Genomic DNA, 51,784 nt, shown 5'->3' with positions numbered 1-51,784 from the left:
CGACTTTATCGACAGCCTGAGGCGACTGGCTTTTGGCCAATCGCCTTTCCTTTTCAACATATCTTCTGCATTTATAACAAAAACATGGCAACAATAGTGGTCACCAGCAAGCCGATCGCAACCGGATACAAGTTTCGACGGGCAAGCTCGAACGGATCGACACCGCATATGGCTGCTGCGGGGATCAACGCCCAAGGAACGATCGTACCGCCGCCTACCCAGATTGCCGCGATTTGACCCAGGGCGGTCAGCGTAGCGATACCAGATCCCAGTGCTGTTGCAAACAGCTGCGCAAGTGACCCGGCGAGCGTAATGCCAGAGAAGCCGGAGCCATCCAACCCGGTAATGACACCGACAGCCGTCAAGGTAAGCGCGGCGATCTCTTTACTGATCGGGATGGTCTGTGCGAGAGCCACCCCTAAGTCGTTCACGATCCCATGAGAGCCGGCGGGAAGCACCTCGCCAAATACTTTGATGAATCCGCTGTCTCCCATATAGAAGAAAGCGGCAATCGGTATGACGGGACCGAACACTTTAAATCCAAATTGAAAGCCTTGGATCAGATGGTTGGTGACCTCTTCCAGCCCCTTTTGCTTATGGGCTAGCATGGTCGCAACGATTAGAATCAGGAGAGCCGTTCCACCGACCAGGGCAGTCGCATCTCCGCCCCGCAAGTCAAAAGCAAACATCGCGAGGACATCCAGCAAAAAGAGAATGGGAACAGCCGCTGCCAATGCCCTGCGTACACCAGGAGTCAAGGGGACGCGGACGGAAGCAAAGACCGAATCGGGAACGGCTGTTTCTGTAGGGGCAGGGACGTTTCCGATCTTCATGTCCTTGCGCAAATACCAGAAAGCAACGACGGTAGTGACAACCCCCATGACGATCACGAGAGGCACACTGGCTGCGATCACGTCGCCGACTGGAATGCCGGCAGCCTTTGCCGTCAAAGTAGGAGCACCCTGAATGACGAAGTCGCCTGACAAGGCAATTCCGTGTCCGAACAAGTTCATTGCGATAGCAACACCGATCGCTGGCAATCCTGCACGCAGCGCAACGGGAAGCATGACGGCACCGATCAGGGCTACCCCAGGGGACGGCCAGAAAAACCACGAGATGACCATCATGACGATCCCGATGACCCAATAAGCCAGCGTCGGATTGCGAATCAAGTGTGTCATGGGCCGAATCATGGTTTCATTGACGCCCGTATCCGTCAGCACGTGGCTCATCGCGACGATAATACATATAACCAGAATCGTTGGCAAAAGCTCGGTAATCGCGTAGATAAAGCTTCCAAAAATGCCGCCCACAGCGGACGTAACGGAACCGGTGGCGACAAGACCGAGCAGAGCAATTCCGAGAATACTGATCAGACTGGTGTCGCGTCGCAAAACCATGAGAAGAATAATACCCAACACAAACAACACGTAGACCCCATGCAGCCACACAAGCTCAATACCCATGGCGAACCCTCCTTTATCCTTTCTCCGTTTGAAAATCCCTTTGAAGTAAGAATATGCGGGTGACTGTATATGGGTGAGAGCGGAGATATGGGAGGGTTCCTTGGAAAACTGGCATTTTTGACCATGGTATGAGACTATAATTGAAGACAAGCTCCATTTTATCCATACTTGGGATCCTAGCACGAGGAGGGACAGTGCTGCCTCCCCTCGCAACACGGAGGCGGGCACGAACAACGATGAACGCAACCACACCAATTCAACGAAAAATGGACCAGGCCATCGAGCTATTAGAGCGTCGCTTTTTAGAGCGAAGCGAACTGATTCGTCTGTTGCTGCTAGGGATGATTAGTGGGGAAAATGCACTCTTGATCGGTCCTCCGGGTACCGCCAAGTCACAGCTTGCCCGCGCAGTTTCCCATTTGTTTGGGTCTGAGCATTGGTTTGAGTACCTGCTGACACGCTTTACGACTCCCGATGAAATTTTTGGTCCCGTATCCTTGCAGCAGCTCAAAATGGATCAATACGTGCGCAAAACAGAGGGATATTTGCCTGCGGCTCAATTTGCTTTTTTGGATGAAATTTTTAAAGCCAACAGCGCGATACTGAATGCTTTGCTCTCCATTTTAAACGAGCGCATTTACTTTAACGGACGTGAAAAGGAAGCGGTACCTCTGCAGTTTTTAATAGCAGCTTCCAATGAGCTTCCCGATGATGATGAGCAGCTGACGGCTTTGTACGATCGTTTCCTATTCCGCTATGAAGTCAGTTATTTGCAAAACGCTTCCAGCTACGAAAAGATGTTCTCTCTGCCGAAGTCACCGCTGCCCGTCGTCTTCTCCCTGTATGATGTGGCCGATGTCCAGACACAGGCTGAGAATGTGACCATTCCGGAGGCGCTCATTTACTTCCTGTACCGCGTCAAGCAGGATATGGAGGCAAAAGAATACCGTTTGTCCGACCGCCGCTGGAGCAAGATCGCCCATGTCTGGAAAACTTCTGCTGCCTTGCATGGACGAGAGGAGGTCACGATCTGGGATACGGTATTTACGCCGCATATGATGTGGGATGTGCCTGAGGATTTGACGGTGATGCGGGAGATTTTTGAAAATCAGTTTACGGAAATGCTCAAGCTGGAGCTGGAAAACGACCTCCCACTACGCAGGTTTCAACAGATGGCTGAAAAATGGAAAGCGAAGGAATCAGATCTCCACGCTTTTCAATTCAAAAAAGAAGTCGGCGCTAAAATGGGAAAGGACGCATTGGAGCGTAACCGCCAGCTGCTGGAGGAGAGCCGAACTGAGCTGGAAGAGACTGCCAGAGATCTTCGGAATCGATTGCTTCAATGGCAGAAGCGGGAGCAGGATTTGACAGCCTACGTGTTTGAAAAGAACAGATTGATACATAACCCAGAAAAGTACACCGTGAAATACGCCTACCTACGCATAGAAGGTGAGCGGATTTTGCAGCAGCTCCAGAAGACGTACCGAACCGTATTTGACCAGGAGATTGCTGGCACTGCGTACGATTATACGCTCTAGGAGGTGGTGTCGATGATCATACGTGCCAGTCGAGTGGACCGGTATATGTTGGATACCTACCTCGCCTCCTCACGCACGGCCCAGGAATGGGTGGGGGAGGCCAAAGCACGAGCCCCTTGGTTTGAGCTGGAGCTGTTCGCCGATTTTTTCTTTGTCTTTTATCTGGACAAACCGGAGATTGATCTTACACAGGAAGCAACACCCTTTCATCATTGGATGATTCGAACGCTTATGAAGCAGTATTTCACCAAGATGATCCACCCCAGAACGGTCGGACAAGAAAGTGCAGCATTTAAAACGGCGATTAAAGCGTTGCTCTGGCTGACAGAGACGTTCGCGGAAGAAGTAGAGCAGAGGGAAAAAGATCAAAAGCTATCGCCGCTGGTTGCCGGCTTGAAGGAACAGCAGGGACAGGAAGGGCATCAGGAGGCACGGCTGTCCGAGCTGCTGACGGAAAAGCAAGTGGCGAAGCTTCAGCTCGTCGGTTATACCCTGCAGCAAGGCAAGCGCATGGTGGAGGACAAGCAGGAGGCGATGGATTCCAAGCCGCTTGTGCGTGCGGAGATTGATTCTCTGCAGGAGCGGATTAGCCAAATGCGGGAAGAAATGACCGTCCAGTTTACCAAGAGAACCAAGCTGCTGCAAAAGGTAAAAAAGCTGGAGGAAGAGCTTTCCCAAAGAGAAAAACAGCTAGAGAGACTCAATCGCCAGGAAAAAGAAGCGATTGCGGCTTTTGAAAACGAGCTGGGTCAGTGGTTGGAAAAATCGCTGAAGCAGTCTCTTTCGAGGGAAGAGCTGGATACAATGTTTGTCGAGGAATTGTTTGCGGCGAGTCAGCGGTTTGCCAATCGCAGCTGGGGGCATGATCTCGGCCAGCTTCGGCGCCAGAGCTTTGAGCAGTATCTCAAATGGTTGGAGAAGCTCAAGCGTCATCCAGATCTGATCGCTTTCCTAGAGGAAGTCGGAAGAAACGTCCATCATTTTCGCGTCAAACGCAAGGAAGTTCGTTCCAGGCAGCTACCAGAGGAGTATTACGATCTGCGGCAGTCGGGAGATATCGCACACATGCTGCCCGGCGAGGCAGTGTTATTGGCGGATCCTGATTATGAGACCTATTTTATGCTGAAATGGGTCGAGCAAAAGCTGATGACTTATGATACGTCTGGGTGGGTGGAGGAACCGCCAAAGGGCCCGGTGATCTGCATGCTGGATACGTCCCACTCGATGAGAGGCTCCAAGCTGAGACTGGCACAGCTGTTTGTCATGACCTTTGCAGCCCTAGCCATGCTGGAAAGACGTAATTTTGTGCTGCTTCTTTTTGGCGCAAAGGGCGAGGTACGGGAGCAGTTTCTCTCTCATAAGAAACCGGACTGGACTGCTTTTTACAGTCTGGCACAAATGGCGTTTGGGGGAGGGACTCATTTTGATTCCCCGATGAAACGAGGGATAGAGCTGGTAAATGAGGACAAAGCTCTACGCGGTGCTGATTTCGTCATGGTGACCGATGGGGTCGGGGGGATCTCTCCCTATGTCCAGGAACAGCTTGCAGATCTGGGCAAACACAAGCAAGTGCGGCTGCACAGCTTGATCATCGGCTCTGCTCGCCAGCATTTGGTCCAAAAGTATGACATACTGGGTGTTTCCCATCAGGTTCGTTTTGCTGCTTCTTGGGAGACAAAGGACGAAGAGACTTCAGGCTTGCTGCTAGATGTGTTTCAGGCATGAGATCAAATCGGTGCTCGTATGGGTCCTGCTTGAGGCAACATCATGTGCCACAGAATTTCTAACATTTTACAGAAGAAAAGATCATGTGCTACGAGTTTTGACGATTACATTGTTAGCTACCACAAATTTTGCTCCCGACCTCCCACCGATGGAAGAGAAGGTAATCCAATACTTTACACAAGCTGCAGAGATCGATTGGACGAAGGAAGAGGTGGTCATAGCTTTTACAGTGGGAAAATGGAAAGTACTCGCGGGTTCGAAGCATCCGTTTGAGGAGAAGAGGATCAATGAATTAGCGGTTGAAGAGGTCAAAAGAAGCCAGAATATAGCGAGCATGAACAATCATGGACTGGTAACGGGAGGAGAATCCTATTTGGTACGGACAGGCGAAATCGATGTACCTACGCTGGTCATTCATGGCACGGAGGATCCAATCATTCCCTATGCACATGGTGTCGCTCTTGCCCAACGATTGGTAAGGCTGAATTGCTTACTTTGGAAGGAACAGGCCATGAGCTTCACCAAAAAGACTGGGTTTGTATCATAGAGGCGATATCCAAACATTCCATCAAACACAGGAACACGCAGTGAACGAAGGAAATAGGCTGAATTGAAAAAAAAGCGGCATTCCCGACCAGAACTGGTTTCGGATTGCCGCTTTTCCATTTATTTCATAAGAGGATGCTTGTCCCATTCAACTTACTGATCATTTGACACGCATTAACCGACGCGAGTAGCGAGGCTGCGGCCAAATTCCAGTTCTTCAAACTTGCTGCGAACCATGTCACGGTCAAATTCCCAAGCAGCTGCTTCCAGGGAGAATTCCAGAGGCACGTCGCGGATAATCGTTGCCAGCTTTTGGCTGAGATAAACTTGATCCCGGTGATCTTCCAGTTTACTGCGCATTTTAGCCGTGCAGCTCTCCAAATTGCCATAGAGTCGATCCAGATCGCCATGCTCCGTAATCAGCTTGGTCGCTGTTTTTTCTCCGATTCCCGGGCAGCCTGGGATACAGTCGGAAGCGTCGCCCATTAATGCTTTTACATCGACGACCTGCTCAGGGGAGATTCCGCGCATGGTAAGCAAGCTGGCTGGGTTGTAGTGTTCGTGCTTGCCGCCATTTTTCAAGATCTTCACACTGACGAGGTCAGATACGAGCTGGAGGCTGTCGTAGTCGCCGGTAGCTATGACAACCTGATGACCATCGGCGGAGAGACTTGTGCTTAGTGTACCCAAGACATCGTCGCCTTCAAAGCCTGGACAGCCAAGATTCGGTACAGAAAATGCTTCCGTCACTTCCTTCACCAAATCAAATTGGGGGATCAGCTCCTCGGGAGGGGCTTGCCGGTTGGATTTGTAGCCATCATACCACTGACTGCGCACGAGGGATTCGCGGGAAGCGACGTCCCAACCAACGATCAGATGAGTAGGCTTGACCAAGTCAGCATAGTCGAGCATCATCTTGGTAAAACCATGTACGGCATTGGTGTAGACACCTGTTGAAGTTTGGCGATAGCCTCCTCCCCACGCAGATGCGTAAAACGCCCGAAATAAAAAGCTCATGCCATCGATGAGCAGTACCTTTCCTGAATCACTCACTCTTGTAGCTCCTCTCCAAACCAACTATACGCAACATTATAGCACATAGGGGATCAGCATCTTTGACAGATTTTACAATTCAAAAACAACGTATGCTTGTGTGCATCGGTGGGATGATAGTATCACGAGAGGTTAACCAAACGCCTCTCGCACCAAAAATCATCTTCCGGTCTCGACCGGCGAGAAGCAAAAGCTGACGGTTCAACCCCGTCCCGGAAGACAAAAACGCGTTGGGAGGAATCAATCATGGCTAACAACAACGGTAGCAGCAACAACCTGGTAGTTCCTCAAGCGAACCAAGCTCTGGATCAACTGAAGTATGAGATTGCATCTGAATTTGGTGTAAATCTCGGACCAGACACCACTTCTCGTCAAAACGGTTCTGTTGGTGGGGAAATCACCAAGCGTCTGGTAAGCTTCGCAGAATCGCAAATGGCAGGCCGCTAAGCCACGTGCTTCAACACAAGTAAATAGCTGGATGCAGAAAGGTCCCTTCAATGGGGCCTTTCTCTATTTTGGCACGGAAATGGATTTTCTAAGCTACATAGCGAGAAAGGCTCGTTAATAAGCCCTTTCTTAACGATCTAGTGCAAACACACAAGCACATCCGCGGACTAGTCATATGGTGTAAGGAACAGATAACTATTTCGTTTGTCACTCGAGGGGAGGACTTTCGCGGATGAAACGCAAAGAAGTGAAACGACTCTTAAAGGAGCATCCCGAATTTGAGTCGTGGCTGATGGAAGACGAAACGCGTGTCCAGTCGGTTCGCAGCAATCCTGGCACCGCAGAAGAATTGTTCAAGCGCTGGAATGATCGGAAGAAGGGCAGACTCGATTTTGACACCATTTCCCAAAAGACCAAAAGAGCCAGCGAAATGCTGAACGGCGTGCAAAATATCATGGACATGATGGCGGACTATACCAAAAAAATGTAATCCATTTGGAGAAGGCTTGCTTTCTAGCCTTCTTTTTCTTTTTCCTTTCGCTTACTCTTTTGTTATACTGGAAATTGGGAGGGAACGGCTATGTTGCAATCAATGGTCGGTTTCATGCTGTTTGCTGCGCTGACACTCGTGTCTGGGACAAGCACCTACGGCAAAGAAATCATCGAGGATGTACACGAACAGTTTCAAATGCAAAAACAGCAGTTGCCTCTATCTGTGATGCCCAGCACCACGAATCCAGGCGACGTTGTTTTTGTGCGCAGTAATCGGGCGCAAGCGGTCACACTCTTTTCCCAAACCTATCGACTCCAGCCTTCCCAGGGAGAGTACAGCCGTTTTATTCCCATTCCATTCAATGCCAAACCAGGAATATACCAAGTGACGACAACGGACAAGCAGCGGAGTGTCCCTCTGACGATTTCACCTAAAAAATTTGCAGTAGACGTCCTGACAGTAAGCAATCAATTGAACGATATGCGCCAAGATACGAATCGAATCAATGCGGACCAAAAGAAGATCAATGCCGCTCGCTCAAACTCTGCGAAAGTCCCTTATTTTAAAGGGGCATTTACGCAGCCAGCTGTTGGCACCTTGACGACCCCGTTCGGTTATCAGCGGGTGGTAAACGGAGTTCCTGCAAACAGGCACTCTGCGATTGATATTGCCAACAAACCAGGCACCCCGATATGGGCTAGCAACCACGGCAAGGTTGTTTTGGCTGACTCTTTATACTTAACTGGTAATACCATCATTATCGACCACGGACTAAACGTATTCTCGATCTATGCCCATATGTCAAAGCTGGATGTCAAGGTCGGTCAGGAAGTGAAGCAAGGCCAAGTGATCGGTCTTATGGGAACGACAGGATTTTCGACAGGTCCCCATCTGCATTACGGAATGTTGATCGGGAACACTTACGTCAACCCGCAGCCATTCTTTGAGGCGTCACCGTTCCAATGGAAGTAAAGAGAGGTGTGAAACGTGAGGATTTCACATGTACCCAGCAAAGTATTAAACAATATGGTTCATTTTTTGGCACCTTATGAGCAGGCTGTAGATGAATTGAAGCTAAAGCTCAAAGGGATCAAATACGGATTTCAAAAAAGTGGACGATACTCACCGATTGAATTTGTAGTGGGGCGAGTCAAAAAAGTCGACAGCCTCATTAAAAAAGCGAAGGAAAAAGGCATTGATTTTCAAGGGGAAAATTGGCAGGAGCATGTCGCCAGAGAAGTATCCGATATTGCAGGGCTGCGAGTTGTCTGCCGTTATGTAGACGATGTACGGGAAGTGCTGCAGCTTCTTCAGGAGAGGGAAGATATCGTCATCCATGATATCAAAGACTATATCGCCTCTCCAAAAGACTCCGGATACCGCAGTATCCATATGATTGTATCCTACACGGTATATCATGGCAGTGAAAAGATCACCCTGTATTGTGAAATCCAGATTCGCACACTGGGGATGAATTTTTGGGCGACGAATGAGCATGAGCTGCGCTACAAGTACGCAGGCAACATCCCGGCAGATGTGCTCGGCAAGCTTCAGGAAGCTTCTGTGATTACCCATCAGCTGGACATTTTGATGAACAATCTGCGCCAGGAAATATTGACCCCTGCCGAGGTGGATCAAAGCCTGGAGGACAAGCTGGAAGAGATTTTCTCTCTCTATGTGAAGCAGGATCTCGATGCAGCCTCGGCCCTGTATCGGGAACACGTTAGCGGTTTTGAAGAAGCGTTTGCCGACAATCCCAAGTTTAAAATGATTTACGACTTGTTAGGGAAACGACTGGGTTAAGGATAAGATAAGAGCAGAAGCCATCCGTCAAACGAACGACAAAGTATGGAAAGGACACCGACTACCATGCGTTTTCTTCTTACGTACCTTCTCGTTGTGGTCACGGCACTATTGGGTCCGGTCACACCTTTGGCTTTTGCTGAAGACACATCCAAGGTTTCAGCCGATGCACTGAGCGGGGAGTCAGCCATTTTGATTGACGCGACGACAGGACAAGTCCTGTTCGAAAAAAATCCACATGAAAAGCTGTATCCAGCTAGCATCACGAAGATTGCCACTGGGATTTATGCGATTGAAAAAGGGAATCCTGATGATATTGTCACGGTTTCCAAAAAAGCGAGATATGAAGAAGGCACACGTGTCTATCTGGGAGAAGGCGAGCAGGTTCCGTTGCGCAAATTGGAATACGGTCTCCTGATGCACTCAGGAAATGATGCCGCTACAGCGATTGCCGAGCATATGCACCAGACTACCGAGCGTTTTGCAGAAGAGCTGAACGCCTATCTGTCCGAAAAAGTAGGGGTCACGGAAACGCATTTCGCGAATGCACACGGTTTGCACGATCCGAATCACTACACGACTGCATCCGACATGGCAAAGATCGCGAAATACGCCATGCAAAACCCTATCTTTCGCGAAATCGTAGGAACCGTTCGTTTGCCGTGGGACGGGAAAGAATGGAAGTCCGAGCTCGTGAATCACAATAAGCTTTTGCGTAACTACGAAGGTGCGACAGGGATTAAAAACGGCTTTACCGACCAGGCCATGCAAACGCTCGTTGGTTCGGCCAAGCGAGGAAACACGGAATTCATCGCAGTTACCATGAAGGCGTCGACAAGTGCAAGTGCCTACAAAGATGTCACCAGCATGCTTGACTATGGATTCGCCAACTTTGAAACCAAGCCGATCGCAGCGGAAGGAAAAACTTATACCCACGCGGCTGCTCCTGGAAACGACGCGGTGATTACCTATATAACCATGGATGATTTATATGCGACGGTACCTAAGGGAACAGAGCCGCTCGTAGAACTGACAGAGGACGGACATCTTCTAGTCCAAGGGGGAGACTTGCACATCACCTACCCGTTGTTAAGACAGGATCCGCCTTCGGTTGCTTCTGAGCCGAGACGTGCACAGTTAGCCAAATCGCTTGAGGATCATTCAGGAGTGCTTTACGGATTGCTGTTTGTTTGGCTGGCCATGAATCTCTTTATGATCAGCTACACGGTCCATCGCACCCGCAGGATGCGCCGCGTGAGAAACCGGGATTGGCAGCGACGTGCCTATTAAACGAAGCACAGGACAGAGACTTCTCATGTCCTGTGTTTTTTTTGTACCTTGAAGAGCCGTGTCCACTTCACAATCATTTGCGTAATCTAGGAGAAGAAGGCATTTTCCGATGAGGGGGAATGAAGATGGACAAAGCAGTAGTCGATCGCCCCGAGGTATCTGTCGTTTACGTAGCTAGCGACGATACCAGAACGCTTCGGCGAATGCTCACGAATGTGAAAGAGCTAGCCACTTCACTAGAAGTCATCGTGGTTAGCCCTAAGTGCGTGGATACATCCTATCTGGGAGACGAGTCCTCCTGGATTGACAAAATCGTTTCTCCATCCATCTATAGCTATGACGAAGGCAGGGCATTGGGTGCTCGCCATGCTCGAGGTGAAACGGTTCTCTTTTTGGATGAAAGAGTCGATTTCTCCCTTCCGCTTTGGCAACAGTATGTGGATGCGGTAAGGAATGGTGCGGATGTTGCCGTTACGGTGCGTACCCAAACGTCGACCTCTGCCAAAAAGAAAAAGCCGCTGCCAACACGCTATGCCTATCGATTGCTCAATCATTTGCTTGGACACACAGAGCTCGGTACCGGGACGCTGTCCAGAATTCCGTTTGCCTGTAGTCGAAAGGCACTGAAGGCACTAGGGCATGAATGCTTGCGCACACCACCTATTGCTTATGTAAAAGCGGCATGGCAAAAGCTTGTTGTCGTAGGAGTTCATCCGGATTCAGCCATCAAGTGGACGGATGATACACGAATCTCGATGGTCAAAAGTACCCGTCAACTCTTGCGGGAGCATGCACACGCGATTCAGCTTTTGGTAAACCTGATCGGACCACGCGGCGGCATGCCGGATGGCGATCGGTATCGGGACCTGTTGCACATCCCGGGAGAGCTTCACTTGCGGTCAGTCTTTTACCCGCAGCCACGAGAGGATAAGGGGGGAGTGTGGGGTGGGAAACGAAAAAAGAAACAAACGGGCAGCCATAAAAAAAGATAAGAACCGGAAGCGTTTGAGTGTCATCATCTCTGTTGAGCAGGATGAAATCACGATCAAAGCGCTACTGCAGCAAGTCGAAAAACTCCATCCAAAGGAAATTATCATGATCCTCCAGGGGAGCAACGAAGAGTCAATCGAAATTTTATTGAATTCCCAATTTCCTTCACATACGACTATCATTTATCCGTTCTCGCTCGGGGATGAGCTGTGGCGCTCGATCGGTGCAAAAGAAGCCACTGGCGATGTGTGGCTCTTCCTGGACGGAAGTGAGATGATCCTCGCAGAAGAGTTGTCCCCCTTTGTGCGTGCCTGTTATGGGGGAGCGGACATCGCCTTGCGTAAATCGACTGCGGATTCGGTCACGGGTACAGTCAGCTTGGCGTGCGCGTTTTTCAATCATTTGCTGGAGCAGCAACAACTTGGGATGTCTTCCATGATGATGCTTCCTTTTGCCATAAAGAAGAAAGCGGCATCGCTGGTTGGGATCGACCAGCTCGTTGTTCCACCTCTGGCTCAAGCGATTGCGATACGAAACGGGTTGCGCGTCGAGACGGTTCCTTTGAAATGGTATTTCGGCCATGGTGGCCTAAATGTTACTCCGAGCAGGAGTAGACAGAAAGAGATGACCTGTTTAGGGGATCATCTGGAGGCGGTACTTTACTGGAGTGAACAGATTCGAAGTGAACAAGGAAAAGTCATCTAGACGAATAAATCATGGATGCTTGGTGCGATCAATCAAAAGCAGCTGCTGTCACAGACTCAAAAAGAGAGTCATTTCACGCAGCTGCTTTGCTGTGTTTGCTGTTTGGTTGATCGGCTTATTTTCAAGCGGGATAAGTTTCGTTTTGCAATGTTCGTGTTTTATAGTACCATATCATGGTAGGAAATTATTGAAGGTAAAGGAGAAAAATGCGATGAGTGTACATATCGAAGCAAAACCAGGTGCGATTGCCGAAACCATTTTACTGCCAGGAGATCCGCTGCGTGCGAAATATATAGCAGAGACATTTTTGGAAGGAGCAGAGTGCTACAACAATGTTCGCGGCATGCTAGGCTTCACAGGAACGTATAAAGGCAAGCGCGTTTCCGTTCAAGGTACAGGGATGGGTGTTCCTTCCATTTCCATTTACGTGAACGAGCTGATGCAATCCTACGATGTGCAAAATCTGATTCGGGTAGGAACCTGCGGAGCGATTCTGGAGGATATCAAAGTGCGTGACGTGATTATCGCGATGAGCGCATCCTCTGACTCACAGACCAACCGGCTGTTGTTTAACCAGATTGATTTCGCTCCAACGGCTAGCTTTGAATTGCTGCACAAAGCTTATCAAGCAGCAACGGAACGGAATTTGTCGGTGAAGGTGGGGAATATCTTTACGAGCGACAGCTTTTATCGGGAGAGCATGGACTTGTACAAGAAGCTGGCTTCCTATCAAGTTCTGGCGGTTGAGATGGAGTCCTCGGCTCTCTACACACTGGCTGCAAAGTATAAGCGTAATGCCTTGTCCATCTTGACCGTGAGCGATCATATCCTTACGGGTGAAGAAACCTCCTCCGAAGAGCGCCAAACCACGTTCAATGAGATGATTGAAGTAGCATTGGATTCAGTTCTATTGAAGTAGAAGCGTAAGGACCAGCTAATATTTGCAAACACGAAGCAGTGGCTTTTGTATTTGCGGGTATTAGCTTTTTTTACGGAATCAGCAAGGATAGACGGCCTGGGCCATCGAAGACAAGCAGGGAATTCACCTGTGAAAGCATAAGTTAAAGAGACCACTATCGAAGAACTGGAGGGGGAGAGATGCACATGGAGTCGAAATACATGCTCTCTTTGGACCAAGGTACGACCAGCTCTCGTGCGATCTTGTTCGATAAATCAGGTGCGATGATCGGGGTCGCGCAAAAGGAGTTCTCGCAGCTTTATCCAAAGCCGGGCTGGGTCGAGCATCGCGCCGAAGAAATTTGGGAATCGCAGCTGGATGTGCTGAAGGCTGTCTTACTTGAAAATCATGTCAAGCCGGAGCAAATCGCCGGGATCGGCATTACGAATCAACGTGAAACGACGATCGTCTGGGACAAAGAGACAGGAAAACCTGTGTACAACGCCATTGTTTGGCAGAGCCGGCAGACGATCGACATCTGCACGCAGCTGAAGGAAAAAGGCTTTGATCAAATGGTGCGAGAGAAGACGGGTCTCTTGATCGATGCCTACTTCTCCGGTACCAAGGTCGCGTGGATCCTGGACCAAGTGCCAGGTGTTCGCGAGCGTGCCGAAAGAGGGGAGCTTTTGTTTGGAACCGTTGATTCATGGCTTATATGGAAGCTGACCAGTGGAAAAGTACATGTAACAGACTATTCCAATGCCTCGCGGACCCTACTGTTTAACATCCACACTCTCCAATGGGATGACGAGCTGTTGGAGATGCTGCAGGTGCCTGCCCAGATGCTGCCGGACGTTCGTCCGTCCAGTGAGCTTTACGGCTATACAGACGAAAAAATTTTTCAATATCCGATACCGATCGCGGGGATCGCGGGGGATCAGCAGGCTGCTCTTTTTGGTCAGGCATGTTTCTCGGAAGGGTCCGCAAAAAATACGTACGGCACCGGCTGCTTTATGCTAATGAATACAGGCGAAAAAGCAGTTGCCTCGCAAAATGGTCTTTTGACGACGATCGCCTGGGGAGTAGACGGAAAGATTGAATATGCGCTGGAAGGAAGCATCTTCGTAGCTGGCGCGGCGATTCAATGGCTCAGGGATGGACTCAAGCTGATTGAAAAGGCCGCAGATTCGGAAAAGCTTGCCATGGAAATTGACAGTACAGATGGAGTGTATATGGTGCCGGCGTTTGTTGGGCTAGGAGCACCTTATTGGGACATGGAGGCAAGAGGGGCTATCTTTGGTCTGACACGAGGCACGACAGACAAGCATTTGATACGCGCTGCCTTAGAGTCGCTTGCTTACCAGACGCGAGATGTTCTGGAAGCGATGGAGGCAGATTCAGGCATGAAGCTGCAAAAGCTTGCCGTTGACGGGGGAGCCGTAGCGAATCATTTTCTCATGCAATTTCAATCCGATCTGCTGGGGGCGGTGGTAGAGCGTCCCCGGGTAAACGAAACGACGGCTTTAGGTGCTGCTTATCTGGCGGGGCTCGCGGTTCACTATTGGAGCAGCAAAGAGGATATTGTCTCGAACAAGGTAATCGAGCGGTCATTTGAGCCTCAGATGGCAGAGGATCAGCGGCAAAGCCTTTACGCAGGGTGGAAGCAAGCCGTATCTGCAACCATGGGCTACAAGATTTCCGCAGATGAGAACGTCAGAGCAAACCATGGTAGGACTCCAGCAGCCTCAAATGCCCCCACCCAACCCACAACCAACGCGCTTATCCGACATGACGATTTCAACACTCATGCTGAATTGTCATAAGGCGGGTTCGGCTGTGGGAATGCTTCGGGCAGGCGAGTGCGTAGATCCGCAAATCAGGCAGTATCACGTAAATGGAGCCAATCTTTGCCAGCAATTAGCCTATGAAACCTGGCAGTACATGAATGCAAAAGGATACTATCAAGCTCCGCAGCTCGCGGATCATACGATGAATACCATGATCAATGCCTATCAGCAACAGCCTCCTCAACCTCAGCAGCCGCTGCTGTTCTAAACGTTCAATCAACAGGAAGAGGAAAAGCCAACCGAAAATGGTTGGCTTTTTGTTTGCAAGGTGTGTGAGCTGCGTCCAAGAACTAAGCTCTTTCGCGTTCGTCCTCTGTATCAAACCGTTTCAAGAAGAAGTGATAAAGCAGCTCTACTACGCCGAGGAGCACCGCTGTAAACAAGAGCTCACCCCAGTTTAAGGACCAGTGCATAACGGCTGAGGCTGCCCAAAGGTAAACGACTGCCAGAATAGCATCGGAGACGGTCGCAACGAGATTATTGGATGCACGCAGGATAAGTCTGTCTCCAACGAGATAAGCAATGACGGAAAATAACAGGGTCGCGACAACTGCAGAGAAAATGTTTGCTTCTGTGTACCACAAAAGTAGAGGGACGAGAATAATGCCATTCATGACGACTTTCACTAGAAAACGGATCAAGGCAGCTTCTCCTTTCAAAGTAGCATTCAGGATTAGTATGAAGTAAAAGATTCACATTCATTCGAACGGATGAAAAGGGGACGGACAGGCTTTCTCGGACCGCCCTCCAAATATTGCCGCTGCCAAGCTGGCTGGATCCAGTTCAGAGCAGCAATTTTCGGGGGAAAGCCACACACTAACATTGAGAAAGCAGAAACCAAAAAGAAGAAGTAGCTTCTAATAAGGCCAAGCCTTCCTCGCTAGGGAAGGCTGTTTGCTTGCTGAATACATTGAAAGAGCATGCCCTACACATCCATGATGATCGGCAGGATCATGGGCCGACGCTTCGTTTTGGAGTATAGGTATTGACCGATGGATTCTTTTAGACCTTGCTTGAGACGATTCCATTGACTGACATTTTCTGCTTGAAGCTGATGAAGAGCAGCCAGTCCGACACGGCTTGCTTCCTCCATCAGCCCTTCCGCTTCCGGAGCAAATACGAAACCGCGGGAAATGAGCTCCGGACCCGAGATGATCTTTCCGTCTGCCTTGTTGCGTGTGACAACAACGACGAGGATGCCATCTTCCGAAAAGTGCTTGCGATCTCGCAGGATGACTGTTCCCACATCCCCGATACCGAATCCGTCTACTAGAGTGCTTCCTGCAGGTATTTTGCGTTCTTGCTTAGGGGCACCCTCTGAAAAATCCACGACATCGCCTATGTTGATGATAAACACATCTTCCCTGTCCATTCCCATCGATTCGGCAAGCAGGCGATGCTGATGAAGCATGCGGTACTCGCCATGGATGGGAATGAAGTAGGTCGGCTTCATGAGCGTCAGCATCAGCAGCTTGAGCTCTTCTTGGCTGCCGTGGCCGGAAACATGCATGCCCGTTGCGGAACCAGAGCCATAGATCACATTTGCCCCTAAGATAAATAGATTATCGACAATGCGCGAAACACTTTTTTCGTTTCCAGGTATGGGGGACGCAGAGAGAATCACCGTGTCCCCTGACTCTACCTTGACATTCCGGTAATTTCCTGTAGATAAGCGGGCCAGAGCGGCGTTGGGTTCTCCCTGGCTGCCTGTGCATAAGATGGCGATCTGATTGCGATTGAGCTGATCTGCTTCCTCGGGCTCGATGATCATACCTTCAGGCACATGCAGGTAACCCTGATCAGAAGCGATTCGCACCACGTTAACCATGCTTCTGCCAAGCAGCATGAGCTTGCGGTTTGTCAAAAGTGTCGCATCAATCACTTGCTGCAGGCGATAGACATTGGAGGCAAAGGTAGAAACGAAAATTTTGTGCTTCGCTTTGATAAAAGCTTCACGCAAATGATCGCCCATATGCTTTTCCGATGGAGTAAAGCCAGGGCGTTCAGCGTTCGTACTCTCGGACAACAATACAAGAACGCCTTTACTCCCGATTTCAGCCATTCGGTGAATGTCGGGTGTTTGATTATTGACGGGGGTCAAATCAAATTTGAAATCTCCGGTATGCACGACGGTTCCTTTCGGCGTTTCAAAAACAATACCAAGACAATCGGGAATGCTGTGGTTGGTCTGAAAGAAACGGATGGTGAACGCACCCAGATCTATGACGGATTTGGAATCGATCGTCGTGCGAGTGGTCGCTTGCAGTAAGCCGTGTTCCTTCAGCTTTTCTTCGATTAAGCCAAGCGTTAATCTGGTTCCGAAGATCGGCATGTTGAACTGTCTCAGCAAATAGGGGATACCGCCAATGAGCTTCGTCCATCTTATAGGATGAACAGGAAAAGAATTTCATGAACTGGTAAATAAAGGTGAATCAATGAAGATAAAAAAGAGGTCAACCATAATCGGTTGACCCCTTAATCGGATAAAAGTAAAGCTCGTAAAATCAGTTCTCTTTTGTAAGGAATACGTTATTCGTCTTTGCCTTGCGTTCAGCGATATAGGAAGCGACGCCCAAAAGTAGAGCCAGTCCTACCAGAATGGCGCCAACCCACGGGAGTGATGTGATAGCCAGATGCGTAATCACCCATCCGCCGATGAAAGCTCCAGCTGCATTTCCTAGATTACCGGCCGAATGGCTGGAGGTAGAGGCGAGAGCTGGTGCCGACTGTGCCAGGTTCATCACACGCACTTGCAGCCCTGGAAAAACAGCAAACGAAGCAGCTCCCCACAGAAAAATCGTAATCACCGCAGCGATCTGATTATACATCGTAAACGTAAACAGAGTCAGGATGATACAGATCGAAAAGTAAAGCCCCAGGACGGAAGGCATCAGCTTCCAATCGGCAAGCTTGCCGCCTACGATATTGCCGATAGTCACTCCACAGCCAAACAGTACGAGGATCCAAGTGACGGAATGCTCGGCAAAGCCGGTGACTTGCGTTAGCAGCGGCGTAATATAAGTGAAGACCGTGAAAAGTGCGGCATTGCCCAGTGCACCAATCAGGAGGTACAGAAGCAGCTTCGGTTGGACAAGCGCTTTGATTTGTCCAGTAATGCTCTCCGTATTTTGCTGCCGCATTTTTGGAACGAAAACCATGATTCCGACCCATGCAATGATTCCCATAATGGCAATCGTACCAAAGGAAGAGCGCCAGCCCATATGCTGACCAATAAAGGTTCCCAAAGGGACTCCAATGATATTGGCAATCGTCAAGCCTGCCATCATGATAGAGACGGCACTGGCACGTTTGTCCGGTGGAACTAGGCTGGAGGCAACCACTGCTCCCACTCCAAAAAATGTCCCATGAGTCAACGCCGTCAACATGCGAGCGGCCATCAAAACGGCGTAATTCGGAGCGATGACCGAAATTCCATTTCCGAAAATAAAAAGAAGCATCAGGAAGCACAGGAGCTTCTTTTGAGGAATGCGATGAGTGAGGATGGTCATGATCGGCGCCCCGACAGCGACCCCAAGAGCGTACATGGTAATGAGCTGCCCTGCTGACGAGATGCTGACCCCTAAGTCATCGGCCACGTTGGGGAGCAAACCCATGATGACAAATTCAGTCATTCCAATTGCAAATGAACCGAGCGTAAGCGAAAGCAAAGAGATCGAAAACGACTTTTTGTTTGCTTGTTCTTTGATCGAAAGCTGTGAAATTTCCATGAAGTAAATACAACCTTTCTGCTGTTTTACATCCGGTTAGAATGGCAGTACCTTTCATGTGCGCCGGACAAGAATGCCTGTTCCCTATTATTAAGTTTCACCCGCGTAAAAATCAAGGTTTTCTTCTCCTTGAAACCGTCTGGAAGTGTAAGGGGTACGGCCTAAAAAGAGCAAAGGGGAAATTCCATCTCTTCTAAAAAATCTAATAATTCCCATTTATCCTAAACCTCTATCTTTTCTTATGACTCTCCGATATACTTACAAAAATATCCTTTATCGGCAAGGAGGAATTATCCGAATGGTTTGGCTCCACAATCTGATAGCCCGTTATGACAGAGCAATCTGGATTCGGGTCATCGGAACGATTTTGACGACGTTTGCCGGCTTTATGCTCAGACCTTTCCTGGCTTTTTACCTGTATGACAGAATGGACGGCAATCTACTGTTAGCAGCAATGGTCACGAGCCTGCAGCCTTTAACGAGCATCATTTCTGGCTATTTTGCCGGCAGTCTCTCGGACAAGTACGGACGAAAGCCGTTGATGATAGCTGCACTCCTGATCGAGTCCGTCTCCATGGCAGGCTATATGTGGGCAGAGTCCCTTTTCGCCTTTGCCGCACTCACGATTCTGAACGGAGTCGGGGCCTCCCTGTTTTGGCCAGCTGCTAGCGCACAGGTGACAGATATCGTCCCAGAGGAGAAGAGGAGTGAGGTCTTCGCGCTGCTGCATACGGCCTTGAATTTGGGGGCTGCTGCAGGACCACTGATTGGTGTGGCACTGTACAAGATCAATCCGGGTATCGCTTTTGGCATATGCTCACTCGCTTTGTTCATCTACTGTCTGCTTATTGCCTGGCAGGTGCCGGAGACATTGCCGAAGGAAGCACGCGCTGGGGCAAAATCCAGCAAAGAAGAAAGCAATACCAGCCCTCGCTTTGTATGGTCTGAGCACAAAACGCTGTTTTGGATGGCACTCGCAGCTGTACCTTTATCGCTCCTGTATTCACAGGTCGAAATCATTCTCCCACAGCATCTGCGTACCAAATACGACGATTTTCTCACGATTTTCGCGACACTTTTGACGATCAATGGAATCCTGGTTGTCTGCTGTCAAATCGCGATCGCCAAATTCGCAGAACGATTTCCAGCCCACCGCGTCATTTTGACAGCGTACCTGTTCCTTGCCTGTGTCGGCTTCGGTTATGGGTGGGCACCAGGCATGATCGTGCTCATTCTTGCAGAGACGATGTTTACCATTGGCGAGATGCTGTACGGACCACAAATCCAAAAAGCGATCTCTGTCATGGCTCCCGATGAATTCCGTGGACGCTACTTCGCCGTGTTTGGTGCAAACTGGGGAATCACGGGAACCATCGGACCAACCGTAGGTGCCCTGGCATTTCGCAATTTCGGAGGAGCTTACTGGTTTTCCACGCTCAGCGTATTGCTCTTGATCGGGGGAATGTTTCAGTACCGTTTCGTCAAAAAAGCAATACGACACACGAAATCGACTCCTGCTTCTGCGGAGGAGCCGGCCATTTCCGGTTCGTAGTGATATCACAGATGATCTTTCGCCTTCCCATATGTTCATCTGGTGTATATGCTTACGGAAGATATTGAGCTAGACCCCCATGCTGCGCAGGTGTGCATGGGGGGTATCACACTTTCCTCATTTAATCCCACCTGATCCGATAAGATCGATGTTCACCTTGATATTCCATTCGAGTCGTGGATAAATGGCTTTCCATTTTTCCCAGTCTTCATCCCCATGATAATGAGTGGCCCGATAGCGTAAACCGAAACCAATCGGATCAACTCCAAGCGACTGGAGTTTTTCCAGAACATGACGATAGCGTTTGGCCGCTTCGGTTTCCGCTACTTCTTTATACCGGTCCCATTGCGAATTGTAGAAAGTCTGCTTGGATTCCTCGGTGATCCCTCTGATTCGCACATCCATCATAAGCTTAGGAGAGGAGGGGTTTCGTTCATCAAACTGATACGAATAACCAAAATAGGTCACATTCAAAGCGAATTGAACATTTTCTTTCTTGGTTTCGATATCGAAGTTTCGGATTTTCTTGGATAATTCATTAAAAATCCGGGTTTCTTCTGGATTTAAGATCGCTTTGATTTTTTCCTTGTCAAAGACAGCCACTCGATCAATTAAATAGGTTTCCTTCAATGGACGGATGACGGGTAAATACGGATCCAATCCTTTTTCGCTCAAGCGTCGATGGTAATCAAACAAAAATTCAGTAACGATAAAAGAAGATTCCGTTCCCTCCTTCAATTCAGAATATTATTTCTTGTCATAATATTGACAAGTTTTCGGCTGTCCATTATAGTTATGAATAACTTTCTGAAACTAGCAGCATACGGGGTGCGGTCAAATGAATCCGCTTGTACTCAGTGCAGGACAGTTAAAGCAAGAATTGACCAAGGTCTACAACGAAGTGAATTTGCAACTGTTTCAAATCGGGGTCAAACGGCTTCGCGTCGATTTTGTTGGGGATCGGATCTTATTCATGACGTACCATCGACGAGTCCCGGCTATTCGCTCGGTCGACGAGAAAAATCGGGAACTCACGCGAATGATGGATATTCTCCTGATCGACGAATTCAAAGCGCTGTTGAAGGGACGCCTAGAAACAAAATACGAAATCAAGGTGGTCTCCATTCTCAAGGATTACGACCCGGAAACCGAGCTCTCGGCAACCGTAGTCGTGCTCGAGCAGAATGTGGAGATGTACCTCCAAAAGCAAAGCTGACTGGTAGAATGATCTCAGGAATGAGTGCAGGACGGCCGTCAGTACGCAAATGAACAGGGGTTCGGGGTTATTCCCTATCCTGTTTGTTTGGTACTGGCGGCTATTTTTATTTCATAGAGGGAGGAAACCAAAATGACAACCATTTCGGATGTAGTTCTCGCACTAGACATACTTTCAGGAGGGAGGGTAAACGACCCCAATCCGATGCATTCCTTTTCCATTTGGAAGGATTCTGGGATTCGAGGGAAAAAGGTGCTAGAGAAGCCTGGCCTCGTTTGGGGCGACCCAATGCGCCAAGTGAAGAAACTGGCTGTTGCGATGACGCTCTCTGAGCACGACATTGAACTTGCGGCCGCCACCGGTGTAGATGCCATTGTGGCACATCACCCGATCGCAGATGCAGCCAGTTCGGGTGGAGTGACGCTAAAAAACTACCTGGGTCTCTCTGGGCTTGCGGTGCTGGAGCTTCATGAAGCCTTTCACGGACTTCACCCAGGCATAGCCTTTTTGCACGGCCATCAGGTGAGGTATGCCGACATTCATTACGGCGGTGTAGAAGGAAATGTTTTGTTTGTCGGTACGGTGTTGCCTGAGATTAAAGAGATGGGCCATATCCTTGATCGCCTTCACTCGTTTATGGGCTTGGAAGAGGAAGGAGAGCTGCTGAAGATGGAGCGCGAGATTCGGGGGAGCTCGTCGGTGATGGAGGCTACACTTGTCACGCAAGGGCGTATCGTACTGGGCAGTCGAGAGAGTCCCGTCAAACACGTGCTGCACATCTTCCCACACACAGGGTTTTCCCCAGCGCATTTGCGACAGGCAAAAGAGCAGTTTCCGGAGATTGACACCGTGCTTGCTTCCATTAGCCGAGTAAGAAGCGACAGTGAACTGGTTCAAGAGGCGAAGCGTTTAGGACTTCAGTTTGTCATAGGAAACTGCCATGTGCTGGAAATTTTAGAAAACGGTCTTCCTCTTGCGTATGCGCTCGAGAAGCTCCTTCCCGACGTGGAGGTGGTGGTGTTCCGAGAGCGGGTGACATCCATTCCGCTAAGAGAAATGGGAAGCAAGCGAATCCGGGAATATGCAGAGCGGATGGCCGACAACTATCTGGTCAAAAAAGTGAACGTGTAGGAAACGAGCGAGCAGAATAAGGGGGAAGAGGAATATGGCAAAACCACAGGAGCAGCTGGATAGTGTTTATACACTGCAGCAGGCAGCACAGAAAAGAGCATGGAGCCCCATCGAATGGGTAGGACTGGGATTGGTAGTAGCCGTCACGGTACTCTTAATCTTTCAGCCGAGTGTACTAGGTGATGCGTTTACCGCGATGTTAAACAAAGTGAAGCCGATTGTAGTCGACGTGTTTTTGATGGGGACGGTTGGCGTGGCGATCATCCTCAGTGTAATGACGGGGCGAATGCTAGAGCGCTTAGGCTTTACCGATGCCTTGATGCGAATCTTTGTGCCTATAACGGAGCGGATCCGCGTAAACCCGTCCGTCGTGATTCCAGGTATCTATAATATTCTCGGGGATATCAACGCGGCTGGTCGGATAGGCGGTCCCATCTTGAAGCGAGCAGGCGCAACCAAAGATGAACAAAAGATCGCCATCGCCACTATGGTGCAGTCGCAGCAGTCGTTTTCCTGTTTTATGCTCGGTCTCATCTGCTTGTCCATAGCTGGGATCGAGGCATTTCCCGTCGTGTTTCTTGCCATTTTCGCCCCACTTGTTGTCGTGCCTTTTGTGCTCAGCAAGACGATCTACCGGGATACGAAGTCAGTACCGCTTCGTGATCTTCCCTCGTTCACTCCAAGTACACCCTTTTTCACCACTCTTTTCAATGGGGCTAAGGAGGGTGCGGAGCTGCTGTTTCTTCTGGTCATTCCTGCAGCTGCCGTAATCTTTGGGATCATCGGCTTGCTAGATTACGCAGGGGCGTGGAAATGGATTGAAGGTGCGCTTTCATCAGGGCTCAGCTTGATTGGGGTAGATCCGAAGACGGGGATTACGGCAATCTTGGCTTCTCCGACACTCGCCATGGCTCAGCTAAAGGAAGTTGCTGCAACAATGGACCCAAGATTGGTGGTAGGAGCTTTCGTGCTGGCGGCCTCTGGTCTTCCACTCTCCGACGTGTTCGGGCAGATCCCTGCGATTTGGTCTGCCAACTCTGATCTTTCACCCCGTGAGGCTTTGTCTGCTGCTTTGGTAGGGATGGGGATGCGCATTGTGACCGTAGTGATCTTTGCGTTTGGATTGACACCGCTGCTGGTTTAAATAGAGCTTGGTAGGGAGTTGGCAGGCGAATCGATGGTGGTAGATATGTCACGTCCTCATTCCTAAGAGATTACGCTTGTGAATTTGTAAGGAGTTGCCTTCTGGCAGCTCCTTTTTCATTGATCAACGGCTTTCGGGATGCGAAAAGCTGAGTAAGACGTAAAAAAATTTTTACGAAATGGGGATAAAAATTTCTCCCTCTTGCTATTGTAACCGGCTGATCGGCACGGATGGATAAAGACTGGCTGCTATTTTAACGATGGCACGAGAATTGCTCTTAAAAAGATTGATGATTCACACAATGCGCTTTTTAAGGGGGATGCTTGCTAGGAAGGAAATACGAGCAGTTGCGATCGACACTAGAGAAGCAAACAGGCTGGAGAGGAGACATTTCAATTGATAGCAAACCTGCATCAGAAATTGGAGGATAGCTATGAACAAATGGTGGAGTGGAGACGGCACTTTCACCAGTACCAAACAATATGAACACGACCATAGAAGGCTTCGAGCCGGATGTTCTAGACTATTCAATCCTGCCGTACAAAAAGCCAGTCAACACACGATAATAAAGTGTTAGACTGGCTTAGGTTATTGAACTATTGATACCCGTTAGTATATTGATTTTATGTTATTGATAGCTTTCCCACAACACTGGGCATCATGGTGGTCAACTGGCTCGGCGGGAACGGGCCAAAGTTAGCCCAGCGAGGACCATGCCGATCAGCCCCATCATGATGGCCACGATTGCCCCGGCTCGCCCGCTGCCGGTGCCGAAACCACCAGTGAAGTTTGCCAGATGCAGCCCAGCGTAGACTATGACGATCAGCGCCATCACCGCGGCCACAATGGCCCCGCGTCTCCCTGAGCCGATGCCGAAACGACCGGCGGAGCGGGCCAGAGACACCCCACCTATGACCGCGCTGATCAGCCCCACCACCGCGTCCATCGTGGCCCAAAGTCGCCCGGTGGTTAATCCGTAAACGACATCAACGTTGGTCCCTTCAGCAGAGGCAATAGTTGGAACAAGTAGAAATGCACAAAGTACTGCGAATGAAGCTAGCCTCATTTTCATTTGTTAATCACTCCTCTTTGTTGTTTTTACAAACAGAATATAGAGAAGAGTTCGATTGGATTATCTGCTGGATCATCTGCAAGATCTGCTTACCACCAAAACCTGTGACAATATTAATGCAAGAAGCGTTGTCCACTTTACGCAGGTTCTCGACAAAGCCATTCAGGTGTATAAAAGTGTAAAATAATCCTTCGACCTCATAACCATTACTCCATTTCTGCTCAATTTCCGTAATTGGTGGATAAATCCACCACCCCCTTACCCTTAGCGCCTAGTTCCAGCTGCGCCTCTCAATCAGCATCGCACACAGTCCACTGCTCATTCCTTACACTTTCATCGTACGTTTTCAATAAACCGATCCCCTGTTCAATTTTGTTCTTGTTTTTCGCGGCTATTTCTTTCCTTTCACAGCCAGTTTACACAACAAATGTCGAGAACTTATGCAGATCTTCCTCTGTTTGCGTGAATTTCTTCAGTAATCTGTCAAATCCCGTTATAATTTTGCGTTAGAGGTATTACTCGCAATGGAAGCAGATTATTATGGAAAGGTGTGATTGAAATGGATGCGAAATTGTTGCTTGTGGAGGACGAACCGGGCATGCTTGAGGAAATGCACAGCTTTCTGCAACGTGAAGGGTTTCAGGTATTGAGCGCTCGTACCGGCAAGGAAGCACTAACGATCGCCCGATCTGAGCGGCCTGATCTCATCGTGCTTGATTGGATGCTCCCCGAGAAAAGCGGTATCGATGTATGCCGTGAAATCAGGCAAACTTCGCAATGCGGCATTATTATGGTCACTGCAAGATCTGAGGAGTCAGATAAGATTGTCGGTCTGGAAATCGGTGCGGATGATTATTTGACGAAGCCGTTCAGCTTGCGGGAGCTCGCTTCGCGCATCCGAGCTTTGCTTCGCCGCTTACGCGGACCTGAAGACAAGTCGATGTTCTTGGAAAGAGACAACTTGATCATTTCCGAGCCCAAATGTCAGGTTTTCAAAGACAGCCAGGAAATCCAATTGACACCTACTGAATTCAAAATTCTGTTCACACTGGCGAGTCGTCCCGGCATTGTCTTTAGCCGTTTGCAATTGTTAAAGTCTGCTTTGGAGGATGAATACATGGGATACGAAAGAACGATGGACTCTCATATTCGGAATCTTCGCCGCAAACTGGGAGACGATCCTGCCAATCCTCGATATATTCAAACGGTTTATGGATTCGGTTACCGATTCGGTGAACATTCATGAAGATGACGGTCCGGATGAAAATATTTGCTATGGGACTGCTCTTGCTCATTGTGGGTAACACCATCTCCCTCACAACACAAGTTTACACAGGCGGCTTGTTCGATCAATTTCAAAGAGAACAAATTGATGACACCTATTTGAGCGCCTCGCCAAAAGAGCAGATCGAAATATTAAAATCATATTTCCTTGAAAAAATGGAGCTGAACGTAATAATTAGAGCGTCCATTTTTGTTTTGATCGGGTTGTCCTTTAGTTTTTGGATATCGGGAGTGCTGACCCTCCCGCTCAAAAAGCTTATAACCGCTATAGAGCGCGTGTCACAGGGCGACTTGAACGTCAAAGTACCAGTAGACACGAAAGATGAGTATGGGAAAGTCGCCCAAACGTTCAATGACATGACGTTTCGTCTGCTTGAGGCCGAAGAAGCCCGCAGAAGATTGGTGGCCGATGTTGCTCACGAGCTTCGCACGCCACTGTCCATTATGCAGCTTAAACTGGAGAATTATCAGCAAGACAGTAATTATATCGCACCAGAAAGGCTGCTTCGGATTCATGATGAGGTGATACGAATGAGCATGCTTGTAGATGATCTTCATGTCTTGTCGTTGGCAGAAGCTGGCCGATTGTCGCTCGATCGCAAACCGCTCGATCTGACGGTACACCTGGAACGAATCGTGGACGATTTGAAATACGAAGCAGAAGAAAATGGATTGGACATTCGCCTTTATACAATTTCAAGGCCTCTTAGCGTGATGGCCGATGCGAGACGGATCACGCAGGTTTTCTTTAATTTGCTAACCAATGCGATTCGTTACACACCACGTGGAGGGAAGATTACGGTTGAAATCGAAGACCGGGTCGTTGATCGGAATGCGTTCTATGCACGTGTCTCGGTGATTGATACCGGCATCGGAATCCCGAGGGAACATTTGCTCCACCTATTCGATCGATTTTATCGCGTAGACGAGGCACGCTCGCGACATACAGGCGGTTCGGGGCTCGGATTATCCATCTCCCATCATTTTGTAAGAGCCCACGGTGGTTTCATTCGCGTTGCGAGTCAGCCTGATAAAGGTACTATATTTACTGTTTATCTTCCTATAGGCAATGATAATTAAAAAAAGTTGATAACTTCGCGCACAAATATACAGGAATCTCCGGCATAATTTCTTTATTTTCAGGAAACATAATTTCTTTTGGTTGGAAAAGTAACGTCAATGGTACTCCCCACGGTAAGATAGGCGACCACCCCTCAATAGTTCCAAACCCATAGCTTCGCTTGAGATGCAAGATCCCTGTCTCAACCAGCTTAAACATGGTCATTGTGGGTAGTGGGAAAACTGTTTTCGCGTCGGGGTTGATCCCCAATAAAGTCCACGTTCTCCCGGCTACCGCTATCTTATAGCGCCCAAGTAATAAGGCCAACCAGAAATCACTGGTTGACCTGATAAATAAAGTCCTAGACTGCCACTGCGCTTTCATCTTATCGATGCCCGTTAGCCAACCATGCAGCGCAGCTGCACCACAGCCGGCGAAGAAGGTCGTTTCAACATGGTGCCTAGTGCCCAACCGTTAGTCTGACTCCGGCTTCCACGGTGCATCACAGATTGTCGTACCCTTTTTGGTTTTTATTTTCATGGGAGTGAAAGAAGGGCATCATCCGTCTTAAAAAACCTCCAGCCACTTCCAGAGCCCCATCGCCTGGTACCCGTGCAGGAAATGCCTAACCCGGAGCTTTCCTTGAAGGAAGCGATGGATGGGTACGAGAAATCACTGATCGAGAGAGAGTGGCGGACGAGCGCGGGGAAAATCGCGGAAACAGCTAGGAGGCTCGGGATCTCCAAGCAGCTGTTGAAATACAAATTGGACAAGTACCGCTTGCGATGAGAATTGCATTGGAAGAGAAAGAAGCCGCTACAGAGCGGTTTCTTTTTTTGTTTGCCATCTTTCGTTAAAGGCGCTCCCACTTATTCCATGCAGCTTTTTGTTCAGCTCGGGCCCGTAGCAGAAATGGGGGGAAGGAAAGCTGGTAAATAATAAACGATGTGGAGTACCCCTTGTGTTAGGTGTATTAAGTGATATAATACACTACATACGCAGGAAAGGGCAGGAGGAAAGCCCATGGAGGAACAAAAGATTGGCTCATTGCGGTTCAAGATTGATTTTAGCCAGCCGTTGTATGAGCAAATCCTGGATCAAGTACGAAGCGCCATTGCAAAAGGAGAAATCGAATTGGGAGCAAAAATGCCATCCGTACGCGAGCTTGCCCTAGAGCTTCGGGTGAATCCAAATACGGTAATGAGGGCCTATCAGGAGCTGGAACGTGACGGGTTGACGGAAAAACGCAGAGGACAAGGAACATACGTTACTTCGTCAGCTGAGAGAGTGCAGCTGTTCCGGACAGAGCTGGCATCGAAGTACATGGATTCTTTTTTGGAGCAGATGGCGAGTTTGGGAATATCTTTATCAGAAATTCAGGGCTATTTGAGCAAGAAGTATCCGAACGAAACGGGGGGAACCAGATGATGGTGATACAGCCTATTGTCCAATGTGTTCAACTTTCGAAGCGATATGGTAAAAAATACGCGCTGAACCACCTTGATCTGAGTATCCCCGCAGGAAAAATCGTCGGTGTACTTGGTCCAAACGGTTGTGGTAAATCCACTTTGTTTCGGGCCATCACGGGCTTGATTGCTCCCGATGAAGGAGAGCTTCGCGTGCTGGGGCAGCCGCCTGGCTGGCAGACAAACCGGCACATCGGTTATTTGCCCGATCGTGCACGCTGGTATCCGCGGCATACTGCCTTGCAAGCGTTCGAATGGGGTGCCTCTTTTTTGCCGGGCTTTGATCTGGAAGCAGCCAAGACGTTCGCCGCGTATATGGACGTCGATTTGGAGATGAGTCTGGCTGGCATGAGCAAAGGGCAGGAGGCAAGGGTGATGCTGATTCTCTGCATGGCTCCCGAGGTTCCACTCATCATTTTGGATGAACCATTTGCCGGGATTGATTTCATCTCCAGAGAAGCGATTATTTCAGGGATGATCGATTATTTGGAGGATCGGGAGGTGTCGATCCTGATCAGCACACACGACATTCAGGAAGTGGAAGGACTGTTCGATTATATCGTTCTCATGGATCAAGGAAAGGCAATCTGGTCAGGCGAATCGGAGGAGCTGCGGGGACAATACGGATCTCTCCACGACGTATTCAGGACGTTTTACAAAAGGGAGTGGAGTCGATGAATTGGCGAACGTTTAGGAAGCTCGTCCATCATGAGTGGAAGCTGAAAGGAAGCAGAAGGCGGCTGGACCGCTCACATACTCATCGGTACGGACGGTTGCTGTACGTTGCCCTTCTTGCTCTCGCCGGCATCGGAGTAGCCACGTATTTTGCGATCAACGGCCAGCTCGAGCTGCATCAGCTGTGGGGTGTCGCGATCGGGTTCCCTTACATGCTCGTGGTTATGGGCGTTTTGATGCTGAGAAGAGAGTGGGAGAATGGAACATTTGGATGGTGGCTGACTTTGCCTTACTCACGGCTGAGTCTGATAGGTGCCAAATTTTTCGCTGCCTGGCTGCGAACAGTTGCAGTATCCTGCGTGGTATATGTGGTGATCTCGCTGTTTGCTGGAATCCTCACTTTGCTGGTGGGAGGATATTCAGCTGAGGACGTGTGGGTGACCATGCTGGCAGGGCTGCCATTGCTGGGAATAGTCATTGGTTTCAGCCCGATCATTCTTTCCCTAAGTCTTTTGCTGGCCACCTTTCATTACACGACCTTGCGCGTTTTCAGTCCCATTCTCTGGATCGGCATTATCGGCGGCTTGAGTACTTTCTACAACGGGTTCCAAACCTTTTTGCCCAGCTATCATATGGCGCAGCGCTTTTTCAGTGCTCAGCCAGGACCTTTGATTCCCCACCTTGGGGCAGTGCTGATAGGCATGGTGATCAGCTGGGTTATCGCTTATCTTTTCATTCGCATAGCGGCCTATCTGCTCGAACGAAAGCTGTCCATTTAAGAGCAGAAGGAAAGTAAAAAACGTAAACATCAAACTAATGAGGAAAGGACAGAGATGTCATGCAATCCTTTATTCCTATTGTAATTGTTGTGTTAATAGTCGGCTTGGGAATATGGCTAAAGTCCAGACGAGGGAAAAAACCCATAAAGGGAAAAGGCTACGGAATATTGGTCCCACTTGCCGTGATGCTTGTGGGAGTTCCTTTGGGGTTGTACCAGCTCATGCACATTCCAGGGAAAACGTTTCATATGCCGGCAGTGTGGGAGCTGCTCATCGCTATTCTCCTTGGAGTCATCTTCGGGGTCGTGATGCTGACGCAAACGGAGTACGAGAGAAGGGAAGATGGGTTGATCTACCCGAAGCCCAACCGGAATCTCAAATATATATTGATCGCGATTGTGGCTATTCGCCTATTGCTGACTCAGTACTTCAAATCCATTGATGTAGTGGAATTTTCCGTTCTCATGATGTGTATGGGAGCCCTTTACGTCGGCATCTGGAGAATCGGAAGCTACATCAAGTTTACGAAAACCGTTTCAAGCCACGTCGGACAGAGGATATAGAGAGGGCTAGCGGGTTGCCACGACTGGCTGCCCACTTGGTGAGAAGTGAAAATCTCCCCATAAATATGAAGGAGCCACCTGAGGATGAAAAATCCAAGACGGTGGTTCTTTTATTCTTTCGCCTTGCGTGCCATCATTATGAAGGGGGGCGATGAAGGATGTTCCAGGATTTCAGGCTCGTCGATGACCGGCCGGTCGCGATACAAGTGAAAGAATACGTCAAACGTTTAATCATAAAAGGGGCGCTGCAAGCAGATCAAAAGCTGCCCTCCACACGAGAAATGAGCAGTCTGCTGAGGGTAAGCCGCAATACAGTCATTACAGCCTATGAAGGGCTTGAGGATGACGGCTATACGTATGCGATACCCGGCAAAGGCAGTTTTGTGGCAGCCATGACGAAAGAGCACGAAAGAGCCGACAGTCTCGACTCCCTGCAGATCGATTGGAAGGAACGAATGAACGAGTACGCTTTATTGGCGGAAGAGCTGGATTTGATGAAGAAAGGCATTCGCGCCAAAAAAGGAACCATCTCCTTTACAAGCATAGCTCCGGATGAGCAGTTATTTGATCTTGGGGACGTAAAGCGTGCTTTTTTAGATCGAATGGCAATCGAAGGACAGGTGCTGCTCAACTATGGCTATGCCAAGGGCTATAAGCCACTGATTGATTACTTAATGCACTACATGGAAAACAAGGGAGTCGATCTTTGCGGCAAGGATATGCTGATTACGAGCGGATTTACAGAAGGCTTCGACATTGTGCTGGCTGCACTTCGTCCTTCTGCACGACGTGGGACCGCAATCTGTGAAAATCCGACCCATCCTACTGCGATCAACAACTTGAAGCTGCAAGGGTTTGAGATTACCGGCATTCCAATGGAGGCTGATGGGATCAGTATCGACCATCTGGAAAAGGTGTTGCAAAAGCAGACGAACAGCTTCGATCTTGCTTATTTAACCCCTTCGTACCACAATCCAACAGGCATCGTTATGTCACCTGCAAAGCGCAGCTGCGTGATGAGACTCATGAAGCGCTATCAGATTCCTGTGATCGAGGATGGATTCAATGAAGAACTCCGCTACTCGGGAGCCCATGTTGCGCCACTAATCGCGACCGCCGGGCACGGAAATGGGGTCATCTATATTGGCAGCTTCTCCAAGGTGCTGTTCCCTGGCTTACGTGTGGGCTGGGTGTTGGGAGATCGAACCCTGATCGATGCGTTGGAAAGCATAAAGCGGGCACGCAGCATCCATACGTCAACCGTTGATCAATCGATCCTGTACCAATATTTGCTAAATGGTAAATTCGATAAGTACGTAAAAAAAGTACGTGCGGAGTATAAGCGCAAATACGAGCTGACAAAAGCATGCTGTGATAAGCATCTTCCTTGGGCGCAGCTGTCTGGCGATGGCGGCTTGCATGTATTTCTCACCTTTCCCAAAAGCATAGATACATGTCAGCTTCTTGAAGGTTGTTCCAAACAAGGCGTTATTTTTACACCGGGAGACCGATTTTTTATTCGAGAAGGAGAAGGAACGAATACATTGCGGCTAGGTTTTTCTCGAGTCACAGATGAAAACATCGAGCGGGGTATTCAAATAATCGGCAGGCAGGCACGCCACTTGCTCTCAGTCAGCAAGAATACATGATAAGAATAATGAGGTGTAAAAATGAGAATTGGCGTTATAATGGGCGGTATTTCCTCTGAGCGTGAGGTGTCTGTACAGACAGGAACAGAAATGATCAATCAGTTGGATCGCAGTCAATATGAAGTGATTCCGATTCTGATTGAAAAACGAACGGATTTCCTTACACAGGTTCAGCAAGCAGGGATCGATTTTGCACTATTGGCGCTGCATGGTCAGTTTGGTGAGGACGGTACGGTGCAGGGAGCACTGGAGACACTGGGAATTCCTTATACAGGAAGTGGTGTCCTCGCCAGCAGCTTGTGCATGAATAAGCATATGACCAAGATGCTGCTGAAGACAGCAGGTGTGCAAACGCCTATGGGCCTCTATTGGCAGGGCATCGACGATTACGATCCGCAGGCGGTAGTGCAGCTTGGCTACCCAGTCATCGTGAAACCGAATAGTGGGGGATCTAGCATCGGCATCCAGCTTGTGAAAGAGGAAAAAGAGCTGCTGCCTGCTGTTCAGAAAGCTTGCAGCATGAGCGAGGCGATCCTGATCGAGCCTCATTTGAAGGGAGCTGAGATTACCTGCCCGATTCTGGACGGCGAATTATTGCCAATCATCGGAATTCGCTCTATGCATTCGGAATGGTTTGATTACCACGCGAAATACGAAGCAGGCGGTGCCGAGGAAAAGGTCATTTCGCTTCCGCCGACTATCGAACAGCGTGTACGTGAGGCTGCACTTGCCAGCTACCGTCTGCTTCATTGCAAGGTCTACGCTAGAGTCGATATCATCCTGTATCAGGACGAACCGATTGTGCTGGAAGTGAACACCTTACCAGGAATGACCGCCAACAGCCTATTGCCAAAAAGCGCAGCTGCAGCAGGTATACCCTATACCCAGCTGCTTGATCGACTTATTGCTCTCTCCCTCCATGAGCGAATGAAGGAATGGGGAGCGTTTAAAGAATAGCCTAAAGACGAACGCAAAGCAGCGACATCCGAGGAGGGACTAACAAATTCCAAGGCGTCGCTGCTTTTTTTGTCTCTTGAATTCATATGCTCTCGGATCACTCCATCGTATTTGGCGCCTCCTCATCGCGCATAGCTCCTGCTTCACGAGAGGTCATTGCGCCTATTCCTGCCTGCAGATCATTTTGAATCTCTTGTTTTACTTTTTGTGCATCTGTTCCTGCAAAATCTGGTTCCAAAATAGAGTCAACGCTATGATTTGCCCGTTGATCCTGCTGCATCGTAGTCCTCCTTACATTTTTTTCAACATAGGTATTATGGCCAATGAAACCAAGATCTTTTCCCATTTGTACTAGATTTGTTTACTACGAGGAAAGTGCGGGCGAAAGGAGGGACAAGATCATAATCCACTTGTCCCAAGCATACTTTAGGATAAGCATAGCATCTAAAGATAATTGTGCTCATCTAAATATATGTTGATTTCTCATGTAAATTGCTATATAACTTATTTAGAAGTATTATTATTTAATACTTAATTTAAATGACAGGAGAGGAAAAGATGGACTCTATGGCAACAGCTAACACTGGAAAGTGCCCGTTTTCGCATGGTAGCACGACGAGTCACCATCCGAGTGCTACATCGAATAAACACTGGTGGCCCAACCAGTTGAACTTGCACATCCTGCATCAGCATGACAGAAAGACGAATCCAATGGGCGAAGACTTCGATTATGCAGAAGAATTCCAAAAGTTGGACTACCAGGCTCTCAAGCAAGACTTGTATGATCTCATGACGAACAGCCAGGATTGGTGGCCTGCCGACTACGGACATTACGGCCCACTGTTTATCCGTATGGCCTGGCACTCGGCTGGTACATATCGTACGGGTGACGGCCGCGGTGGTGGTGGAACGGGAACACAGCGTTTTGCTCCACTGAACAGCTGGCCAGATAACGGTAACCTTGATAAAGCCCGCAGGCTGCTTTGGCCCATAAAACAAAAGTACGGCAACAAAATCTCTTGGGCAGACTTGCTCATTCTAGCAGGGAATGCTGCTATTGAATCCATGGGTGGGAAAACGATTGGCTTCGGTGGAGGTCGTGCAGACGTATGGCATCCAGAAGAAGATATTTACTGGGGTGCTGAAAAGGTATGGCTCGATGATAAGCGCTACACCGGCGATCGTGACCTGGAGAATCCGCTTGCAGCTGTACAGATGGGTCTCATCTATGTGAACCCGGAAGGTCCAAACGGCAATCCAGATCCGCTCGCCAGTGCACGCGACATTCGTGAAACCTTCAAACGCATGGGAATGAACGATGAAGAAACCGTTGCCCTCGTCGCTGGCGGCCATACGTTTGGCAAGGCACACGGCGCAGGAGATGCAGCACTGGTAGGTCCAGAGCCGGAAGCAGCCCCTGTGGAAGCAATGGGCTTAGGATGGCTGAGCGCACATGGTTCCGGAAAAGGCCGCGACTCCATCACCAGCGGTATTGAAGGGGCTTGGACGGCGAATCCGACTCAGTGGGACAATGGATTTTTTGAAAACCTGTTTGGCTATGAATGGGAGCTTACCAAGAGTCCGGCTGGTGCACATCAGTGGGCTCCTGTAAATCCTGCTGAGGAGCATCTTGCACCAGATGCCGAGGATGCATCTGTTCGGGTTCCGACGATGATGACCACTGCGGATATGGCATTGCGCGTGGATCCGGAATATGAAAAGATATCTCGACGCTTTTATGAAAATCCAGAAGAGTTTGCCGATGTCTTTGCGCGTGCATGGTTCAAGCTTACTCACCGCGACATGGGGCCTCGCGCAAGGTATCTGGGCCCAGAGGTGCCAGCAGAAGAATTTATTTGGCAAGATCCTGTACCCGCAGCTGATTATGAATTAACGGATGCAGATGTAGCAGAGCTGAAAACACGGATCCTGGACTCGGGACTTACCATTAGCGAGCTGGTAAAAACGGCTTGGGCTTCTGCCAGCACCTTCCGTGGCTCGGATATGCGCGGCGGCGCCAATGGTGCTCGCATTCGCCTTGCTCCACAGAAGGAGTGGGACGTAAATGAGCCAAAACAGCTGGAAAAAGTGCTGACGATTCTCAGCGTAATTCAGGAGGACTTTGGCAAAAAGGTCAGCCTGGCAGATCTGATTGTACTCGGGGGCAGTGCTGCAGTTGAAAAAGCTGCGCAAGAGGCAGGCTTCGATGTAGAGGTTCCATTTGTCCCTGGACGTGGCGATGCAACCGAAGAACAAACCGACGTGGAAAACTTTTCCGTACTTGAGCCAGTCGCGGACGGTTTCCGGAACTATCAGAAGAAGCAATATCGCGTAAGTCCAGCTGAGCTCCTCGTTGATAAGGCACAGCTGCTAAACCTTACGGCACCAGAAATGACTGTGCTCGTAGGTGGTATGCGCGTTCTCGGTACCAACCACGCTGGCACCAAACACGGTGTATTCACGGAGCGAGTAGGAACACTCACGAACGACTTCTTTGTGAACCTGCTTGATATGGGGATTCAATGGAAGCCTGTAGACGAGGGCGTATTTGAAGGGCGTGATCGCAAAACAGGTGAGCTCGTGCGTACCGCGACTGCTGTCGACCTCGTGTTCGGTTCCAACTCTGTTCTGCGTGCCATTGCGGAAGTTTACGCGCAGGACGACAACAAAGAGAAGTTTGTACGTGACTTTGTCGCCGCTTGGGTTAAGGTGATGAATGCAGATCGTTTCGACTTGAAGCGATAAAAGGAAAATAGGGAAATCTATAGCGAGAGCAAAGAACAGTATTTGCTAGAAAAATACTGTTCTTTTTTTGTGTGCGCAATTATTATTCCTGTCAAATGGAAAGAGTAAAGGAAAAAATTTTGGCAGAAATGTGAAAACTGGTACTTTTGTCACGATAAAAAAGTCCTGATAAAATGACGGATAAAAATAGAACGTGTTACTATATGAAAGCTGGTTTGAAAGTTTCGTTTCTTGGGAACTAAGAGTTTAGTGCAAAAGTAAAAAACAACAGTAAATGCCTCTGCGCCATTACTTTCCTCTCTAATCTATTAGACTTCTAACGAGAAGAGAAAATATTCGAGGGAAAGGAAGTATTCCGTAGTGATTTGCTCTCCGAAAGTGCGAATCGTACGCGAAGCGCGAATACACAATCACGAATAGCAAAGTGGCAAATAAAATAAAACAGTAAAATTAGGATAAAAGCTATCTCCCCAGGGAAGATAGCTTTTTATCGTTTACGTATCTGCCGCATTGTTATCAAATCGCATTTCGATGAATGCACGCAGGGCATTGCTGATAAAAGAATCTTTACGCATGATGAATTCGGTTTTCATATGGCGCAAAGAATCGGGAATCTCATGGGTGCGGATGATCCCCTCCGCCTCAGGTCGAGAGGTCACGGTCCGTGGGAGCAGAGAAATACCGAGCCCAGCGGAGACGCCGCCAATTATCGCCTCGATAGTCCCGAATTCCATGATGACAGGGGAGATAAAGCCACGCGTATGTAGAAAACGCTCGAGGACTTCCCGATACGTACAACCGTGGCCATAGACGAGGCTTGGTCGGGCAAGTGCTTCATCGAGGTCGGTAATGGCGGTTGCGGAAGCGATGACAAGCTCCTCATCAAAGGCCGGAATGGACTGTAGCTCCGGGTGCTCGCACTCGCAGCCGATAAAGGCTCCGTCCAGCTCGTAGTGCAACACTTTTTCCATTAAAAACTGCGTGTGACCAGTAGTCAGCGAGAGCAAAACATTCGGGAATTGCTCGTAGTAGGCTGCAAACAGCTTTGGCAGCCTAACAGCGGCCGCAGTCTGTGTGGATCCGATCATCAAGGGTCCACTAGGCTCACTGGTGGAGGTGAGTGCTTTGGTCGCCTCGTCGAGCATACCGACAATTTTATCGGCATAAGCAAGCAGCGTTATCCCGCTTGAGGAGAGAGTCATACCGCGATTATGGCGAAAAAACAGTACGGTGCCAAGCTCTGCCTCTAGCTGCTGAATACGTGCGGTGACATTCGATTGGACATAGCCAAGCCTGCACAAGCTCAAGTATGCCTGTCTGATTATCGTGACAACGTTTTTGATGGGAATTGCATTTCCTGTTGGCAAGCTCGGCCTTTCGTATGCACCACCGTTCCTTTTGATGGGCATTCGTTTTGTGCTGGCAGGAGGATTGCTTGCCCTTTTCTGCTACAAAAGAAAGCAACCCATGGGCAAGATGCAGTGGTTTCAGGCAGCCATCATCGGTCTGTTTCAGTCCGCTGGCGTGATGGGCTGCGCATTTTTCAGCATGCGCTGGATTACATCAAGCGAGTCCGCCATCCTAACCACCTCGAGTCCGTTGTTCGTGATCATCATGGGAACACTCGTCGCCGGAGCGGTTTACCGGGTACGTCAGTGGTTTGGTGTGGCAATCGGTTTCGTTGGCGTGGCGATTGCACTTGGATTTCATCTCGGTATGCAGCCAGGCACGTTCATTAGTCTCGCGGGTGCAGTCAGCTTTGCTTCGGCGACTCTTTTTATCAAACGGTGGTCTCCGAACTTTGACTTAAACGTGCTGGCTGCGTATCAAATGCTGGCTGGCGGAATCGCGTTGCTCCTCATGAGCTTTGTCACCGAACAACTTTTTTTTACGGTCACAGTCACATCTGTTGCAGTCGTGCTCTGGCTCGCGGTCATGTGCTCGATTGTCCAGTTTACACTCTGGTTTTATCTGCTTCACCGCGGCGATCCTGGGAAAACGAGCTCCTTTCTTTTTCTCGTGCCGCTTTTCGGGGTGTTCACCAGCTGGCTTTTACTCGGTGAGCGCGTGGAATGGTACGTCGGCGCGGGTGGTTTATTGGTCGGCATCGGTATTTTCTTGGTCAATTGGGAAGGGAATCGACTGGTCGCGGCGTCATCGAAAAAGATAACGTAATCAAATTAAAATGGTCATGGAGTGATCGAATATGAGCTTGAAGAACCAAGTAGCGCTAGTTACAGGCGGTGGTACCGGAATCGGCAGGGCAACAAGCTTGATACTGGCCCAGCAGGGGGTACTCGTCGCTGTGAACTATTCCCGTTCTGAGGAAGAGGCGAAAGAGACTGTGCAGCTGATTAAAAAAGAAGGCGGCAAAGCGATTTGTGTAAAAGCCGACGTATCCAACGACAAGGAAGTAAGGCAAATGGTAGACACGATTGTAGAGCAGTTCGGAACAGTCAATTTGTTGGTAAACAACGCAAGTATCACGCGCCACATCCCAATGGATGACCTGGAAGCGCAGACGTCCGAAATGTGGGATGAGCTTTACGATGTCAATGTCAAAGGAATGTTTTTTTGTGCGAGAGCGGTAGCACCTTATATGAAGAAAAAGAAACGCGGAGCTATCGTGAATGTGGGGAGCATCGCTGGTCTGACCGGAACAGGATCATCGCTTCCGTATGCCGTTTCCAAGGCTGCGGTGCATGGGCTGACAAAATCGCTCGCTCATGCTCTTGCCCCGGAAATTAGAGTTTGCAGCGTTGCCCCAGGGGCAGTCGCTACGAGATGGTGGGCAGGTCAGGAAGAGAGGATGAAGCAGCTGGCTGGTCATCTGTTACTGCAGAGGATCGCAACGCCAGAGGATATCGCCAAGCTGATTTGTGCCGTGTTGGAGCAAGAAGCGATGACAGGTCAAATCATCACAGCTGATTGCGGGCAGATGGGAAGTTAAATCAAAAAGCCGTCCTATAAAAAGGGCGGTTTTTTGATTTTTAAACAAATATTCAGAATTTGTTGACCGAAAATCATATATGATATATAGTATACGAAACGGATAAATCGAGGTGAAATCATTGGTTCAAGAAAATGAAGCAAACGTTTACACAACGAAATCAGATATCGTCCACAAGGTACTGAAACAAAAAATTATAGACGGCGAGCTTGCAATGGGTGAGAGCATCAACATCACGAAGATCGCAGCTGAGCTAAACATCTCCATCATTCCTGTGCGAGAAGGTCTCAAGCGATTGGAAACGGAAGGCTTGGTCGAGTTTTTCCCGCATAAAGGGGCACAAGTAAAGACGTTCAGTTCTACAAAAATAAAGGAAATTTACGATATTCGCGCTGTACTGGAGGGGTTGGCGGCAAGAGAAGCGATCGCCCATCTTGATCCCGATAAAATAGAGCAGCTGAAGGCAATGAACGAACAAATGAGACAATATGCGAACGAAGCAGATGACGAACGCTTTGGTCAAGCAAACAAAGATTTTCATCGATTCATGTATCAAAATGCTCAATATCCGACTCTCTTTGATATGATTTTCAATCTGTGGGAGGGGCATTGGACGAAGGCGATCTTTGCCTTTCACCCGGAGAGAATGCATGATGCTGTAGCCGAGCATGATGCGATTATTGAAGCAATCGAAGCAAAAGACGGAGTGAAAACAGAGCAATTGGTGAGAGCGCACAAATTGAAAACAGCAAAGTTGTTCGAAACGATCTCGAAGGAAACGAAGGGATAAAATGTCTCTTCATGTGAGCGGTTACATTCGCCAGTGGATAGTACTTCTCATTTTCGATGAGGGTCCTATTTTCACATAAATTAGAAAGGAAAGGGATGGAGAAGATCATGACGAGCAGCTGGAAAAACGAAAATTGGTGGGTTAGTCATTTCAATTTTAAGGAAGAGGTAACGAAGCAGTTTCATATCCCACACAAAGTGGAGCTTCATGACGCGACCCTGCGAGATGGGGAACAGACAGCGGGTGTTGTGCTAAAGCCGGAGGAGAAGGTGGAAATTGCCAGGAGACTAGGAGAGGCGGGAGTCCATCGGATCGAGGCGGGAATGCCTGCCGTTTCGGAGCAAGATCGAAAAGCGATTGCGGATATTAAAAAGCTGGGCTTGGACTCGAAAATCTTCGGCTTTGTCCGAGCAAAAGAAGAGGATATCCACATGTGTTTGGAGTGCGGAGTCGATGGGGTCATCATCGAATTGCCGATTGGCAAACCCAAATTGGATCTGCAATTCAACTGGTCCGTAGACCGCGTAATCGAATCTAGCATTACTGCCATAAAAAAAGCAAAAGAGCTGGGGCTGTATACCGTCTTTTTTCCTTACGATACGACGAGAGCAGACGAGGCAGATTTCGAAAAATTGTTAACAGAAGTTACGGCCGAAGCGTTGCCAGACTCCGTAGGTATTGTCGATACGATGGGCTGCATTTTGCCAGAAGCAACAGAATATATGGTGAAATTCGTGAAGGAGACGACGGGTGGGCTTCCGGTAGAGATCCATACACACAACGACTTTGGCTTAGCCGTTGCCAACTCGCTCAGAGCGGTAGCAGCAGGTGCAGAGGTTGTCCATTGTTGTGTGAATGGCATGGGCGAGCGCACAGGAAACGCCGCATTGGAAGAAGTGGCTGCTGGCATTCAAATGCTGTACGGCAAAGATATTGGGATAGATATTCCAAAATTAATGGGATTATCTGAGTTAGTTGAGCACTATACGAATTTCCCGCTCGCTGTAAACAAGCCCATTGTAGGCACTGCCAATTTCACCCGAGAATCGGGTATCGGGGCAGATACCCTGCTCAAGCATCCACTTGCCATGTTTGCGTTAAATCCCGGATATCTCGGACGACAAGCAAAATTGGTATTGGGTAAGAAGAGTGGAATGACATCAATCAATGTTCGTCTGCAAGAGCTGCAAGTGACACTCGACGAGGAAGCAAAGAAGCAGCTTCTCACAGATGTGAAAAACATGGGAATCGAGAAGAAAAGAATTTTAACAGACGAGGAATTTGTTCAGCTCGTTAAAAAATACCCGGTGTTACAGTGATTATTGGGTAGTGTCACGGGAGGATTGTCGATGATTGAATTTTCTTACAGTGAACCCGATAGCTTGGTAGAACTTCTTGAAATGCTAGAGGAAGGCGGAAATACGGCCGCACTCTTGGCTGGCGGCACAGACCTGGTGAATCATATACGCATCGGAAAACGTACTCCGAACAAAGTAATCAGTCTCAAAAGCGTTAGGGAGCTGAATCATGAGCTCACCTTTTGCCAGGATGGGATTACGATCGGAGCACTCACTACCCTCTCTGCCATTGAGAAACATAGCGTAGTGCGCGAGATGTTCCCTGCGCTTGCCGAGGCGGTCAACAAAATTGGTTCCACGCAGATCCGAAACAAAGGGACCCTGGTTGGTAATCTGTGCAACGCCTCTCCTGCAGCGGATGCGATTCCGGCTCTTCTGATTTACAATGCAGTGATCCATATTGTCAGCAAGAAAGACCGCAGAACCGTGCCTGTAGAAGCATTCATGAAAGGGCCGGGAAAAACGGATCTGCAACAGGGAGAGATAGTAGAAAGCATTTTCGTACCTACTCCTCCTGCGAATTCTGGTTCCTGCTACTTGAAATCGTCACGCAGAGATGGAGCAGACTTAACCATCGTAGGAGCTGCAGCATTAGTCGCTCTGTCTGGAGAGGTGAGAATCGGACTTGGGGCAGTAGCGCCAGTGCCATTTCGGGCGCATGCCGCTGAGAAAATGGCCAGGGATGAGCCAGTAAACCTAGATGCGGCTTTGGACGAAGCGGTAAAACAAGCGAATCCAATCTCTGATTTGCGTGCAAGCCGCGAATATCGCCTCGCGATGATCAAGACTTTCACACGCAAGGCTATCCATATCTGCCGAGAAAGAATTCAGAAATAAAACAAGATTTAAACTAATCGTCGGGAAGTGATGCAATGAGTACGGACCTCATAGAGATTCATTTTTCACTGAATGGGGAAAGAAAGACGATCGAGGTCAAGCCGTATCATACATTGGCACAAGTGCTGCGGGATCAGCTTGATTTAACTGGCACCAAATTGTGCTGCGAAGAAGGCGAGTGTGGGGCATGCACCGTTATTCTCAATGAAAAAGCAGTAACCTCCTGCATCGTATTGGCGCCTGAGATCAATGGCTGCGAGCTGAAAACCATCGAAGGGCTAGTGCAGGACGGTGAGCTGGATCCCGTGCAAGAGGCATTTATTGAAAAGGGAGCGGTTCAGTGCGGATATTGTATCCCGGGAATGATTATGTCAGCAAAAGCATTGCTCCAGGAAAATAATGACCCATGTGAAGCGGACATCCGGGAAGCATTGGCGGGAAATCTTTGCCGCTGTGCCGGATACTACCGGATTATTGATGCCGTGACGTCAGCTGGTAAACAGATCAGAGAAGCGAACGCTGCTAAATCGTAGACGAGGAAGGTGACGGTATGTCCTTTGAAATCATTGACTTGAGCTTACCGCTGGAAAACTACGCGAGTGAGCCGTATCCACCGAAAATTATCCATTTTGATCATGCAGCTGGTGCACGACGTCTTTCCGCACTTGCAAAAGTAGATCCTACAGATTTTCCGGATTCCATGGGGCTAGCAAATGAGATCGTCGAGGCGACCACCCATTCCGGTACACATGTGGATGCTCCGTGGCATTTCGGCCCTACGACTGAGGGAAAACCTGCGAAAACCATCGATCAGGTTCCGCTTGAGTGGTGCTATGGTCCGGGGGTAGTCATAGATGTCAGACACAAACAAGCAGGGGAAGAGATCACCGTCTCCGATCTTAAAACAGCGCTCGAAAAAATCTCCTACACGCTGAGAAAAGGGGATATCGTTCTCCTACATACGGGTACGGATAAACTTTGGGGCACATCGCGCTACGTCGATAGCCAGCCAGGGCTCGGTGAAGAAGGGACGGATTGGCTGGTCCAACAAGGAATCAAATGCATTGGCATTGATGCTTGGGGATTGGATCGATCCGTGAAATACATGACAGAGGACATAAAAGCGGGGAAAGACAAAGGTCTGCTATGGCCAGCACATATGTATGGCAGAAAGCGCGAGTACATTCAAATTGAAAAACTGGCAAATTTGGATCAACTTCCTCGTCCCTACGGTTTTACGGTCTCTGCCCTGCCTGTAAAAATCGCGAATGCATCCGGTGCTTGGTGCAGGGCAGTTGCAATCGTAAATGAAGAGTAGCTCTCAATACTATGAAGAAAGGAATCGGGGTGAAATCATGGAGTTTGACGTTGTCGGAAAGGACATAAAACGCACCGATGCATTAAAAAAGGTAACCGGCACTTTGGATTATGTGATTGACCAGAAGATGCAGGGAATGCTGTACGGAAAATTGCTTCGCTCCGAACATGCCCATGCCAAAATCGTGAATGTGGACGCTTCAGCAGCGAAGGAGATCCCCGGCGTGTATGACGTCATCACTTCGACTGATTTACCGCAGCCTGTTCCGCGCTTTGGACCGATCAAACAGGATCAGCCATTGCTTGCGGATAGAGTGGTGAACTACCATGGGGAGCCGGTCGCGGTAGTGCTAGCAGACAGTGAAGAGGCGGCACAGAAAGCTCTCAAAAAAATCAAGGTAGAATACGAAAAGCTGCCCTCTGTCAGTAAATTAGATGATGCTTTGCGAGCGGATGCACCGATCGTAAACCCAGATAGTATCGGTATGTATGAAGAGCTTGGCTCTAACATCTGTGGAAACTGGAAATTTGGGTGGGGGGATGTCGAAGCGAAAAATCGCGCGTCCTCCTTCATGCTGAAAAATGTGTATGAGTTCCCGATGATTCACCACTTTCCGATTGAACCCTTCTCCTGCATTTGTTACCCCGAGAATGGCGGAGTCGCGATCCGAAGTCCGATCCAGCATCCATTCATTTTGCGTCGTGTCGTAGCGAAGGCTTTACACATGGAGCTTTCCCAAGTTCGCGTGATCGGAAACGCAATCGGAGGAGGCTTCGGGGGCAAAGGCTATCCGAAGATTGAGCCACTTACCGCCTATCTTGCTCTGCATACTGGCAAGCCGGTAAAAATCGTCTTGTCATTAGAGGAAGGTTTTTTCTCGGCACGACGTTCTTCCTCCAGGGTGACGATGAACACAGGCTTTGATCTCGAAGGCAAAATTCAATTTCAGGATGTGAAGGTTGAATTCCTGGTCGGAGCTTATGCGGATACCGCGCCGCGGGTTGCTTCCAAATCAAGCTATCTCGGATGTGGGCCATACGTGACGCCGAATGCACGTATCGATTGTCGTGCCGTTTACTCGCATACAGTACCGAGTACAGCCTTTCGAGGGTTTGGAATGCCGCAGATTGTTTGGGCGGTAGAATCTCAGATGAACGAGGCAAGCAAGGTATTGGGTATTGACCCGCTCGAGATTCGATTGCGAAATCTGCCTAAAAAAGGGGAGATCTTGGTACCCGGCGACAGACCGGTTGATGGAGATTGGGAACAAGGACTGCGTAAAGCTGCCGAGACGATTGGGTGGGGCACAGAGAAACCGGATGGCATCGGCCGCGGGATCGCCATCGGAATTAAAAATCCGATTCCCGCTTCTTTATCCAAATCTATCGTAAAGCTGCACGCGGATGGGAGTGTTACGGTCTCAGTCGGTACTTCAGAAATGGGGCAGGGAGCACGTACAACGATGGGACAGATCGCAGCGGAATCAATAGGGGTACCGATGGAACGAGTCTCACTCATTATGGCTGATACTGGTGCTGTACCTTTTGATACGGCAACAGCTGGCAGTCGTTCTACCGTGGCTATGGGAAATGCAGTCGTCTCTGCTTGTCATGACATAAAAGAACAGCTGACAGAGATGGCGCACGAACTCTTCGCAGACGGTTCCCAAGAGGAGGTGGTCATTTCTAGGGGAACGATAGAGGCTTACGGAAAATCCCTTTCCTATGCAGACATCCTCGCAGAATACTTTGGCCCAAATATGGGTGAGGTTGTGGGAAACGGGACCTACAAAGGCAGTAAAATTGAAGGCCATCCAGTAGGCGGGAAGGCAGATTTCTGGGAAATTGTATTCACTGCCGCTGAGGTGAGCGTAGACACAGAAAGCGGTAAGGTCTACACGAACAAGCTCGTGAACGTAAGTGATGTAGGGTGCATCATTAATCCGTTGCAGGCGGAAGCACAGGAAGAAGGCGCAGCCATCATGGGGATGGGCCACACGTTTATGGAGCAGATGGTTTATGACGATTCAGGCCGACTAGTTAATGGCGGTGCCCTCGATTATCGCGTGCCGACTATCATGGATATACCAGCAGAATTCATCAGCAAATTCATTGAAAATCGCGACGGTGCAGGTCCTTTTGGAGCGAAGGGGATTGGAGAGAGTGGAATCATTGCAATTGCTCCAGCTGTAGCCGCTGCAGTGAATGATACCCTCGGCATTCGATTTCGGCAGCTTCCATTATCGGCAGAAAATGTATGGAAAGAACTACATCGTGAATCGAAGTAAACGGTAAGCACAAAAAAACACCCGACGAGAGCGCATACAGAAACACGTTCACTCTGGCCGAGGATTACGAATGTTTCTGAAATCGCTTTCAGTCGGGGGACAAAAGAAATCATCCTGAGACAGGGAAGACCCAATTTCAAGATATTCCCTGTAATCTTACCACTAAGCATGCTTGTAGTAAACGGATTGTGATGGCAGAGAATGGTGAATCGTTTAAAGAGTCCATTAACCAAAAGAGGTGAATAGAAATGGGTTTCGGTGCTGACACAAGTCTGAAACTGAATGCGACTTCCGTTTACACGCGGAATGAAACGCTTTTAGTGGTATTCTTTGCTTTCTTGGGTGCGCTATTTGATGGAATTGAACTTAATTTGATTTCATACCCGATGGTTTACATCTCCAAATCACTTGGAGTCACGACTGCTGATATGGTAACTGTGCTTACATGGCAAGGCTTGGCATCCTTGGTGGGCGGATTCTTATTCGGCTGGCTCGGTGATGTCATTGGTCGCCGCTGGTCGTATGCTCTCTGCGTTCTCATTTACGGGGTAGGTGCTATATTAGCGGCTTTCATCCATAGCTATGACGTTTTCCTGATCACCCGAATTTTTGCTGGGATCGGCATTGGCGGTCAATTTGGTTTGGTCTTCACCATGTTTACAGAGTGCTGGAAAACAGAGAAACGTGGAACCATGGGTGGACTTATCCAATCAATGTTTGTTGTTGGCCAAATTGTAACCGTTATCGTCACTTACTTTTGTCTTCAAGCATTTGGTGCGGATGAAGGCTGGCGCGATGCCTTTCTCATCCTGGGTGTGCTGAGTGTCATTGTCGGAGTTGCTTCGATTTTCTACCTGCCGGAATCCAAGCTGTGGCTGGAGTATCGGGAGAAGCTGCGCGCAGGAACACTGCCCGTAGAATTAAAACGCACAGGTGTTCCTTTGGTCGACATTTTCAAAAACGGCCTGGCATATGGCACAACCATGTTCATGATCGTTTCAACGGCTGTGTTCATCATTTCCTACCAAACCATAACGTATCAATCTACCTTCTTGCTGAAAGAAGCAGGAGTCCCACTCAATCTCACCAGCGTAATCGTATTGATCGCTTTGTTCATCACAGGGATCGCTTACGTAATCGTTGGCTACATCTCGGATAAGTTAAATCGGAAATGGGCGTTTTTCTGGGGAGCAGTTGTGGGTCTGATTGGCTTTGGTTCCTTCCTGATTCTCGCTTTAACCGGAAACATAGCCATCGGAGAAAACTTCTTGTCTTCCCCCATGTTCTGGAGCCTGATGATTTGTAATGCAGGTTACGCCGGGTTCGCAGTGCTGGGCGTATGGATGTCTGAGTTCTTCCCAACTAGACTTCGCGCAACGGGAAATAACGTTTGCTACTACGTGGGTCGTGGCTTAGGTGCTGGGTTGTTCCCGCTGATTGCTATCAAGATCGCCGGGTCTGTTACGATGGCCTTGGCACTTGGGATTATCGGCGCCATCGCGGCTGTCGTCTTTGCCCTATTTGCTGCTGATAGGACAGGTAGAGAAATCAACGCGATTGAGTAGATAGAGAAACGAAAGAGAACGAGGAGCATGATGATCCAAGACATGCTCCTCTCGATTCTATTTCTTTGTAAGAGGGTGGATACATATGCGCGTCATGATTAAAAGAGTGACAGACGGAAAAATTACCCTGCAGGAAACATCAAAAATGGCGATTATTACTATGAATCGTCCTGCCTCACGCAATGCACTTACTTCAGACATGTGGCTGGAATTGGCGCGTCTGGTAAAGAGCGTCGAGTCTAACCCCAAAAACAAGGTTGTCATTTTAAAGGGGGCACGTGGACAATTTTCTGCTGGCTCAGACATCAGGGAATTCACCCAAATGACGGCTGACGAAGCGAATGCAGCATTTGAAAAAATGGAGGATGCTATGGCAGCGATTGAAAACATCTCCTTGCCTGTCATCGGTGTCATCGATGGGCCGGCCATGGGTGCTGGTTTTATCCTGTCGCTCGCATGCGATATTCGTATCGGTACCAGAAATACCAAAATGGGAATACCGGTTGGTAGACTTGGCATTACATTGGGGCCATCCTTTGTTCAGCGTATTGTCAGACTGATTGGACCGAGTCGCACGAAAGAGTTGGTGTATACAGGAAAAATCTATGATTACCATGAAGCCAAACAACTAGGTTTAGTCAATGTATTCGTGGAAAATCGTGAAGAGCTTGAGCATACTTGCCTGAAAACGGCTGGAATCATGGCAGACCAGTCAATGGCCTCCCTGGCAGCGGTTAAGAAGGCAGTCCATTTATGCGAGCAGCAGACCCATGCTCCGTGGAAATATATAGACCCTGTTGATTTTCATGAAGGCTGTCTCTCCTTTGTAGAAAAACGGAAGCCGCATTTTGGCTAACGAGCTCTTCCATGTTCGATCTAGACATCCTGTGGGAAAGTGGGGGAAGGGTCAGTGAAAGAATTTTATCGACTGCTAAAGGTAATGAAGGCGCATCCATATTCTCCTATGGCTATAGCAACAGTCATCCGTGTCGAAGGCTCTGCTTATCGGCATGAGGGGGCAAAAATGTTGTTCGTGGCGGAGGAACCATACGGAACAATTAGTGCGGGTTGCTTGGAAAATGATTTAGCCTATCGTGCCCAGGAAGTGATGGAATCCAAAGTGCCGCAAACCATCTCGTATGATTTACGAGCAGGTGACGCACTTTCTTGGGGCCAAAGTGCGGGATGCAATGGGAAAATTACCATCTATGTGGAACCGGTAGCCTGGAATTCTACATGGGAGCAGTTGGAGGGCTTACTGGACGCAGGTGAAAAAATTCTATACGCCAGGGGAATCGGGGAGAGGGCGATCACACCGTTTTACCTCGCTTCTCAGAATGGAAAATGGCTTACTTGCGGAAATGAACAGAGTCGCCCGGATATCCATGCTATCATTGAAAGTTTTATCGATACAAACAAGACTTTCGCATTAATCGATCAAGCAGAATGGAAGAGTACGATTTTACTAGAAATCTATGAACCGAAAGATAGATTGTATGTATTTGGCGCAGGGCCCGACGCAGAGCCATTGGTAGAATTGGCAGAGAAGATGGATTTTGCGACAACGGTGATCGATCCGCGAAGCAGCAGATGCTGTGACAAGTACTTCCCGAGTGCCCATCAGCTGATCGTGGAGCATCCGGAAACATTTTTGAAGGAAGGCAAGATCCCCGATCACAGCTATGCGTTGATTATGACCCACAATTTTGATCGAGACCGCACGATCCTGAACCATCTCATCAAGCAGCAGGTAAACTATTTAGGGGTTTTGGGGCCCAGAAGAAGAACGGAGAAATTGCTTGCACCCACAAGACTTCCAGATCGGGTCTACTCGCCGGTAGGAATGGATATTGGAGCGGAGGGGCCTGAAGAGATAAGCGTCAGCATCGTTGCCCAATTATTGAAAGTGAGAAATGAGCGTAAAGCGTTGTCCTACACCTCACTCCTATCATTTTGATCCCCTAATAAAAAGAAATGACCCTTAGGAGAGTCCTAAGGGTATTGCTATTTCCGATCGAAGCTTCCTTCTATTCAGCCAGCAGTTTCTCCTCTTGCTCATCCCACATGGCAAACAAGGATTGCAGCTCTGCTCCTGTGTAAGCTCCAACCACTCTCACATTTCGATGAACCAGCTGCACGCCAACCATCACCGAGACAAACTCATCATCTGCTCGCAGCAATGCTATCGTTTCTTTGTCTCCTGTGATCAGGACGAAGCCGTTGAGGTCGCTGCCATGAGGCTCAAGAACAACGACTTCAAAGTGTTCAATTTTTCCTTCTTGCTGTAGTCGTATACAGTATTGCATTGCGTTGTTAAGCGTGGCTTGCGCGGCTTTCTCGCGCCCCGCGATAATTTCACCCCAGCCAACCATTAGCGAACCTTTTGCCATATCAAACTGTCAACTCCTTATCATGGTAATATTATCCTAGGTAATAAGTATCGCATTGTCAATATATTCCGTATGTACCGACACAAATCTATCAATCTGACATGAGGCAGCGTAACGGGTTGTTCGACGACAAAAGCCCAGTGCAAAAAGCAGTGTGCTTGCGTTCGCTTGCGAGCACACTGCTTTTATTTGCCTTGTGAAAAAGAGGAAAAAGGAAAGGGCCTAAACCTTGCTTGCTAGCTTCGCCTTAAACTCCAAGCGCTTGCGGTGCAGGATGGGGTCCGTGTATCCGTTTGGCTGCTCGCATCCTTTGATAACGAGCTCTACTGCTGCCTGAAAGGCGACAGAGTCTTCGTAATCGTCGGCCATCGGTCTGTACGCAGGGTCTCCCGCATTTTGTTGATCTACGACTTTGGCCATGTTTTTCATCGTGGTGAGAACCTGCAGCGTCTTCAGATTGGAAGCGGGCTGGACATCATAGTATTTCTTCAGCACTTGGTAGGTAGAAATCGATTCGGCAATATGCTTTTCTAGGTTTGGAAACCGGGTCAACGGATAATAGACGGTTTCCCATACGAGTGGGGCGTCGTTCACATAATGCAGCCGCTTCAACTGGAGTATGGATGTTCCGGGCGAAATTTGCAGAGGGGCAGCAATGACTTCATCTGCTTCAAGAATCGTAGTAGAAACGATCCGTGGCTGCGGCATCTTGCCGGTCTGGGTGAGAAATTCTGAAAAACCGTTCACGGCGATCAGCTCGCGTTTTAATTTGCTGGCTGTGACGAAGGTGCCTTTGCCTTGCTGACGCTGCAAGATTCCCGCTTCAACCAGCTCTGTTATCGCTCGGCGGGTTGTAATCCGGCTCACACCGTACATTTCGCAAAGCTCTCCCTCTGGAGGAAGCTGCTGTCCGACTTTGTATACGCCACGATTGATATCTTCCTTGATGACCTCTTTTAGCTGGAGATAAAGCGGCTTGATTTCGCTTAGCGATGTAAAATAATATTCAGAATAATCTGGACGCATTGCGGGTGATGTGTTAATAATATAGAGAAGCTACTTTATAAAACCAGTGGAGAAAGTAACTGATATCTGCGATTGGAAGGGAGGAGGGCAGCAGTGGATAGAAACGAGTACGCAATCGGGCTAGATTTGGGTGGAACGAAGATTCTGGCTGGATTGATAGACGGCAGGGGACAGATCGTAAGCCAAAAGCAGCTGCCGACTTCTTCGGATGATGGTGAACAAGCGGTAATCAATCGGGTTTTGGCCGCGATCGAAGCCGTGATGGCAGACGCAAGCGTGGAGGGAAATCAGGTGCGAGGGGTGGGAATCGCTTCGGCAGGAGTCATCGACAGCGCGAAAAACGAGGTGATTTTTGCGAGCAATCTCGGGTGGCGCAACGTTCCCATCGGCCAGCTGATTCAGGAGAGATTCGACCTTCCTGCGTATTTGATGAATGACGCGAATGCTTCGGCGGTAGCCGAGTGGATGTGGGGAGCGGGCAAAGGAACGCAAAATATGATTTACGTCACTGTAAGTACAGGCGTAGGTGCGGGGATCATTTGTAACGGCCGCCTGCTCACAGGAAATGATGGCAGCGCAGGCGAATTCGGGCACATATCGATCGATTGGAAGGGGCCGATCTGCCGCTGCGGGAACAGGGGGTGCCTGGAGAACTATTCGTCAGGCACTGCGATTGAAAATATGGCGCGAACAAAAATAGCAAACCGCGATTCATCGTTTTCCGGAAGCTTATTGGAAGGGCACGAAGCGCTAACGGCAAAGCAGATTGGAGAAGCGGCTCTCCAGGGAGATCGGTTTTCGATCGGCATTTTGAAGCAGGCGGGCTTTTATTTAGGGATTGGAGCGACGAATTTAATCCATTTATTTAATCCGGAACTGCTCGTGTTCGGCGGTGGGGTCATGAACTCGGCTCCTGTTATTTTGGAGGAGATTGAAAAAGGCGTGACAGCGCATTGTATACCCGGCTTGGCGAACCAAGTTCGCGTGGAGCTAAATCAATTAGGGACAGAATCAGGCGTCATGGGAGCGGCAGGCTTGCTATTTTCTACGCAAGAGAGGTCTGGAAAATATTCATTTTTATAATTGAACATGTATTGCAAAAATTGAGATAATTTTGTATCATCTATTTAATAACTCCAATGGAAAAATTAATTAGCGATGAAGACAGATCATTAGGAGGCTAAACGTGAGAAAAGTAAAAGTCGCGGTAATCGGTGCAGGTTCCATTTCAGACATGCATATGCAATCGTACCAAAACAATGAAAAAGCTGAGCTGTATGCAGTCGTAGATTTCAACGAGGAACGAGCCAAGGAGAAAGCGGAAAAGTTCAATGCCAGAACCTATTATTGTCGATTGGAAGACGTATTTGCAAATGAAGAAATCGATGCTGTAAGCATTTGTACCTGGAACAACACGCATGCAGAGATTTCGATCGCCGCT

At 48.9% G+C, this 51,784-nt stretch carries 49 protein-coding genes and 2 pseudogenes (1 of these 51 cut by a window edge); 40 read left to right on the top strand and 11 right to left on the bottom strand.

Annotated features, from left to right (window positions below; genetic code table 11):
* Window positions 1–71 precede the first annotated feature (71 nt).
* A complete protein-coding gene (locus EDM55_RS11660; RefSeq protein ID WP_092276482.1) occupies window positions 72–1,466 on the bottom strand; it encodes a hypothetical protein in 1,395 nt (464 codons plus the stop codon).
* A 236-nt stretch (window positions 1,467–1,702) separates the two neighbouring features.
* Between EDM55_RS11660 and EDM55_RS11655 the strand changes: the two genes are divergently transcribed.
* From EDM55_RS11655 to EDM55_RS11645, 3 genes are all read left to right on the top strand, one after another.
* On the top strand, window positions 1,703–3,004 hold the full coding sequence (locus EDM55_RS11655) for an AAA family ATPase (protein WP_092276485.1): 1,302 nt from the start codon (window positions 1,703–1,705) through the stop codon (window positions 3,002–3,004).
* Between the two features lie 12 nt (window positions 3,005–3,016).
* Window positions 3,017–4,729 (top strand): vWA domain-containing protein, encoded by a 1,713-nt coding sequence (locus EDM55_RS11650; RefSeq protein ID WP_122960416.1) that lies wholly within the window; start codon window positions 3,017–3,019, stop codon window positions 4,727–4,729.
* Window positions 4,730–4,814: 85 nt separating this feature from the next.
* Window positions 4,815–5,276, top strand: coding sequence for an alpha/beta hydrolase (locus EDM55_RS11645; protein ID WP_141295123.1), 462 nt, complete (start codon window positions 4,815–4,817; stop codon window positions 5,274–5,276).
* A gap of 173 nt (window positions 5,277–5,449) precedes the next feature.
* On the opposite strand, the gene EDM55_RS11640 is transcribed toward EDM55_RS11645, so the two are convergent.
* On the bottom strand, window positions 5,450–6,328 hold the full coding sequence (locus tag EDM55_RS11640) for a 5'-3' exonuclease (RefSeq protein WP_092276496.1): 879 nt from the start codon (window positions 6,326–6,328) through the stop codon (window positions 5,450–5,452).
* 246 nt (window positions 6,329–6,574) lie between these two features.
* Here EDM55_RS11640 and EDM55_RS11635 point away from each other — a divergent pair, with 246 nt between their 5' ends.
* The 10 genes and pseudogenes from EDM55_RS11635 (at window position 6,575) to EDM55_RS30930 (ending at window position 15,009) form a co-directional block, all read left to right on the top strand.
* On the top strand, window positions 6,575–6,775 hold the full coding sequence (locus EDM55_RS11635; protein WP_092276499.1) for an alpha/beta-type small acid-soluble spore protein: 201 nt from the start codon (window positions 6,575–6,577) through the stop codon (window positions 6,773–6,775).
* Between the two features lie 232 nt (window positions 6,776–7,007).
* Window positions 7,008–7,265: a hypothetical protein gene (locus EDM55_RS11630; RefSeq protein ID WP_122922528.1), complete on the top strand. Its 258-nt coding sequence runs from the start codon at window positions 7,008–7,010 to the stop codon at window positions 7,263–7,265.
* A 90-nt stretch (window positions 7,266–7,355) separates the two neighbouring features.
* On the top strand, window positions 7,356–8,240 hold the full coding sequence (locus tag EDM55_RS11625; protein ID WP_092276505.1) for a M23 family metallopeptidase: 885 nt from the start codon (window positions 7,356–7,358) through the stop codon (window positions 8,238–8,240).
* 15 nt (window positions 8,241–8,255) lie between these two features.
* Entirely contained in the window at window positions 8,256–9,071 is an 816-nt protein-coding gene (locus EDM55_RS11620; protein WP_092276507.1) for a GTP pyrophosphokinase, read from the top strand.
* A 66-nt stretch (window positions 9,072–9,137) separates the two neighbouring features.
* A complete protein-coding gene (locus tag EDM55_RS11615; protein WP_092276510.1) occupies window positions 9,138–10,361 on the top strand; it encodes a D-alanyl-D-alanine carboxypeptidase family protein in 1,224 nt (407 codons plus the stop codon).
* 125 nt (window positions 10,362–10,486) lie between these two features.
* A complete protein-coding gene (locus tag EDM55_RS11610) occupies window positions 10,487–11,353 on the top strand; it encodes a glycosyltransferase family 2 protein (RefSeq protein WP_122960414.1) in 867 nt (288 codons plus the stop codon).
* Window positions 11,307–12,056, top strand: a complete 750-nt coding sequence (locus EDM55_RS11605) for a glycosyltransferase family protein (protein WP_122960413.1) — start codon at window positions 11,307–11,309, stop codon at window positions 12,054–12,056. The genes EDM55_RS11610 and EDM55_RS11605 overlap by 47 nt, the downstream gene beginning before the upstream one ends.
* Window positions 12,057–12,267: 211 nt before the next feature.
* Window positions 12,268–12,975: a purine-nucleoside phosphorylase gene (gene deoD, locus EDM55_RS11600; RefSeq protein ID WP_122960412.1), complete on the top strand. Its 708-nt coding sequence runs from the start codon at window positions 12,268–12,270 to the stop codon at window positions 12,973–12,975.
* Window positions 12,976–13,160: 185 nt separating this feature from the next.
* Window positions 13,161–14,648, top strand: a pseudogene (glpK, locus tag EDM55_RS11595) (glycerol kinase GlpK); the annotation flags it as partial.
* Window positions 14,649–14,796: 148 nt separating this feature from the next.
* Complete coding sequence (locus EDM55_RS30930; RefSeq protein WP_246070810.1) at window positions 14,797–15,009, top strand: spore coat protein; 213 nt, start codon at window positions 14,797–14,799, stop codon at window positions 15,007–15,009.
* Window positions 15,010–15,091: 82 nt separating this feature from the next.
* On the opposite strand, the gene EDM55_RS11585 is transcribed toward EDM55_RS30930, so the two are convergent.
* From EDM55_RS11585 to EDM55_RS11575, 3 genes and pseudogenes are all read right to left on the bottom strand, one after another.
* Window positions 15,092–15,442: a DUF2512 family protein gene (locus EDM55_RS11585; protein WP_170184294.1), complete on the bottom strand. Its 351-nt coding sequence runs from the start codon at window positions 15,440–15,442 to the stop codon at window positions 15,092–15,094.
* 284 nt (window positions 15,443–15,726) lie between these two features.
* A pseudogene (locus tag EDM55_RS11580) lies at window positions 15,727–17,169 on the bottom strand (ribonuclease J); the annotation flags it as partial.
* Between the two features lie 136 nt (window positions 17,170–17,305).
* Window positions 17,306–18,529, bottom strand: coding sequence for an MFS transporter (locus tag EDM55_RS11575; protein ID WP_092276525.1), 1,224 nt, complete (start codon window positions 18,527–18,529; stop codon window positions 17,306–17,308).
* Window positions 18,530–18,827: 298 nt separating this feature from the next.
* On the opposite strand from EDM55_RS11575, the gene EDM55_RS11570 reads away from it, so the two are divergent.
* Window positions 18,828–20,081, top strand: a complete 1,254-nt coding sequence (locus EDM55_RS11570) for an MDR family MFS transporter (protein ID WP_122960411.1) — start codon at window positions 18,828–18,830, stop codon at window positions 20,079–20,081.
* 117 nt (window positions 20,082–20,198) lie between these two features.
* Here EDM55_RS11570 and EDM55_RS11565 read toward each other — a convergent pair whose 3' ends face one another.
* Complete coding sequence (locus EDM55_RS11565) at window positions 20,199–20,819, bottom strand: Ger(x)C family spore germination C-terminal domain-containing protein (RefSeq protein ID WP_122960410.1); 621 nt, start codon at window positions 20,817–20,819, stop codon at window positions 20,199–20,201.
* A gap of 100 nt (window positions 20,820–20,919) precedes the next feature.
* Here EDM55_RS11565 and EDM55_RS11560 point away from each other — a divergent pair, with 100 nt between their 5' ends.
* The 3 genes from EDM55_RS11560 to EDM55_RS11550 all read left to right on the top strand — a co-directional run bounded on the left by EDM55_RS11560 (window position 20,920) and on the right by EDM55_RS11550 (window position 23,572).
* Window positions 20,920–21,297, top strand: a complete 378-nt coding sequence (locus EDM55_RS11560; protein ID WP_092276537.1) for a Na-translocating system protein MpsC family protein — start codon at window positions 20,920–20,922, stop codon at window positions 21,295–21,297.
* Window positions 21,298–21,429: 132 nt separating this feature from the next.
* Entirely contained in the window at window positions 21,430–22,428 is a 999-nt protein-coding gene (locus tag EDM55_RS11555) for a Nif3-like dinuclear metal center hexameric protein (protein ID WP_092276540.1), read from the top strand.
* Window positions 22,429–22,462: 34 nt separating this feature from the next.
* Window positions 22,463–23,572 (top strand): hypothetical protein, encoded by a 1,110-nt coding sequence (locus EDM55_RS11550; protein WP_218033676.1) that lies wholly within the window; start codon window positions 22,463–22,465, stop codon window positions 23,570–23,572.
* A 667-nt stretch (window positions 23,573–24,239) separates the two neighbouring features.
* Here EDM55_RS11550 and EDM55_RS11545 read toward each other — a convergent pair.
* Window positions 24,240–24,644, bottom strand: coding sequence for a DUF6223 family protein (locus EDM55_RS11545; RefSeq protein WP_122960409.1), 405 nt, complete (start codon window positions 24,642–24,644; stop codon window positions 24,240–24,242).
* Window positions 24,645–25,203: 559 nt separating this feature from the next.
* Here EDM55_RS11545 and EDM55_RS11540 point away from each other — a divergent pair.
* The 9 genes from EDM55_RS11540 (at window position 25,204) to EDM55_RS11495 (ending at window position 33,077) form a co-directional block, all read left to right on the top strand.
* A complete protein-coding gene (locus EDM55_RS11540; protein ID WP_122960408.1) occupies window positions 25,204–25,890 on the top strand; it encodes a response regulator in 687 nt (228 codons plus the stop codon).
* Window positions 25,887–27,008, top strand: coding sequence for a sensor histidine kinase (locus EDM55_RS11535; RefSeq protein WP_122960407.1), 1,122 nt, complete (start codon window positions 25,887–25,889; stop codon window positions 27,006–27,008). Before EDM55_RS11540 ends, EDM55_RS11535 begins: the two co-directional genes overlap by 4 nt.
* A 622-nt stretch (window positions 27,009–27,630) precedes the next feature.
* Window positions 27,631–27,777: a helix-turn-helix domain-containing protein gene (locus EDM55_RS11525; protein WP_183191714.1), complete on the top strand. Its 147-nt coding sequence runs from the start codon at window positions 27,631–27,633 to the stop codon at window positions 27,775–27,777.
* A 234-nt stretch (window positions 27,778–28,011) separates the two neighbouring features.
* Window positions 28,012–28,416 (top strand): GntR family transcriptional regulator, encoded by a 405-nt coding sequence (locus EDM55_RS11520; RefSeq protein WP_092276546.1) that lies wholly within the window; start codon window positions 28,012–28,014, stop codon window positions 28,414–28,416.
* Window positions 28,413–29,132 (top strand): ABC transporter ATP-binding protein, encoded by a 720-nt coding sequence (locus EDM55_RS11515; protein ID WP_246070795.1) that lies wholly within the window; start codon window positions 28,413–28,415, stop codon window positions 29,130–29,132. The genes EDM55_RS11520 and EDM55_RS11515 overlap by 4 nt, the downstream gene beginning before the upstream one ends.
* Complete coding sequence (locus tag EDM55_RS11510) at window positions 29,129–29,908, top strand: ABC transporter permease (RefSeq protein ID WP_122960403.1); 780 nt, start codon at window positions 29,129–29,131, stop codon at window positions 29,906–29,908. The genes EDM55_RS11515 and EDM55_RS11510 overlap by 4 nt, the downstream gene beginning before the upstream one ends.
* A gap of 59 nt (window positions 29,909–29,967) precedes the next feature.
* Window positions 29,968–30,471 carry a CcdC protein domain-containing protein gene (locus EDM55_RS11505; protein WP_122960402.1) on the top strand — a complete coding sequence of 168 codons (504 nt, stop codon included), beginning with the start codon at window positions 29,968–29,970 and terminating at the stop codon, window positions 30,469–30,471.
* A gap of 158 nt (window positions 30,472–30,629) precedes the next feature.
* A complete protein-coding gene (locus EDM55_RS11500; protein ID WP_122960401.1) occupies window positions 30,630–32,120 on the top strand; it encodes an aminotransferase-like domain-containing protein in 1,491 nt (496 codons plus the stop codon).
* Between the two features lie 21 nt (window positions 32,121–32,141).
* The gene (locus EDM55_RS11495) at window positions 32,142–33,077 is read left to right on the top strand and encodes a D-alanine--D-alanine ligase (protein ID WP_092276561.1); all 936 of its coding nucleotides are present in this window, start codon (window positions 32,142–32,144) and stop codon (window positions 33,075–33,077) included.
* 97 nt (window positions 33,078–33,174) lie between these two features.
* Here the strand turns inward: EDM55_RS11495 and EDM55_RS11490 are convergent, their stop codons facing one another.
* On the bottom strand, window positions 33,175–33,357 hold the full coding sequence (locus EDM55_RS11490; protein ID WP_122960400.1) for a hypothetical protein: 183 nt from the start codon (window positions 33,355–33,357) through the stop codon (window positions 33,175–33,177).
* Window positions 33,358–33,635: 278 nt separating this feature from the next.
* Here EDM55_RS11490 and katG point away from each other — a divergent pair, with 278 nt between their 5' ends.
* Complete coding sequence (katG, locus tag EDM55_RS11485) at window positions 33,636–35,822, top strand: catalase/peroxidase HPI (RefSeq protein ID WP_122960399.1); 2,187 nt, start codon at window positions 33,636–33,638, stop codon at window positions 35,820–35,822.
* 494 nt (window positions 35,823–36,316) lie between these two features.
* Here the strand turns inward: katG and EDM55_RS11480 are convergent, their stop codons facing one another.
* The gene (locus EDM55_RS11480) at window positions 36,317–37,129 is read right to left on the bottom strand and encodes a LysR substrate-binding domain-containing protein (protein WP_246070796.1); all 813 of its coding nucleotides are present in this window, start codon (window positions 37,127–37,129) and stop codon (window positions 36,317–36,319) included.
* Between the two features lie 34 nt (window positions 37,130–37,163).
* Here EDM55_RS11480 and EDM55_RS11475 point away from each other — a divergent pair, with 34 nt between their 5' ends.
* The 11 genes from EDM55_RS11475 (at window position 37,164) to EDM55_RS11425 (ending at window position 48,884) form a co-directional block, all read left to right on the top strand.
* Window positions 37,164–37,997: a DMT family transporter gene (locus tag EDM55_RS11475; RefSeq protein ID WP_307723909.1), complete on the top strand. Its 834-nt coding sequence runs from the start codon at window positions 37,164–37,166 to the stop codon at window positions 37,995–37,997.
* Between the two features lie 31 nt (window positions 37,998–38,028).
* The gene (locus EDM55_RS11470; RefSeq protein ID WP_122960396.1) at window positions 38,029–38,772 is read left to right on the top strand and encodes an SDR family NAD(P)-dependent oxidoreductase; all 744 of its coding nucleotides are present in this window, start codon (window positions 38,029–38,031) and stop codon (window positions 38,770–38,772) included.
* Between the two features lie 121 nt (window positions 38,773–38,893).
* Window positions 38,894–39,562, top strand: coding sequence for a GntR family transcriptional regulator (locus tag EDM55_RS11465; RefSeq protein ID WP_092276580.1), 669 nt, complete (start codon window positions 38,894–38,896; stop codon window positions 39,560–39,562).
* A 107-nt stretch (window positions 39,563–39,669) separates the two neighbouring features.
* Window positions 39,670–40,881, top strand: a complete 1,212-nt coding sequence (locus EDM55_RS11460) for a LeuA family protein (protein ID WP_092276709.1) — start codon at window positions 39,670–39,672, stop codon at window positions 40,879–40,881.
* A gap of 30 nt (window positions 40,882–40,911) precedes the next feature.
* Window positions 40,912–41,757: an FAD binding domain-containing protein gene (locus EDM55_RS11455; protein ID WP_092276583.1), complete on the top strand. Its 846-nt coding sequence runs from the start codon at window positions 40,912–40,914 to the stop codon at window positions 41,755–41,757.
* A gap of 35 nt (window positions 41,758–41,792) precedes the next feature.
* Window positions 41,793–42,290, top strand: coding sequence for a (2Fe-2S)-binding protein (locus tag EDM55_RS11450; RefSeq protein WP_092276586.1), 498 nt, complete (start codon window positions 41,793–41,795; stop codon window positions 42,288–42,290).
* Window positions 42,291–42,307: 17 nt separating this feature from the next.
* Entirely contained in the window at window positions 42,308–43,075 is a 768-nt protein-coding gene (locus tag EDM55_RS11445; RefSeq protein WP_122960395.1) for a cyclase family protein, read from the top strand.
* A gap of 37 nt (window positions 43,076–43,112) precedes the next feature.
* Entirely contained in the window at window positions 43,113–45,362 is a 2,250-nt protein-coding gene (locus tag EDM55_RS11440; protein WP_170184295.1) for a xanthine dehydrogenase family protein molybdopterin-binding subunit, read from the top strand.
* A 248-nt stretch (window positions 45,363–45,610) separates the two neighbouring features.
* Window positions 45,611–46,927, top strand: a complete 1,317-nt coding sequence (locus tag EDM55_RS11435) for an MFS transporter (protein WP_122960394.1) — start codon at window positions 45,611–45,613, stop codon at window positions 46,925–46,927.
* Between the two features lie 85 nt (window positions 46,928–47,012).
* A complete protein-coding gene (locus tag EDM55_RS11430; RefSeq protein WP_092276598.1) occupies window positions 47,013–47,783 on the top strand; it encodes an enoyl-CoA hydratase/isomerase family protein in 771 nt (256 codons plus the stop codon).
* A gap of 54 nt (window positions 47,784–47,837) precedes the next feature.
* Complete coding sequence (locus EDM55_RS11425) at window positions 47,838–48,884, top strand: XdhC family protein (protein WP_092276602.1); 1,047 nt, start codon at window positions 47,838–47,840, stop codon at window positions 48,882–48,884.
* 70 nt (window positions 48,885–48,954) lie between these two features.
* Here EDM55_RS11425 and EDM55_RS11420 read toward each other — a convergent pair whose 3' ends face one another.
* Entirely contained in the window at window positions 48,955–49,317 is a 363-nt protein-coding gene (locus tag EDM55_RS11420; RefSeq protein ID WP_122960393.1) for a hypothetical protein, read from the bottom strand.
* A gap of 222 nt (window positions 49,318–49,539) precedes the next feature.
* A complete protein-coding gene (locus EDM55_RS11415) occupies window positions 49,540–50,343 on the bottom strand; it encodes a GntR family transcriptional regulator (protein WP_092276609.1) in 804 nt (267 codons plus the stop codon).
* Between the two features lie 93 nt (window positions 50,344–50,436).
* Here EDM55_RS11415 and EDM55_RS11410 point away from each other — a divergent pair, with 93 nt between their 5' ends.
* Window positions 50,437–51,426, top strand: a complete 990-nt coding sequence (locus tag EDM55_RS11410) for an ROK family protein (protein WP_122960392.1) — start codon at window positions 50,437–50,439, stop codon at window positions 51,424–51,426.
* 103 nt (window positions 51,427–51,529) lie between these two features.
* Window positions 51,530–51,784, top strand: partial view of a Gfo/Idh/MocA family protein gene (locus EDM55_RS11405; protein ID WP_092276615.1) — the 5' portion only. The gene runs 804 nt beyond the window's last position; the window shows 255 of its 1,059 coding nt (coding positions 1–255); the start codon lies at window positions 51,530–51,532; its stop codon lies off the right edge, out of view.

This window comes from Brevibacillus centrosporus (assembly GCF_003710815.1).
Lineage (GTDB): Bacteria > Bacillota > Bacilli > Brevibacillales > Brevibacillaceae > Brevibacillus > Brevibacillus centrosporus.
The sequence above is the reverse complement of the archived record's forward strand: the minus strand, read 5'-3'. Positions and strand labels throughout refer to the sequence as shown.

Coding starts and splice junctions, on each gene's coding strand:
- EDM55_RS11660 (WP_092276482.1), bottom strand. CDS start 1,466: ATGGGTATTGAGCTTGTGTGGCTGCATGGGGTCTACGTGTTGTTTGTG.
- EDM55_RS11655 (WP_092276485.1), top strand. CDS start 1,703: ATGAACGCAACCACACCAATTCAACGAAAAATGGACCAGGCCATCGAG.
- EDM55_RS11650 (WP_122960416.1), top strand. CDS start 3,017: ATGATCATACGTGCCAGTCGAGTGGACCGGTATATGTTGGATACCTAC.
- EDM55_RS11635 (WP_092276499.1), top strand. CDS start 6,575: ATGGCTAACAACAACGGTAGCAGCAACAACCTGGTAGTTCCTCAAGCG.
- EDM55_RS11630 (WP_122922528.1), top strand. CDS start 7,008: ATGAAACGCAAAGAAGTGAAACGACTCTTAAAGGAGCATCCCGAATTT.
- EDM55_RS11625 (WP_092276505.1), top strand. CDS start 7,356: ATGTTGCAATCAATGGTCGGTTTCATGCTGTTTGCTGCGCTGACACTC.
- EDM55_RS11615 (WP_092276510.1), top strand. CDS start 9,138: ATGCGTTTTCTTCTTACGTACCTTCTCGTTGTGGTCACGGCACTATTG.
- EDM55_RS11610 (WP_122960414.1), top strand. CDS start 10,487: ATGGACAAAGCAGTAGTCGATCGCCCCGAGGTATCTGTCGTTTACGTA.
- deoD (WP_122960412.1), top strand. CDS start 12,268: ATGAGTGTACATATCGAAGCAAAACCAGGTGCGATTGCCGAAACCATT.
- EDM55_RS30930 (WP_246070810.1), top strand. CDS start 14,797: ATGCTTCGGGCAGGCGAGTGCGTAGATCCGCAAATCAGGCAGTATCAC.
- EDM55_RS11575 (WP_092276525.1), bottom strand. CDS start 18,529: ATGGAAATTTCACAGCTTTCGATCAAAGAACAAGCAAACAAAAAGTCG.
- EDM55_RS11570 (WP_122960411.1), top strand. CDS start 18,828: ATGGTTTGGCTCCACAATCTGATAGCCCGTTATGACAGAGCAATCTGG.
- EDM55_RS11560 (WP_092276537.1), top strand. CDS start 20,920: ATGAATCCGCTTGTACTCAGTGCAGGACAGTTAAAGCAAGAATTGACC.
- EDM55_RS11555 (WP_092276540.1), top strand. CDS start 21,430: ATGACAACCATTTCGGATGTAGTTCTCGCACTAGACATACTTTCAGGA.
- EDM55_RS11550 (WP_218033676.1), top strand. CDS start 22,463: ATGGCAAAACCACAGGAGCAGCTGGATAGTGTTTATACACTGCAGCAG.
- EDM55_RS11545 (WP_122960409.1), bottom strand. CDS start 24,644: ATGAAAATGAGGCTAGCTTCATTCGCAGTACTTTGTGCATTTCTACTT.
- EDM55_RS11540 (WP_122960408.1), top strand. CDS start 25,204: ATGGATGCGAAATTGTTGCTTGTGGAGGACGAACCGGGCATGCTTGAG.
- EDM55_RS11535 (WP_122960407.1), top strand. CDS start 25,887: ATGAAGATGACGGTCCGGATGAAAATATTTGCTATGGGACTGCTCTTG.
- EDM55_RS11520 (WP_092276546.1), top strand. CDS start 28,012: ATGGAGGAACAAAAGATTGGCTCATTGCGGTTCAAGATTGATTTTAGC.
- EDM55_RS11515 (WP_246070795.1), top strand. CDS start 28,413: ATGATGGTGATACAGCCTATTGTCCAATGTGTTCAACTTTCGAAGCGA.
- EDM55_RS11510 (WP_122960403.1), top strand. CDS start 29,129: ATGAATTGGCGAACGTTTAGGAAGCTCGTCCATCATGAGTGGAAGCTG.
- EDM55_RS11505 (WP_122960402.1), top strand. CDS start 29,968: ATGCAATCCTTTATTCCTATTGTAATTGTTGTGTTAATAGTCGGCTTG.
- EDM55_RS11500 (WP_122960401.1), top strand. CDS start 30,630: ATGTTCCAGGATTTCAGGCTCGTCGATGACCGGCCGGTCGCGATACAA.
- EDM55_RS11495 (WP_092276561.1), top strand. CDS start 32,142: ATGAGAATTGGCGTTATAATGGGCGGTATTTCCTCTGAGCGTGAGGTG.
- EDM55_RS11490 (WP_122960400.1), bottom strand. CDS start 33,357: ATGCAGCAGGATCAACGGGCAAATCATAGCGTTGACTCTATTTTGGAA.
- katG (WP_122960399.1), top strand. CDS start 33,636: ATGGACTCTATGGCAACAGCTAACACTGGAAAGTGCCCGTTTTCGCAT.
- EDM55_RS11475 (WP_307723909.1), top strand. CDS start 37,164: ATGGGAATTGCATTTCCTGTTGGCAAGCTCGGCCTTTCGTATGCACCA.
- EDM55_RS11470 (WP_122960396.1), top strand. CDS start 38,029: ATGAGCTTGAAGAACCAAGTAGCGCTAGTTACAGGCGGTGGTACCGGA.
- EDM55_RS11460 (WP_092276709.1), top strand. CDS start 39,670: ATGACGAGCAGCTGGAAAAACGAAAATTGGTGGGTTAGTCATTTCAAT.
- EDM55_RS11455 (WP_092276583.1), top strand. CDS start 40,912: ATGATTGAATTTTCTTACAGTGAACCCGATAGCTTGGTAGAACTTCTT.
- EDM55_RS11450 (WP_092276586.1), top strand. CDS start 41,793: ATGAGTACGGACCTCATAGAGATTCATTTTTCACTGAATGGGGAAAGA.
- EDM55_RS11445 (WP_122960395.1), top strand. CDS start 42,308: ATGTCCTTTGAAATCATTGACTTGAGCTTACCGCTGGAAAACTACGCG.
- EDM55_RS11440 (WP_170184295.1), top strand. CDS start 43,113: ATGGAGTTTGACGTTGTCGGAAAGGACATAAAACGCACCGATGCATTA.
- EDM55_RS11435 (WP_122960394.1), top strand. CDS start 45,611: ATGGGTTTCGGTGCTGACACAAGTCTGAAACTGAATGCGACTTCCGTT.
- EDM55_RS11430 (WP_092276598.1), top strand. CDS start 47,013: ATGCGCGTCATGATTAAAAGAGTGACAGACGGAAAAATTACCCTGCAG.
- EDM55_RS11420 (WP_122960393.1), bottom strand. CDS start 49,317: ATGGCAAAAGGTTCGCTAATGGTTGGCTGGGGTGAAATTATCGCGGGG.
- EDM55_RS11415 (WP_092276609.1), bottom strand. CDS start 50,343: ATGCGTCCAGATTATTCTGAATATTATTTTACATCGCTAAGCGAAATC.